The sequence below is a fragment of the Senegalimassilia anaerobia JC110 genome (assembly GCF_000236865.1).
GTDB classification, from domain to species: Bacteria; Actinomycetota; Coriobacteriia; order Coriobacteriales; family Eggerthellaceae; genus Senegalimassilia; species Senegalimassilia anaerobia.
The window spans coordinates 1-51924 of record NZ_HE611018.1; the positions used below are offsets into that span (position 1 = coordinate 1).

Here is a 51924-nt window from a genome sequence, read left to right on the forward strand (position 1 = left end):
TATGGGGTTCGGAGGGGGGTTCGAGGGCGCATTGCGGCCCCCTTATAGCCAGAAGGGATTCGGGCGCTTCGCGCCCTTCCCTGCATGTAGACGGGGCGCGCCCGGGGCGGGATGCGCCGCCTGGCATAGCGGCAATCGCAACTACCGAGGGCAGAGCGTTGGACGACGCGGGGCGGATCCAGGCGGGTGCCGTTTACATCCGCCCGGATAATGAGGCGACGCACCGTGGGCACCTCATCCCTGTACGCAAACGGAGAGGGCCGGTCTTCGACCCCCTCCGTTCGATTCGATATATATAGTTACGGCTTCTAGCTTTGCAGCTAGACCAGGCGCAGGAACTTCTTCTTGCCGACCTGGATCTGCGCACCTTCGAGGCGGGCGGGCTCCAGGTTGTAGGACTTGGGCTCGAGCGCCTCGCCGTTGAGCTTGACGCCGCCGCCGTCGATGAGACGTCGTGCGTCGGAAACGCTTTGCGCCGCACCGGCGTTCACCAGCAGCTTGGCGAAGTACACGGTGCCGTCCTCACCCGGGGTGAGGTCGGCCTGGAACGTGGGCGCGTCCTCCGGGAAACCGTGGTCCTTGAACTTAAGGTCGAAGTCGGCTTCCGCCTGCTCGGCCGCAGCCTCATCATGATAGGCTGCGACGATGTTGCGGGCCAATGCGCGCTTGACCTTGTTGGGATGCAGCTTGTCTGCCTTCAGATCGGCCTCGAGCTGATCGATTTCGGCGACGGACAGCGTAGATGCCAGGCGATAGTACTTGACCATGAGCTCGTCGGGAATGGACATGACCTTGCCGAACATATCGTTGGCATCGTCGGTGAGGCCAACATAATTGCCGTAGCTCTTCGACATCTTGCGCACGCCATCGGTGCCCTCGAGCAGCGGCATGGTGAGCGCGATCTGCGGCTCCATGTCCATCTTCTCCATGAGGTCACGGCCAGCCAGAAGGTTGAACAGCTGGTCGGTGCCGCCCATTTCGACGTCCGCCTTCACCATGACCGAGTCGTATGCCTGCATGATGGGGTACAGGAACTCATGCATGGCGATGGGCGTTTGGGACTGATAGCGCTTCGTGAAGTCATCGCGCTCGAGGATACGGGCGACGGTGAACTTGCTCATGAGGCCGAGGAGGTCCTTCAGGTTCAGCGACAAGATCCAGTCGGCGTTGTAGACGATCTTCGTTTTCTCGGGGTCCAGGATCTTCATAGCCTGGGCGACGTAGGTTTCGGCGTTGGCCTGCACCTGCTCCTGAGACAACTGCGGGCGGGTGGTGTTCTTACCCGACGGGTCGCCGATGAGCGCCGTGCCGTTACCGATGATGAGCGTGACGTTGTGACCCAGGTCCTGGAACTGGCGCATCTTGCGCAGCGGGACCGCGTGACCCAGATGCAGGTCAGGGCTGGTCGGGTCGACACCGAGCTTGATATTGAGCGGCTTGCCGCGCTTGAGCTTCTCGAGCAGGCCGCTTTCGGGCACGATTTGCGCAGCGCCCGATGCGATGATGTGCAGTTGTTCTTCTGCGGACAGCATGGTTTCCTCTTTCTAAACGCGTATCTTCGGGATTCTAGCACATGCGGCTTACTGCACGCCGCGGAACAGGTGTCCACTGGTGCAACCGGGCTCTTTCGGCAACGCCGTGCCCTGAGCATGCGCCACGTTGCGGGCGCGCACAACGCGCTGCACCGCCTGGGTGGTCTCCTGCACGTTCATAAGCGTGCTGTCTACCAAAAGCCAGGTGATGCCAGCCTGAACGATATCGGGGATGGCATGCGCAACATCCAGCTGAACGCTGTTGTAAAGATGGCTGCGTCCGAGCTGGTCGGATATCACCGGGAAGTCGTAGCCCTTGCGATCCTTCAGGAAATGCGGGCTTTTGCGGCGCGCGCACGTTGCGCACTCCTGAGCACAGGGACCCTGGCTCATGAGCATGCAGTGCTCCGTGGTCATAAGCTCCTGACGTCCGATGACGGTAAGGCCGAGCTCGACGGGGCTTTCCTTCGCCAAATCGGAGATTTGGGCCAGGTTGAGTTCGGGCGAGAGCCAGACCCGCTTCGCGCCGAGGCGCGCGGCGGTTTGCAGGGCAAGCGCATTGGTGACGGGCAGGTGCGGCCCCACCTCTACGCAGGAGCCCGCCTCGTGAGCGCGAACGAGCTGCCCGAGGCTTTCGGCCATGACCGGCTGATCGGCGTGGACGCTGCGCCAGGCGTCAAAGCCGCATGCCTGCTCGCGCGTGAGCTCGCAATCGTCATGATCGGCGACGGGCAGCACGACGGCGCATGCCTTCGGATAGCTTGCCTGCTCGGCGGTTTCCGAGAGCTGACCGGCGATGGTGGCCTGGCCGTGCGCCAGGTTGACCGCGGGAACGTACACCTCATCGGCACCGGCGCGCTTTGCCGCCCGAGCGCAAGCCGGATTAGTGGCCAGTACCGCGATATGGACGCCGCCGGCATGCGCCGGAAGCATACGGCTCCCCGCCTCCACGCGCGGCAGCGGGCGCTGGAACGTGCCTTCAAGCAGGGCCTGCTCAAGGGAATCGAGCGCCTCTGCGCGCACATGGTGCAGCTGCGAGAAGCCGATTCCCACACCCTCATCCATGTCGATATCGAGGTTCACCAGGGAAAACGGAGTCTGTCCTAGCCTGTCGATATGGGCGCGGACATCATCTTCGCCGACCGCTTTGGTGCGTGCGGGCTCTACCTGCTGCCCTTCGGCGACCCCGACGGGCAGCTCGCCCTCTGCAAAGCGCTTGCGGGCGCCGCGCAGCGCACGCGGGTCGGCGGGGTTGTCGGCCAGGCAAAACTCGATGCGAAGGGGCTGGCCGATGCGCAGACGCGCATGACCCTGCACTTGAATACGCGGCAGGCGGTCGTCATCGACGAACGCGGCCTCTGCGCTTCGCACGCGGAACACGCGATCGCCCTTCCCCACCGCGCGCTCGGGCGCAAGCAGCAGATTTCCGTTGCGGTCGGTATCCACCTGGGAGACGGTATAGGCGAAATGGCCCTTATTCGTCCAAAACTCGAGCACGTCGCCCGCGACGATGGGACGCTCGCATGCCACGGCGGCCTTTCCGTTCTTCACAGACGCCACGCGCCCGATGAACACGCCGCGGTTGTTCGGGCGGCCATAGCTCATGATCTCGTTTCCGCGCTTGCCCTCCAGATACGCGGTGGTGAAGCCTCGGGAGAACGCCTCGGCAAGCTGGGCATGCTCCTGCTCCGTGCCCCCCGGAGCGGTCCAATCCTGCAGGCCGCTTTCGCGCGCGGCATCGCGCGCCGCGAGAACGCGGTCGAGCGCGGCGCGATAAGCGCTGGTCACGGCATAGACGTACTCGGGCGACTTCATGCGGCCCTCGATCTTGAGGGACGCCACGCCAGCACGCACCAGGTCGGGAAGCAGGTCGATGCTGCACAGATCCTGCGGGGACAGCAAGTGATCGCCCGGTGCCGGGAGCGGCTTGTTCTTCGCCACGTTATGCAATGCGTACGGCAGGCGGCACGCTTGCGCGCACAGCCCGCGATTCGCCGAACGCCCGCCGATGAGCGAGGACATGAAGCACTGGCCTGAATAGCACACGCACAACGCGCCGTGGGCGAACGTCTCGATTTCAAGGCCCAGCTGGTCGCCGACCTTCGCCATATGTTCGATCTCGGGCAGCGACAGCTCGCGCGCAAGGGTCACGCGCGCGGCGCCAAGCTGAGCGGCGGCGCGCATGCCCGCCTCATTGTGCGTATTCATTTGCGTGGAGATGTGCAGACGCGCCTGCGGCAACGTTCGTGAAAGCTCGGAGGCGATGCCGATATCCTGCACGATGAACGCATCAGCACCGGCGCGATAAGCTTGGCGCGCCGTTTCCATGGCGCTATCGACCTCGCCGGGCAGAATGGCCGTGTTCAGCGTAACGTACACGTTCACGCCGCGCAGGTGCGCGAAAGCGCAAGCATCGGCGAACGTATCGATGGTGAAATTATCGGCGCCACGTCGCGCATTAAACGACTGAAGGCCCAGGTAAACCGCATCGGCGCCGCCGCGCACGGCGGCATGGAACGCCGCAATGCCGCCAGCCGGCGCCAAAAGCTCCACTTCTTGATCCATATATCCAACCCCCATTGAGTAGAGAATACAGCTGCAAGCTCCACGCGGCAGAAGCCGCCTCGTAAAATCCAGTTGCAACAGCATAAGAAAAAAGCCATGGTAGTATAATCGAACAATGAAACTCAGACGAAAACAGCGCGAAATGCGCACCCATGCCGCCGCCTGGCTTTTGCTGGTTGCCGTTGTATGCCTGTGCTTCATGGGCTACTGGGGCGCCAAGGGCGCCTTGCGGGTAATGGACAGCTGGTGCGATGACCTTCCGCCTATCGAGGACACCGACTTCACCAACCACGCACGGGAATCGGTCATGTACGCCGCTGACGGTTCCACGGTGTTGGCGGAATTCCAACTGGAAAAGCGCGACCCCGTTGAATCAGACCAAGTCAGCGACCTCGTGAAACAAGCCACGGTGGACACCGAGGACGTGCGCTTCTACCAACATGGAGGGGTTGACCTTCCGGGCATTGCGCGCGCATTCGTCAACAACCTTGCAGGTGGCAGCCTGGAAGGCGCATCCACCATCACGCAGCAGCTTGTGCGCAACACGGTGCTCACGCAAGAGGCCAACGAGATATCGACCGAACGCAAGGTGCGCGAGGCGCAGCTGGCCATGGATCTGGAAAAGCAGTACAGCAAAGACGAGCTGCTCATGATGTACTTGAACACCGTGAACTACGGCGATGGTTGCTACGGCATACAGGCAGCTGCACAAAACTATTTCCAAACCGACGCTGTTGATTTGAGCCTTACGCAAGCCGCCACCTTGGCCGGCATTCCGCAGTCGCCAACGTTCCTGAATCCGAAAACGTATCCCGACGCAGCGCTGGAACGCCGCAACCTTGTCCTTGAGCGCATGCTATCCGCTGGCGATATCACCCAGGAACAGTGCGACGCCGCGCAAGCCGAGCCGTTGAACCTCGATCCCGCTCCGGAGGTTCCAGAGGACGGCATTTACGCATACCCGTATTTCACCAGCTATGTGCGCAACCTTCTTATGGAGGAGGACAATCCCTTCGGATGCTCGTATGCCAGCCTGTTCGAAGGCGGGCTGACCATCCACACCACCTTGAACCCCTCCTTGCAAGACGACGCGGAAGCGGCATGTGATGCGCAGCGAGCCCGCATGAGCGGAGACCTCGACGCATCCCTGGTTGCCATCGACCCCGCAACGGGCTATGTCGAAGCCATGGTCGGCGGTGGCGACTACGATATCAGCCAGGTGAACATCGCCACAGGAACGGGCGGCGGAGGCCGTCAAGCGGGATCGACGTTCAAGGCGTTCACGCTTGCGGCAGCTATAGAAAAGGGGATCTCGCCTCAAACTCGCATCGACTGCTCCTCCCCTATGACCAAGGAGGTCGACGGCAGGGAGCAGACGTTCGAGAACTTCGACAACATCGATTACGGGGTGCGCACCATTCAGAGCGCCACCGCTGTTTCGGCGAATACGGGGTACTTGCGCCTTTCCGAGGAAATCGGGCAAGCCGCAACGACGGAGATGGCCGGACGACTGGGCGTCGAATCGCCGATGAACACCGTGTACACCACAACGTTGGGCGTAGCCAGCGTGACTCCGCTCGATATGGCCAGCGCCTATGCAACGCTTGCAAGCGGCGGCACCAAGCGTGAGCCGGTTGTGATCACGGAAATCGAGGACAAGGACGGCAACATCATCTACAAGGCCGATGACGCCTCGAAACGCGTGATAAGCGAAGAAGTTGCCGGCGCGACCACCAACGTGCTTCGGCAGGTCTTCGAAGCGTCTGATGGTACGGCGCAAACCGCGAAGCTCGGCAACGGTCAGCCCGTTGCGGGCAAAACAGGCACTTCGACCGATTTCGCGGATCATTGGCTGGTCGGGTACACCCCATCGCTTTCGGTGGCAACCTGGATCGGCAATCCTGCCGGCAGCATAGCCACGGACACGCAGCTGAACTGCAACGCTTTGTGGAAGGATTTCATGGACCGCGCATGCGCCGGAAAGGCGGTCGAGCAATTCCCCGAGACGAAGGCCCCTAGCTACAACAACGCCTTCAACGAAAAACAGAAGGCCGCACTCGGCGCCGAGGAGGAGAAAACCTCTGACAAGCAGACGCCTACGGCAATAACCTCAGGTTCGCAGACCGCAACCTCATCGCAGGCCAGCGGCACGGCAAACGCGAAAACGCCGCCGGACGCCACGGGCAAAACGCTTGAAGAAGCGAAGGAGCTGCTGAAAGACTGGAAGGCCGGCTCGGTGACGGAATACTCGAGCACCGTACCGAAGGATAGCGTGATCAGGCAGTATATTGCCAGCGACGGCATGGTGGTGGTCGTGCTATCCACCGGGCCGAAAACCAACTAGCAAATCGAATCGCCGTTGGTTGCGCGACAAAACCGACGCCAGCTGCTTTCGACGAAAAAGCCGCTGCAGGCAGCTTGGCAAAGTCGGCACAAGCCGATTAATCGAGGAGCTATCTAAGGCAGCTTGACGGAGAAGCGCTAGATAACCGGAACGCCCAAAAGCCGCCAAAACGAGGATGTTCCCCGCGAAGCGATATCGCGGGGAACATCCTCGTTTTCATCTTACCGTCTCGGCCTTAGGCTCGATGACGGCTCCTTCTTCTAGAAAGCCTTATTGCGGAAGATCAGCAGCGGTTTTGTCGCCTTCCTGCAGCTTTTCGAGGCCGCTGTTGTAAGCAGCCTGAATATCGGCAATGCGTTGGTCGTACGTAGACCAATCGAACGGCTGCGCATCCGTTGCGCTGTCGATTTCCGTGTACAGCTCGATATAGGCGTTCAAAGCATTCTCCAGCTGTTCGCTGCCGTCGACATAGCACTGCTTCACGTCCTTGAGAGCATCGGGTGCCTCTTGGCTATCAAGCTCGTCGAGCGCTTTGAAGGCGTTGTCCGCCTGGGTGCGCATCGTGACCACATCGCCACGGGACACGGCATCCGAAAAGCCGTTCAAACGGGTTTGCAGCGTTTCCATGGTTTGATTGACCTGCGTCATATAGGCACGGTTGTCCGACTGCGCCTGCGAAGCCGCAGAGGTTTGCTGCTGGGGCATGCAGCCGCCTAGCACGGCAACGCTCAACGCCGCAGCGCAAACCGTTGCCGTCAGTTTTACCATCGTATGAGCCATTTCCGGTCCTGTTCTACCTGTTGCCGAACCATATCTTACTGGGTTGACGCACCGCCGCCGGCAGATGCGCCCCCGGAAGCTGTGCCCCCTCCGGTTGCCGCCCCGGTGCCACCCCCGCCGGTCGTACCGCCGGTTGCCGCCCCGGTACCGCCTCCCGTAGCGCCGCCGGTCGTCCCGCCACCGGTTGCACTGCCGTTATCGGACCCCGTGCTGCCTGAGACGCTCCCGTTTGTGTTGCCGGTGCCGTAGCTATTGGAGTTGCCGTTTCCGCTAGCCGTGCCGTACTGGCCGTTGCTCGAGCCGGTGGAGTTGCCGTATTGGTTATTGCTCGAATTTCCAGCGGAGTTCGCGCTGTTGGAAGACGAGCTGGAAGACGTCGTTCCGATATGGTACGTGGCATTCGAGAACGCCTTGTACGTGGGGTTCGATGCCTGGGGGAACGTTTCGGTTTGCTTGCCGTACAGCGCCGCCGTCATGAACTCCTTGAACACATCCGCCGCGCTAACGTCGGTGGGGATGGTTTCCTGGTTAGACGGATCGCCGAACCAGATGGCAACGGACAGCTGCGGCGTGATGCCGCAGAACGTGATGTCATGGTACTCGCTGGAAGTACCCGTCTTCGCCGCCACTTCCTGGCCGTTATCGAGCTTGGCCAGCGTGCCGGTACCTTCGGAGGTGTTCACGACGCCCTTCATGACCTCGGTTGCCGCATGGGCCACTTCGGCGGAGATGACCTGCGTCCCCGACGGATGGCTGTTATCCACGATAAGGTTGTTGTTCTTGTCGTAGATCTTCAGGATGGGCTGAGCATCGTACTTCGTGCCGCCGTTGGCGATGCAGGCATACGCATCCGCCATGTCGAGCATAGTGACGTTGGACTGGCCGAGCGTCAGCGACGGATTGGCGTTGAGCGTGGAAGTGATTCCCATCTTCTTCGCGGCATCGATGACCTTTTGGGTTCCCAAAGCCATTTGCAGTCGCACGAAACCGGTGTTGGACGACACGGCGAAAGCGCGCGCGATGCTGCGGGTCCCGTAGTTGATGTTGTTGATGTTCTGCAGCGGATTCGAGCTATCGTATCCGGTATCGGGGATCACCGAAGGCGACGAGCAATCCACCATGGTTTGCGGATCGATGCCCTCTTCCAAAGCCGCGATCAGCGTGAACGTCTTAAAGGATGAACCGCAAGGACGGCCGCCGTTGGTTCCCTCGCCGGTTGCCAGGTTGGTCTTTTGCGTATCCCAATCCTTGCCGCCGACCAATGCGCGGATGAAACCCGTGGAAGGATCGATTGCCACGAGCGAACCGCTGATGGCATCGCTCAGGCCCTCTTCCTTTGTGCGGACGGCATCCTCTGCTGCCTCTTGGGTATCCACATCAAGGGTGGTGACAACGGTCAGCCCGCCCTTGAACACATCGAGCTGGGAGTACTGGTCGGAAAGCACGTTTTTGACGTAGCTGGTGAAATACGGGTACTTCTCGATGCCATCCGAAGACGGTACGGAGGGATTGAGCACAAGATCCTGGGCTTTTGCGGAGTCGTGCTCTTCCTGAGTGATATAGCCGTTCGTCAGCATGCGATCGAGGACCAGATTACGACGCGCATAGCAATTGTCCGGGTAATCGATGGGGTTGTTATAGGTAGGCGATTGGGGGATGCCGACAAGCGCCGCCGCTTCCGCCAGCGTCAAATCAGTTGCATCTTTAGAGAAATATCGCTGGGAAGCCGCCTGGATACCATAAGCACCCGAACCGTAATTCACGGTGTTCAGGTACATGAGGAGGATGTCGTTTTTCGAGTACATCTCCTCGATTTTGACGGAAAGATACATCTCGCGGACCTTGCGCTTAAGCGAGATATCGTTCATCTCGTCGGCGAGCACCGTGTTGCGCACGAACTGCTGCGTAATGGTTGAAGCGCCTTCGCGACCAGACCCTGTAAGCGTGACGAAGGCGGCACGGGCAATGCCGACCAGGTCGAAGCCGCCATGATCGTAGAATCGCTCGTCCTCCGTTGCCACCGTGCCCTGCATCACGTACTTGCTGATGCCGCTCAGCTCCACCGGCTCACGGTTTTCCACCTGGAAGCGCGCAAGCTGCGTCTTCTCGTCGGATGCAAGCACCGTAGTCGGCGCAGACGTATTCAGCTCGGATACTTCCGAGACATCATAGGTTTTCAGGTCGCCGATCCAGGAATCGCCCAAGACGACGACGCCTATGCAACCGGCCAGGCAAATAGCCGCGATGATACTGAGAAATGCAAGCAGGCCGACAAAAGGACGCTTTTTCTTAATGCTCGGCCTGTTCTTTATCGAACGAGAAGCCACGAACCACCTCCAAGAAACTTGAGTAATTGTACCATCGGGGGAAATAGGGTTTTCAAAGCACACAAGTTCGTAGCAAAAAAGCCAAGGGCGGCCAGGGAATCGACTGTTCGTCCCCTGGCCGCCCTTTTGATTTTCGAGGCGCTGCGGCTATAGCAGCGACTCGTCTGCGGCAAGCACCGCTTTAGCTTTCTCCATCTGCTGGGCCACAGCCGCTTCGCCCGTTCCCCCTTCCGTGGTTCGAGCAGCCACGATGCTGGGAAGAACGAGCGCCTTGACGATGTCCTCCTCGAACAACGGGCTTGCCGCCTTAAAGTCGTCGAACGACAGATCGTCGAGATTGCAGCCGCGCTGCTCGCACAGCAGGACCAAATGCCCCACCACTTCATGCGCATGACGGAACGGAAGGCCCTTCTTCGCCAAGTAGTCGGCCACATCCGTCGCCGCCAAATGGCCGAGCTTCGCCTGCTTGAGCATGTTCTCCGGCTTGATGCTCATGGTTTCTATCATTCCCGCGGCGCATTGCAGGCAATCTTCCAGCGTTTTCGCCGAATCGATTGCCCCGTACTTGTCTTCCTGAAGGTCCTTGTTGTAGGCAAGGGGGAGCGCCTTCATGGTCACCAGCAACGACACCAAATTGCCGATCACGCGACCGGTCTTGCCGCGGATCAGCTCGGCAAAATCGGGGTTCTTCTTTTGAGGCATGATGGACGAACCCGTGGAGAACGCATCGGACAGCTCGATGAAGCCGAACTCGGATGTCGACCAAAGCACCAGCTCCTCGCACAGGCGCGACAGATGCATGCAGGAAACGGCGCAAGCGTAATCCAAGTCAAGCAGGAAATCGCGGTCCGACACGGCATCGAGCGAGTTCGGGATCACCGAAGCGAAGCCCAATTCCCCTGCCGTCATCTGCCGATCAAGCGGATACGTTGTCCCAGCCAGCGCAGCTGCGCCCAGCGGACAGGCGTCGGCCGCATCTCGTGCAGCCTGCAAACGGCGATAATCGCGCGCAAGCATCCAGACATACGCAAGCATATGGTGCGAGAACAGGACCGGTTGCGCATGCTGCAAGTGGGTATAACCAGGCAGGATAACACCGAAATTCGCCTCGGCCTGACCTATGAGCGCATGACGCAGCGCAACATTGGCGCGCATCAGATCGGTTGCACGCTGCTTGGCATACAGGCGCGTATCCGTTGCAACCTGATCGTTGCGGCTGCGGCCCGTGTGCAAACGCGCTCCCGCATCGCCGATTTCTGCAGTGAGCGCCTTTTCCACTGACATATGGATATCCTCGTCGTTGATATCGAACATGAAATCACCTGACTCGATATCGGCTTTGACGCGATCAAGCCCCGCAGCGATTTGCTGAGCGTCATCTTCCGAGATCACGCCGACTGTCGCCAGCATCTTCACATGAGCCTTCGACCCTGCGATATCCTGCGCATACAAGGCCTTATCGACAGGCAGCGAGGCGCCGAAGCGTTGCGTGAACTCGCTAACGTTTTCCATGAATCTGCCCGACCAGAGAGCCATAGGTTACTCCGTTTCCTTGTGAGCTTCAGCAGCAGGTTCTTGGCGGCTCAGCGGCGTTACGCCCTCATAGCGGCCGCGCTTGAGGGGGCCCTTCTCATTTTGAGCATCGAACAACTCGGCAGGAGCGCCTTCCTGACGACGATTGACGGCCCAGGTTTTCGTGGACAGCGTCTGGATCTCGATGAAGCCCTTGGCTGCGTCGCGATTGAAGGTATCCCCCTTGTCGTACGTTGCCAGACCCTGATCGTAGAGCGAGTATGCGGACTTGCGGCCGACCACCGTGCAAGAACCCTTGAAGAACTTCAAGCGGATGGTGCCGTACAAGCAGCGCTGCGTAGAAGCCATGAATGCATCGATAGCCTCTTTCAGCGGCGAGAACCATTGGCCGTTATAAACGCAATTCGCCCAGGTTTGCTCCAGCGCAAGCTTGTGATGCAGGACCTCGCGCTCAAGCACCAGATCCTCCAGCGCCTTATGCGCCTTGATCAGAGCCATTCCCGCAGGGGCTTCATAGCATTCACGGCTTTTGACCCCCACCAAGCGGTTCTCGATCATGTCGATACGACCGTAACCGTGCTTGCCCGCGATTTCGTTGAGCTCGTAAATGATGCCCAGATAGCTCTTCTGGTTGCCGTTGATCGCATAGGGCACTCCGCGAGCAAAGGTGAGCTCCACATATTCCGGCTGATCGGGCGCCTGCATAGGATCGGCGGTCATGGTGTAGATATCCGCAGGCGGCTCGATCCAAGGATCTTCCAGTACGCCGCACTCGATTGCGCGACCCCACAGGTTGTCATCGATTGAGTACGGGGAATCCTTCGTGACGCCGACCTCCACGCCATGAGCCTGAGCCCACTCGATCTCATCGGGACGCGTAAGCAGATTCCACTCGCGAACCGGGGTCAAAATCTTCAGCGACGGATCGAGCATGGTGATGCTGGATTCGAAACGCACCTGATCATTGCCCTTGCCCGTGCAACCGTGAGCGATATACTTTGCACCGAACTTGTGCGCAGCATCCACAAGATGCTTCGAAATCAAGGGACGAGAAAGCGCCGACACCAGCGGATACTTGTTCTCGTACATAGCATTCGCCGCTAGCGCCTTCGTGAGGTATTCCTGCGCAAACATCTGACGCATATCTACCACGATGCACTCAAGAGCACCGACACGCAAAGCCTTTTCCTTGACCTTCTCAAGGCCATCGTGCTCCTGCCCCACATCGCCAACCACGGCGATGACGTCCAGATTCATTTCATCCTGCAACCATTTTATGCAACAAGATGTATCAAGACCACCGGAATATGCGAGTACTACTTTGTCTTTCTGCTCTGCCATGATGATCGGCCCTTTCGAATGCGATTTGTTTAGCAACAAGGAGATTTGGGTCCACGAGTGCCACAAGATACAGGTATGCCCCGTACTGCCTGGTTACAGATTAGTTTCCCAAGTGAAATTTCCTGAAACTACAGTAATCCCTTAGGAATTATACGTGCACAATTTTCTAGAGACAGTGCGCAACGCAATGACGTAACAACTTGTAAATACAACGTGGGATATGCAAAGATAACCGTCTTTGCAACGGTAAAATACTAGACGATTATCGTCGTCGCAGACGGTCGATGGCTCGCTCGACCTCCACCGCAGCCTCGGGGCTTTCTGCTGCGATCATAATGGTGTTGTCGCCGGCAACAGTGCCGAGCGCTCCACGCAGGCTGGCTTTGTCAAGGGCTGCGGAGACGCCGGCAGCACCGCCGGAGAACGTCTTCACAACAACGAGATTGCCAGCGACGTGCACCTCTTCAACTAATTCGGAAACCATGCGTTGAAGACGCATTTCCTCGGGAAGGACATAGTAACCCTCGCGAGACTTCACGAGACCCATGTCCATGATATCGCGAGAAATAGTAGCCTGAGTGCACTCGTAGCCGGCAGACTGCAGCTGATTAGCGAGATCGCGCTGCGTCTTGACATTGCGATCGCGAATGATGTCGCGAATCACATCATGTCTTTGTTGCCGTTTCCTCATGCCTCGTTACTTCCCGCCCCAGGTGGGGCATTGTACCCGGTTTCCTCCAATGATTCCTGATGCATATGCAAAATAGTGTAAGTGTCATCAAGAATATGCAATTCATAATACCGCAAGATTTAGTGATCAGCGAGATGAAATTGAAATTTGCGAAGAATATGCCACTTCTCTTATACGAGCTAAACGTTGCCTTGAAATCTCATCCGATTGGATGCCAAGAATCCACGCCGCTACGTGGATCCTTGGCAAGCATTATGGGGTCTTTAGGCTTCGATCATCTGGTTCAGACGCTCGACCATTGCATCGATGTCGCCCTTCTCGCACACTAACGGCGGAAGGAAGCGCAGGGTATGGGCGCCCGTTGCATTGAGCAGCAGGCCCTTGCCAAGCGCCTTCTGAACCAAAGCGGGCGCATCGACCGATTCATCGAGGTCGATGGCGTTCATAAGACCGACACCGCGGACCTCCTTGACCTTGGACACGCCGGCAAGCTGCTGGCGCATATATTCGCCGGTTTCCTGCACATGCTGCTGAAAACCATTGGAAAGCGTGTCAAGCGTTGCCGTTGCAGCTGCTACCGCCAAGCAGCTGCCGCCAAACGTGGTGCCGTGGTCACCAGGCTGATATGCCTTTGCGATATGGGCGGGGGCAGCGCAGGCGCCCATAGGCATTCCGCCGGCGATGCCCTTCGCCATGGTCACGATATCGGGGGTTACTCCGAAATGCTGGAAGCCGAACGGGGTACCGCAACGGAAGATTCCGGTTTGAACCTCGTCGCACATCATAAGAGCACCATGCTCCTTGGTCAGATTGCGCACCGCCTCCAGGAATTCCTTCGTGCACGGATGCACGCCGCTTTCGCCTTGGATGCACTCGAGCATGACGGCGCAGATATCATGGCCCTGCTGCTCGAACAGACGGGTAAGAGCTTGGATGTCATTGATAGGCGTGCTTACGAAACCACCGGGCAAGGGCTGGAACGCCTCCTGCTTCGCGGGCTGAGCAGTGGCAGCAAGCGTTGCGAGCGTTCGTCCATGGAAGCTGCGATCAAGGACCACGATGGTGCGCGGAGCGCCATCGAACGCCTGCTTGATCTTGGCATCGTCCGCACCTGCGGCACGGGCGGCCTCTTCGGCGTTCTTGCGAGCATACAGGCGAGCAAGCTTGATAGCGCACTCGTTTGCTTCGGCTCCGGAGTTTGCATAGAACGTCTGCCACGGCTCGGGGCTTGCAGGATCCCCACCATTGAGCAACCCGGAGATTTTACGGGAAAGCTCGCCACGGCCCTCGATGTAGTAGTAATTGCTCACGTGGATCAGGCGCTCGGACTGGTCTTGCAGAGCCTTGGTGATGGCAGGATGGCAATGGCCGAGACTGCACACGCCGATGCCCGCGATGAAGTCGAGATATGTATTGCCCTCGGCATCTTCGACTTCCATGCCCTTGCCGGAAACGAGCTCGACGGGCTTACGAGCAAACGTATGCATCACATATTGCGACTCAAGTTCCTGTTGTTGCTCTAGCGACATGCTATCAACTTCCTTCGTAAGGTAACGATTGCTTTAATGTACGGAAGAACTCTGGATAGAGGCCTTCTGAGCGGCCTCGACTTCTTCACGGTTCTCCAGAAGCTTCGAAGCGAATTTGCCCAGAGGGTGGCTGTCGAAACGATAGGCCTCCTCGGTGGAATGCATGGTCGTGCCGACACCGGTGCTGGTAAGCATTTCGAGCAGCAGAGAATGAGGCGTGGTCCCGTTGATGATATGCGCACGCTGCACGCCGTTTTCCAGCGCATGGATGCACGACTTCAGCTTCGGGATCATGCCCGTGGACACCACGTTGTTCTCGACCATATAGCGCGCCTCGAACACGGTGAGGTTGGAGATGAGCGAGCTTTTATCCTCGAAGTTCTCGTACAGGCCGTCGACGTCGGTAAGAAACACCGCCTTATGAGCGCCGATAGCGGCGGCGATATGGCCCGCAACCATGTCGGCGTTGACGTTGTAGAAGCCGCCGTCCTCTCCGATTGCGACCGACGCGATAACCGGAATATAATCCGATGCCACCAAATCGTCGAGCAGAGGGCGATTGATGCGCGTGATGCGGCCGACACGACCCAGATCAGGACTTGCCTGCTCGGCTACGATAACGCCGCCATCAGCACCGGAGACGCCCACGGCAAAATTGCCATGATGGTTCAAGGCCTCGACCAATTCCTGGTTGACCTCGCCCATAAGGACGGTGCGGACTAGATTCATGGCCTCGGGCGTGGTAACACGCTGGCCGTCCTTGAACTCAACGGGGATTTCCATGAGGTCCATCGCCCTGGTGATGGCCATTCCGCCACCGTGGACGATGACGGGGTTCACGCCGACGATCTTGAGCAGCACGATGTCGCTCATGACGTCCGCGCGCAGCTTCTCATCGACCATAGCAGATCCGCCGTATTTGATGACGACGGTTTTACCGGTGATGTTCTTGATCCACGGCAGCGCCTCGACGAGGATCTTAGCTGCCTCCGTTGATGCGCCCTCGGGGCGCGTATCCTTTGCGTACTTCATGAGCGGTAATCTCCATTGATAGTGACGTATTCGTGCGAGAAATCGCATGTCCACATGGTTGTTGCGCAGTTACCAACGCCAAGGTCGACGTCGATGACCACTTCGGGCTCCTCGAAACGACGAAGTGCCTCGTCCTCGTCGAAATCCACGGTTAAGCCTTTTCTGCATACCGGAAGCCCCATGATGTCGATGGCCACATTGCCTTGGGAGAACGTCGCGCCGGATCTGCCAAGCGCTGCGGCGATACGGCCCCAATTAGCATCGTGCCCGTAAACCGCTGTTTTCACCAGCGGCGAATTCGCCACGGTGCGCGCCGCCTTGTCCGCATCCTCCGGATTCGCCGCCCCCGCCACGTTAACGGTGATGAGGCGCGTGGCGCCTTCGCCATCGACCGCCATCTCGCGAGCAAGTGCGACGCAGACGGTGCGCAGCGCGTTCTCGAATGCGTCGAAGGCAGGCGTGCCAGGCTGCATGCATGCAGCGCCCTGCGGGGCCGCCGCACCGCTTGCCAGAAGGAAGCACGAGTCGTTCGTGGAGGTATCGGAGTCGACGGTGATCTTGTTGAAGCTGATCCCGACCGCCTTCGAAAGGGCCTCATGCAGGTGATTTGCAGCCACGGGCGCATCGGTGGTGATGACGCTGATCATGGTGGCCATATTGGGCATGATCATGCCTGAGCCCTTTGCCATGCCGCCCACCGTGAACATGCATCCGTCATAGCCCAAACCGTTACCGCTAAACGTTACGGCGAATTCCTTCGGCTTGGTGTCCGTCGTCATGATGGCGCGAGCCGCATCGGCGCCTCCCGCAGCAGACAGCGCCGATGCGGCCAAAGGCGCGCCGCTTTCGAACGGCTCCATCTGCAGATGCTGACCGATAACGCCCGTGGACGCCACCAAAACTTCTTGCACCGGGCAACCGAGGGCATCGGCGACGATGCCGGACGATTGGCGCGCCGTCTGTAGGCCCTTGTCCCCGGTAGCCGCATTTGCAATACCCGAGTTGATAGCCACTGCGCGCGCGATGCCGTACCCCGCACCATCAAGGTGCTCCTTGGACACCGTGACCGGAGCCGAGCAGAACACGTTCGTGGTGAACACCGCGGCACACGCCGCCGGCTGATCGGCTGCCACCAACGCGAAATCCAGACGCTTTGGGTCAGCGCGGAATCCTGCATGGATGCCGCAAGCCTTGAAGCCCTTCGCCGACGCAACGCCGCCTGCCGGCAAGAACGGCAGATCCGCGTAGGAGTCGGCGGTGCTTGCGTTATGCAGAGGCTTCACCGCGTCCCCCTTAGACGCAGCGGAAACTGCATGAGTCATTACGCCCTCCTTCTGAAACGCCCGCCGAAACGGCGGGCGGATTGGCTATACGGGAACCGCCACCTTATCGAGGCCAAGGTCCTCCGGCAGCCCGAATACAATGTTAGCGCACTGAACAGCTTGGTTGGCAGCGCCTTTGCAGAGGTTGTCTATAGCTCCGACGGCAATGAGCATGCCGACCCGCTCATTGACGGCAAGCCCGATATGAGCGCAATTCGTGCCCACGACGGAAGACGTCTTGGGCATAACCCCAGCATCGAGCACCGTCACGAACGCGCTGTCTCTATAGAACTCTTTATAGCTCTCGACGATCTTCGCCACATCGCGCGTTGCCCCGGCTGCCAAGGGCAGGTTCACCGTAGACAGAAGACCCCTGTTCAGCGGCGCCAAATGAGGGGTGAACACCAAGCGGTCGGAAACACCCAGGATCTGCTCGATTTCAGGCGTGTGGCGATGCGTTGCCACGCCGTAAGCCTCGAGATTCTCGTTGGCGAAGCAGAAATGAGTGCGCGCCGTAGCCTTCTTGCCTGCGCCCGTCACACCGGAAATAGCGTCTACGACGATTGGAGCTTTGTCATCGACAAGGCCAAGACGCACGGCAGGCGCTGCAGCAAGCGTGGTTGCCGTGGGATAGCAGCCGGCGCAACCGACGACCGCCCCTTTGCCTTCCTTGCGCTGCTGCGCGGCGGCGATGAGATCGTCTGGGAACAGCTCGGGCAAGCCGAAGGCGGCGCGCTTGAGCAGCTCGGTTTGAGTATGAGGGACTTTGTACCACCGCTCGTAAACCGCAGGGTCCTTTAAGCGGAAATCGGCGGACAGGTCGACCACCACGCCCCCGCGATCGACGATGCGAGGGGCCATTGCCATTGCCGCGGTATGGGGCACGGCAAGGAACACGACATCGCACTGATCGAGAACGGGATCGTCATGCCTGGAGAAGGCAAGGTCGGTAGCTCCCGTGAAGCAAGGGTACTCCTTGGCCACGGGGGTTCCGGCAAGCTCATTGGAGGTAACGGCAACCAATTCGAACTCGGGGTGCCGCAGCGCAACTCGGACCAGCTCTATGCCAGCGAAGCCGGCTGCACCGACGATACCGCATTTGATGCTCATACTATGCCCTTCCCATTCGAGGTGTAATGGTACGTTGGGACCGCCTGTTCAAGCATGCGAATAGCTTCCCCATCAGTTGCCGAAAGCGCGTTTTCCAACTCATCGAGCTTCGAGGCAACCTGATCATAGCTGATTTCCTGGCCCGTGGAGATCATGATGGACTGGTTATCGGTGGGAAGCGTGCTCTCCTCGTCCATGAGCAGTTCCTCGTACATCTTCTCACCTTCACGCAGACCCGTAAACTCTATTTTGATATCCACGTCCGGCGTAAGGCCTTGCAGCTGGATAAGGCCTTTTGCCAAATCGACGATTTTGACGGGTTCGCCCATATCCAAAATGAAGATCTCGCCGCCGTGCGCCATGCCTCCCGCTTGGATGACCAATCGCGACGCCTCGGGAATGGTCATGAAGAAACGCTCGATGTCCGGATGCGTAACGGTAACGGGCCCGCCAGCGGCGATTTGGCGCTGGAAGACGGGGATCACGCTGCCGTTAGAGCCGAGCACGTTGCCGAAACGCACTGCGGTGAAAATGGTTTTCGATGTGCGCGCATAGTACTGCACGATCATTTCACCCATGCGCTTGGTCGCCCCCATGACGCTTGTGGGGTTAACCGCCTTATCGGTGGAGATGAAGATGAAGCGCGCCGCCCCGTACGCATCAGCGGCGTGAACGGCATTCAACGTACCGAACACGTTGTTGTGAACGGCCTCGCGCGGGCAATGCTCCATAAGGGGAACGTGTTTATGGGCAGCCGCATGAAACACCGCACCCGGGCGATACTTCGCGAACACCTCGTTGACGCGCTCCTTGTCGCATACGTTGCCGATCTCGATGATGATATCGATGTCGTCGTATTCGGACAGAAGCTCGTTGCGCAGCATGTACGCATCGTTTTCATATATATCGAAGATAACGATGCGAGCAGGCGCCACCGTGCACAGCTGACGGCACAGCTCGCTGCCGATGGAACCGCCGCCGCCAGTAACCAGCACGGTTTCGCCGGCGATATAGCCGGAAACCGCACGGGTATTCAGAACGATCTCCTCGCGACCAAGCAGGTCCGCCACATCGACGTCGCGCAGGCTCACATCCCCGATTTCGTCGAGAGACAAAGCGCGAACGTTAGGCAGCGTGCGCAAACGGCAATCCGTTTTCGTGCATTCGCCGTAAATGCGCTTGCGCTCCTCTGGCGTGGACGAGGGGATGGCTACGACGATCTGCTCGATATCGTAGCGATCGACCAGATCGACGATGTCAGGGGTTCCGCCAGAGACCTTCACACCATGGATGCGTTGACCCCGCTTTGCAGGATCATCGTCAGTGGCAACGATGGGGATACCAGGCATGAGCGGGTCTTTCGACGCCATGCGCCCGATTGCCAACGAGCCCGTTTCGCCCGCACCGACCACCAGCGTGCGCGGGCGGTCGCATGTGCGCTGCGACGAGGCGATAGCCCTTCCCTTTTGACGCATAAAGCGGAACACGAAGCGGATGCCGCCCATGAAGAAGATCAGAAGGAAGCAGGAAACAACGAATACCCTGATGGGAAGCCTGGTACCGATAATCCACAGAAACACGGCGCCGCCCAACGTGCCGAGCACGGTTGCGCCGACGATTTGGATGACCTCATCGATGCTGGCATATTCCCATAAATTGTTGTACAGGCGAAACGTCGCCAAAACCACGACATTGATAAACGCGAGGATACCCAGCACGAAGTATATCTCGTTATTGACGAACACCTCTCCCTTTACGTTGGTAAGGATAGATGCAAGCCAATACGACAGATACGTGGCAATGATGTCGAGCAGCAACAAAAGCGCTGTTCTTTTTGTGATATGCACGTCCAAACCCGGCCCCGTCTTCATCTTCAAATAGAACAGTTCATAGTGTCAGATTACCTACAAAGGCTGCCGACTGAAGGCCTATTGTAGCCAAACTGACGTATGATTGCAGCGATATTACCGGCCAAGGAGCTTGTTACATGAATATTCCAGCCCCCGAAAATCATACCGACGTCGCCGGCGGCGACGCCTCCCAACCTGCTCGTAAGCACAATATCAAAGCCCTGGCGGACTTTTTCCGAAGCGGCATCAAACCCGCTGGATCGCATGGGAAACTGGGCATCGAGCTGGAACAGACCATTGTGCGCGCCGACGGCTCCCCCGTTTCATATAGCGAGGAGAACGGCGTCGCGCATCTGCTTGAACAGCTAAGGGAATCCTATCCGCAAGCGACCGTAGACGAAGAGGGCGACCTTCTTGGCGTAGCTCGCCCGGGAGAGGCGATCACCATCGAGCCTGCCGCCCAAATCGAATTGTCGGCGGGACCGTTCGATGATTTGAAAAAGGCCCAGGAAACGTTTACCGCATATCGGAAAACGCTTGATGACCTGCTTGCCCCCAAAGGCATGCATGTGGTAGCGCAAGGTTACCACCCCACCGCCACGGCACGCAGCCTGGACTTGATACCTAAACGCCGCTACGCGTTCATGAATCGATATCTTGGCGCAAAGGACATCTACGGCCCCTGCATGATGCGAGGCAGCGCTTCAACGCAGATCTCCATCGACTACACAAGCGAGCAGGATTGCCTTCGCAAAATGAGGATCGCTTATGCGCTTACCCCTATCTTAAGCCTGATCTGCGACAATTCGCCGGTATTCGAAGGCAAGCCCCGCCCCCATAAACTGATGAGGACCGACATATGGCTCCACACCGACGGCGACCGATGCGGCCTTGTGCCCGGCGCGCTTTCGAGCGGCTTCACATTCGAGGACTATGCGGAGTACGTGCTGGACACGCCCGCTATAGTAGCGCCCGATGAGGACGAGGGCTGGCGCTACTGCGAACAGACCTTTGGACAGCTGTACGCCGACAAGCCGATGACCCGAAAGCAGGTGGAGCACGCGGTTTCCATGCAATTCCCCGACGTGCGGCTGAAAACGTACTTGGAAATCCGCCCGGCGGACTCTATGCCCATCCCCTACGTGATCGCCTATGCCGCCCTTATCAAGGGCTTGTTCTACAACGAAGGCAACCTGCAGCAGCTTGAAGCCCTTTTCGCCGATGTAGACGCCAATGCTTTTGAGATGGCGAAAGACGCCCTGATGGAACACGGCTACAACGCTCGTGTTTACGGAGCGCCGGTAGCCGACCTGTGCGACCGCGTTGTCGAGCTGGCTGAAAATGGCTTGAGCTCCGATGACCGCACGCTCCTTGAACCCCTTTCACGTCTTGTAGCCCAACGGGTCACGCTTGCTGACCTGGCAGAGAGGGAATCCAAGGAAGCGTAAAGCAACGGCAAGGGAACTTTTCGCGGTTCCCCCGTCATTACCGAGCCCGGCCTCAGGTTTGTCGGGTAGACTTAACCGAGCGAAATACCCATACGACAGGAGACGTTTCGATGAGCAACAAAGGCAAAAAGGTCAAGGTTCATTACACCGGCACGCTGGACGACGGCACGAAGTTCGACTCTTCCCTGGATCGCGGCGAACCCTTGGAGTTCACGTGCATGGCCGGGCAGATGATCCCCGGCTTCGATGCCGCCGTCGAGCTTATGGAGCAAGGCGAGACCAAGACCGTGCACATTCCCGCTGCCGACGCCTATGGAGAGCGCAACGAGGAGCTGGTGCAGCGCATCCCCTTGGATCAGATCCCCAACGGCAACGAGCTTCCCGTTGGCCAGACGGTGTACATGCAAAGCGGCGACGGTCAGATCTTCCCCGTGTTCGTGCAGTCGATCGAAGACGGCGTGGCAACCTTTGACATGAACCACGAACTGGCAGGCAAGGACCTGAACTTCGAGATCACGCTGGTGGAGATCGAAGGCTAGTCGATATAGCTTTTCAAGGTACTCCAGGGCCGCTCATTCGAGCGGCCCTTTTCATTGCAGGATGCTATGCCGCCTGCAGCCGGCCCATAAGGTTTTCCACCCTGTTGACAAAATCGCCCTCACAGGCCTGATTGAGTTTATCGACCCTGGCGATAAGGCGCTCTTGACACGCTTCTTCCAAGGCGTCGGGAACATACAATCCCATGGACGCGGCTCGCACCGCCGCAAGCCTGCCAACGGAATCTGCCGGAGGGAACGCTTCTTCGCAGCTTGCGAACGAGCAATCGCAACGAGGCAGGGATTGCGCACTTGTCTTTGAAGGGGCGCTTTCCGATGATGCGCTGAAAGCCCCGAAGCTCGATTCACCTTGCCTCGACACCGGCGTTTGATGCGTCAGATGCCAGAACGCGCTTGCAAGGACCATGTAGCGCTCGCAGCAATCCCAGGGGCCTTCGAGCCATACGCGATACGAAAGAACTTGCGACCAGGGAGCGCAGCCGAACAGGCACACGCCTTCAGCGACGCCTTGCCGCGCAGCGCCCGCAGACAGATCCGCCACGCGCGCCTGCACCAAACGCTCGATGCATGCCTGGCCCCGCCGCGCATGCACGACGAAGCGCTCTTCGGGGAATATGCACAGGGCTTTGCCGCTTTTGCGCTTCACCGCGCAGTCGAGCATGGCTTCCAAAGCGCGACCCATGCGTTTGCGGGCGATGCGACGCTGCTGCGGAGTTGCCTGACCCCACCCCGGCAAACGACGCGCATAACCCTGCTCGACCATGGAAAGCAGCGTTTCCCTATCGCAGCACAGTAAGGCATCCTGCAACGTGGGCACCTGTTTTCGAGACACCGACTGCGCATCCCAAAGAAGATCAGAGCACAACATGGCCGACCTCCTGCACAAGGGACACGGCATCGGCGCAATCCATAGCGCATGCGCATCGAAGCGGGAAGGCACCGGACAAAACCTGGTCGACGGCCGATCCATACTCCACACGATCGATATCCGGCCAATCACAAGCGCCTTCTGCACCGTATCCTGCCGGGATAAAGCCCCCTTCGAACAGCTGATATTCCATTGAATCGAGCGTATCGCGCAACTGACAGAGCGGAAGCGCCGCTATAACGACCAATGCACCTGGTTGCGCACAGCAAGACACAGACCCGTTACCGGACATGGCAAACACCTTCTTCGATTGTTCCAAAAACGGAGAGGATCTTGCAAGCGTGGAACGGGCAGCGAGGAACACCGCTGCCATCTACGGGCGACCTTGGAAGGAGGCGCTTGCACTGGCTCTGAAGTGTTAACGGGAGTATAACACGATTTCGTACGTTTGTTCGTTATAAAGTGAAAAAAAATCCCCGGCAGGGAGGGCCGTGCTGCCCAACTTCCCTACCGGGGTGAAAGATTACCAGCTCAGAAGCTCATAGCCGGTTTCCGTGACCACCAGCTGCACTTCCCACTGAGCGGAGGGCTTGCGGTCCGCAGTGCGGACGGTCCAGCCATTGGGGTCGGTCATGTCGATCTTGTGGCCTCCCATGTTGATCATAGGCTCGATGGTGAAGCAGCAGCCCGGCGCCAACACCATGCCCGTTCCGGGCTCGGATACGTGGCTGACGAAGGGATCTTCATGGAATTCCAGGCCGATGCCGTGGCCGCCGAACTCGCGCACCACCGAAAAGCCCTGCGCGTGAGCGTATTCGTGCACCGCGGCGCCCACATCGCCCAGCAGCCCCCACGGCTTCACCGCGGCAAGACCTGCCTCCAGCGCCTTCTTGGTTTCCTCCACCAGGCGGCGTTTCTCATCGGACACCTCGCCGATGCAGAACATGCGCGAGGAGTCGGAATAGTAGCCATCCAGGATGGTGGAGCAGTCGACGTTGACGATATCGCCGTCTTTCAGCACATCGTCGGGCGACGGGATGCCGTGGCAGACCACTTCGTTGATGGACGTGCAGACGCTTTTCGGATAGCCCTCGTAATCAAGGTCTGCCGGGATGCCTCCATGCTCGACGGTGTAATCATAGATCCATTTGTCGATCTCCTCGGTGCTAACGCCTGCGCCGATCCGCTCGGCCACGAGGTCCAGCACGCCGATGTTGATAGCAGCGCTTCTTTTGATGCCCTCGATCTCCTCCGGCGTTTTCAGCAAGCTGCGCTGGGGAACCTCGAAGCCCTGCTCATAGAGGCTTTGCAAGCGCTCGTCGAAATCGAGATGGCACTTCTTGTATTTGCGCCCGCTGCCGCACCAGCATTCGTCGTTACGACCGGGGCTTTTCAGATTATCGTACATATCGCATCCTTTCGTTTGCGCTCCATTGTAACGCTGTTAGCCATGGTTAAGTCTTAGAATCCGCCTGAAACAAGGAAACCGCCGGGCATAAACTCGGCGGCTTCCCTGGGCACGTGGGCTGATCGCCTTTACGCGCGGACCTCGGCGCCGGTGGCGCCGCAGACCTTCTTCACCAGCTTCGCGTGAGCCTTGTCGACCTCTTCGCCGGTAAGCGTGCGATCGGCGGCGCGATACGTCAGCGCGTACGCCATGGACTTCTTGCCCTGGCCGATACGCTCGGAATCGCGGTACACATCGAACAGGCGCACCTCGGCCAGCAGCTTGCCGCCCGCAGACGACATGCACTGCTCCAGACGCTCGTGCGTGACATCCTCGTCGACCACGAACGCCTGGTCGATGGAAACGGCCGGGAACGTGGGTACGTCGACGTAGTCGCGCGCAGGGCGGCAGACCTTGGCGAGCGCTTCGACGTCCAGTTCGAAGGCGACCACGGGCGCCTGCGCGTCATAGGCGGCGCAAGCCAGCGGATGCAGCTCGCCCACCCAGCCGAGCACCGTGCCGGCGGAGAGCACCTGGGCGGCGCGGCCGGGCTGCAGATGCGGGGCCTCCTGCGCAGACAGCGCCTTGTAACGGACCTTCGGGATGGCCAGCTCGCGCATCAGGTTCTCCACGACGCCCTTGCCATCGAAGAAGTCGAACGCCGCAGGCTGCACGTTCCAGGCCGCATCACCGAACGCGCCGGCCATGACACCGGCCAGGCGACGGCGCTCCTTGGGCTGCTTCTTGCCTTCATGGGCGAAGAACACCATGCCCTGCTCGTAGAGCTGGATGTTCTTCACGCCGCGAGCCTGATTGTGCGCCACCGAGCGCAAAAGACCCGGGATGATGCTCTGGCGCATGACCGACTGGTCGGAGTTCATGGGGTTGATGAGCTCCACGGGGTCGCCCAGCCCCTCGACGGGCATGCGCAGACGCTCGAGCTCGGTGGGCTCGGCGAAGGAATACGTCATGGTCTCGTTGAGACCGGACGCCGTCATGGTGCGGTTGACGGTATCCAGCACGTGCTCCATATGGGAGCGCACGCCGAAGCGGCCGCGGCCGCCGGGCAGCGTCTCGGGGATGAGGTCCATGCCGTACAGGCGCAGCACCTCCTCGTACAGGTCGATCTCACGCGGCAGATCGGGACGGAACGTGGGGGAAACCACGTCCAGCACATCCTCGTCCGCGGTGTCTTCGACCTTGCAACCCAAGCGCTCCAGAATCTCGACGATGAACTCGCGCGGGATCTGGGCACCCATCATGGAACGGAAGCGCGGGATGCGGAACTTCAGCTGCGCGGCGGTACTGGGCTCGGGCCACACGTCGATGATGCCCTGGTCGTCGGCCGCGGCGGCGCTTACGGTGCCGCCGGCAACCTCCACGATGAGGGCCGCCGCGGCGGCGGAACGCGCCTCGACGCCGTGGTCGTCCACACCGCGCTCATAGCGCATGGAGCTTTCGCTGATAAGCCCAAGGTTGCGGCTGGTGCGGCTGGTGCGGCCCGCCTCGAACGTGGCGGCTTCCAGCAGGATGTTCACCGTATCATCGGTCACCTCGGTGTCAAGGCCGCCCATGACGCCGGCCAAGGCAACCGCACCCTGCTCAGGGGTGGAGATGACGGTCATGTCGCTGGTAAGGGTGCGCTTCTCGCCGTCAAGCGTGGTCAGCGGCTCGCCGTCTTGCGCGGCGCGCACCACGATGTGCGCACGACCATCGGCATTCTTCAGTTTGTCCAGGTCGAACGCGTGCAGCGGCTGGCCGAACAGGAACAGGATGTAGTTCGTGACGTCGACGATGTTGTTGACGGAACGTTGGCCGATGGCCGCAAGGCGCTCGACCATCCAGTCGGGGCTGGGGCCCACCTTGCAGCCGCGGATGACGCGCGCCGTATAGCGCGGGCAGCGCTTAGCGTCCTCGACCGTGATCTGGACCTCTTCGTCAACGGGGGTTGCGGAGGCGTCGAGCTGGAGCTTGGCCGCCATCTCCGCCAGCGGGTCGTTCCAGTCGCGACGGTACATCGCACCCACCTCGCGAGCCAGGCCTGCGATGGAGAGGCTGTCGGGGCGATTCGGGGTGATCTCCAGGTCGAGCACGGTGTCGGTGAGTCCGGCGTACTCGGCGAACGGGACGCCCACCGGGGCATCTTCGGGCAAGATCATGATGCCGTCGTGGTCGCCGCTCAGACCGAGCTCGCGCGCGGAGCAGTTCATGCCGAAGCTGGCGACGCCGCGAAGCTTGGACTTCTTGATCTTCACGTCGCCGGGCAGCTCCGCGCCCACCATGGCGGTGACGATATGGTCGCCCTCGTTGAAATTCTGGGCGCCGCAGACGATCTGCAGCGGCTCGGGGTTGCCTTCTTTGTCGACGTTGAGCCCGCCCACGTCGACCGAGCACACCCACATATGATCGGAGTCGGGATGATGCTCCTTTTTAAGGACCTTGGCAGTTACCACGTGGTCGAACGCGGCGCCAAGCGTCTCAACGCCCTCCACGCCCGTTCCCGTAAGGTCGAGTTTGTCGCAGAACGCCTTGATGTCCGTAGGGACCTCAACGTATTCGTTCAGCCATTTCAGCGATACTTTCATGACATTCTCTTTCTATGACATCGGCCAAGGCCGATGAAAATCAGTGGGACGGCCGAGCTTGCCGGGATCGGCTTGGATGGCGAAGCGCCGTATCAAACGCATCCGACCAAGCCGAGCACGGCCACCGCCCGTGCGCCGAAAGCGGAAAACCCGAGCTAGGTTCCGCCGATCCGAGCCGCCGAGCGACCTCGCCGTCGAGCAAACGGGGCTAGAACTGGCGAAGGAAGCGCATATCGCCCTCGAGCAGCATGCGCAGGTCGGGGACGTTGTACTTCAAGCACGCAACGCGCTCGACGCCCACGCCGAACGCGAAGCCCGAATACTCCTCCGGGTCGATGCCCGACATGCTGAGCACGTTGGGGTCGACCATGCCGCAGCCCAAGATCTCCAGCCAGCCCGTGCCCTTGCACATGCGGCAGCGCTCGCCATCGTGCAGATGACCCGTGCCGCCGCACACGCCGCAGCTGACATCGGCCTCGGCAGAAGGCTCGGTGAACGGGAAGTAGTGGGCGCGGAAGCGCGTCTTGCGATCGGGGCCGAACATCTGCTTGCAGAAGTAGTCGAGCGTGCCCTTCAGGTCGCCGAACGAGATGCCCTTGTCGACGACCAGGCCCTCGATCTGCGTGAACTGCGGCAGATGGCTGGGGTCGGCGACATCGCGGCGATACACCTTGCCCGGGGCGATGATGTAGATGGGAGGCTTCTGCTGCTCCATGACGTGCACCTGCACGCCGGAGGTCTGCGTGCGCAGCAGCACCTTGGACTCGCCGCGCACCGCGGACTCCTCGCCGGAGCGGTCGACCACGTAGAAGGTGTCCTGCATGCTGCGGCTGGGGTGGTCTGCCGGGGCGTTAAGCGCCTCGAAGTTATAGTAGTCGGTTTCCACCTCGGGACCTTGAGCCACGGTGTAGCCCAAGCCCAGGAAGATCTCGGAGATCTGATCGGTGATGGCGTTGATGAGGTGGCGCGTGCCCACCTGCTGGCCGCGGCCGGGCAGCGTGACGTCGACGGCCGCCGCATCGATAGCCGCCTCAAGCTCCTTGGCGGCAAGCGCGCGCTTGCGCTCCTCGAGCGCCGCCTCGACGGCGCCGCGCACCTCGTTCACCGCTTTGCCCACGGCGGCGCGCTCTTCCTTCGCCACCTGGCCCATGCCGCGCAGGTAGCCCGTCAGCGTGCCGGCCTTGCCCAGCACCGCCACGCGCACCTCCTCGAGCGCGGAAGTGTCCGCAGCCTGTTCGATGGCGGCCAGCGTGCTCGTGCGCAACGCCGACAGCTCGTCCACGATTGCCATGTGTCCGATCCTTTCCATATTTGCCGACGGCCGCCGTATGCGGCCAACAAAAAAGAGCCCTCTTCGCCTTTGGCCTGGGATTTACCCAGTCCAAGGACGAGAGAAGGCTCTCGCGGTACCACCTTGGTTGACGGACGCGCACCTGCGCGAACCGCCCGCTTCATTCGCCCCGATAACGGAGGGCTGCCGCCACGGCCTACTAAAACGTCCGCGCTTGCCGCGCCCCGCTTTCAGCCATGATGCTCGGAAGGGAATCAGTGCGCCTGCCGCCCGGGTCCTTTCAGCCGATGAGACCCGTCTCTGCCGACCGCGATGATGCGCGCCGCTGTCTTCGTCTATGCATGTGTCTACGGAGTATACCGCAAACATCGACGATTCGTAGCGTTTTCCATATCGCGCGCACCCGATGCAAGAAGACTTGGGCTTCGCGGAAACAAGCCGGGACCGCCCGGCGTTGGAACAGGCGAGGCCGCAGCGTATCCCGCAATTCGCCGCATCACGCCGGCAAAGCACACCCGAACCGCGAATCGGCCGATGATGAAGTCGAGCTAATCTCGGCACAGAAGCGTCCAGCGTAGGAATCGGGCGTCATCTCGACCGTCACGCAACCCCCGCAAAGCAGTAGTACCATAGGCTCCTGATCGAAAACGAGAAGGAGCCCTTTTCATGACCACTCCCGTCATCCGCCTTGCGACCAGCGCCGACTCCGATGCCATCTTGGGCATCTACGCGCCCTACATAGACACGTCCATAACGTTCGAGGAAGAAGTGCCCACGCGCGAGGCCTTTCAAGCCCGTACGGACGGCGTGCTTGCCGCCCACCCCTACCTGGTTGCCGAGCTTGACGGCAAGGTGGTGGGCTACGCTTACGCACACGAGCTGCGCGAACGCGGCGCCTACCGATGGAACTCCGAGCTTTCCGTGTATCTAGCACCCGCCGCGCAGAGCCACGGGCTGGGCGCCGTGCTGTACCGTGCGCTCATCGAGCTATGCGCCGCACAGGGAATCAAAGCGGTGTACGGCATCGTGACCAGCCCGAACGATCCCAGCCAACGCCTGCACGAAGGCCTCGGCTTCGAAGTGATGGGGCATCAACGACACGCCGGCTTCACGTGCGGACAATGGCATGACGTCACCTGGTACGTGAAGTTCCTGACCAACCGGTTCGAGGACGACCCCGCCTCCCCGGTGCCCTTCCCGCTGCTGCGCGACCAGCAGCCGCAAACGGTGAAGGATATCCTGGATCGAGCGAACACGTCCCTGCAATAAGACGCGGGCTTGGTCGGAGTCGGAGACGGACGCGTCGCCCCGCAACGATTCGCCCCTGTCGCAAAACCGTGCTGAAAAAGGGAACCATTAGGTAACGCCCGCCAGCACGCACCGCGCCCCCAGGCAAAGAGCAATACAGTAAACACCGCGCCCCGCAAGGCTGCAAACTCACCTTACGGGGCGCGATACGCCGCACCACCAAAACGTTAGGCACCTCTATGAAAAACTTCTTCCAACGATTGGCTCAACGCACTGCCGTATGGATGCAGGGCCGTTACGGCAACGACGACCTTTGCAACGCGCTGGTAGCGCTGGGCGTCATCACCATGCTAGCTTCCATCCTGCCGCATTGCGGATGGCTTTCCTATGTCGCGCTTGCGGCGATGGCGCTGGCCATTTGGCGCACCTGCTCGAAAAACATCGGGAAACGCCGCCAAGAGAACCAGAAGTACCTGCGCCTGTCCGCCAAACCCCGCCGCAGCTACGAGCTTGCGAAGAAGAAATGGTCCAACCGCAAGACCACGAAGTACTTCCGCTGCAAGAATTGCGGGCAGGAGCTTTCTGTGCCCCGCGGGAAAGGAACGATGCGCGTGGTGTGCCCGAAATGCAAGACGGAGACGAAGATGAAGTCGTAACAAGCGCTAACGTCGCTTGCGCAAGATATCCGTGACCACCCAGATGGACAGCACCAACGCGCCCAGATATCCGAAGAAGGACAGCACGGGAACCCCGAGAACGCGCGGCTCCACGGTGGACAGGGCGACCATGGACGAGCCAATGAACAGGCCTGCCACGATGATGCCCAGCGACAGCCTGTTGATGATGATCGAAAGGCTGCGCATGGGCGCCTCGGAGCCCAGGACCTCCATGTTCACCTTAACCTGCCCGCGCGTGAGCATGTGCAGCGCCTGACCTGCATACTTCGCCGTATCCAGCGTGCCCGAGCCTGCGGCGCGCAACGCCAGCGCCAGCTCCTGCATGGCGCTTATCATCTCAGCCTTCACATCCTTCGTGCGCTGGATATGCGCGTTGATGATGGACACCATGTTCTCATTGGGGATGAGCGGCATGACGGTACCCTCAAGGGTGACGATGCCGCGCGACACGCTGGTGATGGACGGCGGCAACGTGACCTTGCATTGGCGCGTGAGGTTGAGGATGTCCGAAAGCAGCTGACCGACGTCGATGGCGCTGACGTCGCATGAGCCGTAGTCTTTCAGCAGCAGATCAAGGTCTGCCAGAAAGCGTGTATGGTCGATGGCGTTGTTGTCGCGCTGGATGGCGAACGCCAGCAGGGCGTCTTTGAGCTCTGAAGCGCTCTGCATCCCCACGGCGTTGATGATGGAGCCGAACCCCGCGCGGTCGCGCGGGGATAAGCGGCCCATCATGCCAAGGTCGATGTAGACGATTTTCCCGTCGCGCACCAGCATGTTGCCCGGATGCGGGTCGGCGTGGAAAAAGCCGAAATCCAGCACCTGCGTGGCATAGTTGTCCAGGATCTTCTCGCCGATCTCCTGCAAGTCGTATCCTGCAGCGCGCAGCTTCTCGAAATCATCGATGGGGATGCCGTCGACGTACTCCATGACCAGGATATTCTCGCGACACAGCTCGGGATAGACCTTCGGGCATGCGATGAAGGCCACATCCTTGTTCAGCAGCGCGAACTCCTGCAGGTTGGCCGCTTCGCGCTTGAAATCCGTTTCCTCGAGAAACGTTGCCCACAACTCCTCGACCACATCGCGCAAGTCGAGCATCTGCCCGTCTTTGATGAACCGCGACGCCTGCCGAGCCACGATACGCATGATGTCGATATCCTGCGCCATGGTGGCGCGCACGCCCGGCCGCTGGATCTTCACCGCCACCACGCTGCCGTCGGCAAGACGCGCCTTGTGCACCTGCGCCAAGGAAGCGCTTCCGAGCGGCTTGGGGTCGATCTCTGCGAACAGCTTTTCGCGTTCGTCCCCGTAGATGGAGTCCATGGCCGCAAGCATCTCATCGAACGGAAGAGGCTTCGACCTTGCCTGCAGCTTCTTCAGCTCATCGCAATAAGCCTTGGGCAAGATCTCCGAACGGGTTGACAGCGTCTGCCCGATCTTCACGAAGCTGGGGCCCAAGCCCTCCAGCATGCTGCGGAAGGATTCGGGCGTGAACCCCTTCGTGAAGTGATGCTTCTGCATGATGGTATATATCTCGCGCAGCCTTTGCGTGCGCGATTTGCGCGTAAGGTTGAACTGCCCCTCGGGGTCCACCTCGGAACCCGACGAGAAGAAGTACTTCAACAGCGTGTTGTCGGCCATGGAAGCACGCGACCCCTATTGCTCAGCGGACGCTTCGGCCTGCTCGGAAGGCTCCTGAGAGCCCTCGGCTTGCGGCTGTTCCTGCACAGGCTGCGCCGCCGGGCGCGCCGCGATCTCGGCCGCCTTCGCGGCGAAGGCCTCGCGCTCCTCGGGGGTCATGACCGACATGCGCGCCTCAAGCGCATCGAAGCGCGCGGACTGCGCGGCGTTCGCCGCCTTGTGCACAAGCTCGGTGTTGATCTGCTTGCCCTGCTCGACGGTAAGCTCGCCCTTCGCGATAAGCGTGCTCACCAGATCCGTGGCCTTCTCGCCCGTGATGGCCATAGCCCCCACGCCAGCCAGGAAGATGTCCTTGAAACCATCGCCGATCGTTGCCATATCAATTCCCCTTTCGATACGCTCGCACATTCGGCAAGCCCCTACGTACCTATAATGCAACACGCCCGGCCGCCTAGGCGACCTCAAGCGCGAAGTTGAAGCCGAAACGATACCTTACGCGCCTCGGCGGTCGCGCCAAGGGCCTCCGCGATGCCGGTCCCCTGCGCAAACAGGAGCTTCACGGCCTTCCCCCTTGCCTTGCCGGATTCAGCAGATGCCCTTACGGCTACAATGCTCAATTGCTGGGGGGCCTCCCCCATGCGCTTATCGTGCCAACTTGCCGGGCTCGCACGTGCGGATAACCCGTCCGCATCGTCGCGGCGCGAGACCATCGCCGCCGCAAGCGAAAACCGCTGCATCCCACAAAGGAGCATCATATGGTGAACCCGAAATATAAGGCCCTGCTGCGCGTTGCCGAAACCGGCAGCTTCACGCAAGCGGCGAACGATCTTGGCTACTCGCAATCAGGCATCAGCGGCATGATATCTTCCTTGGAAAAGGAGATGGGCGTGCAATTGGTCGTACGTGATTACGGGGAAGCCCACCTGTCAGCCGAAGGCGAGGACCTGCTGCCGTGGATTTCCAACGTTTGCAACGGCGAACGGCAGCTCGCAAGCAGGATAGCCGAGCTGAGGCGCCTGGAGCGCGGCGCGGTGCGCGTAGCCGCGCCCACCAGCATCTCCACCCATTGGTTTCCTGGCATGGTGAAGGTTTTCGAACGGAAATACCCCGGCGTAGAGCTGCACCTGATGTGCATCGACGATGAAGCGGAACTTGAGCGCGCCCTATGGCACGGAGATGCCGATTGCGGGTTTTTGGTCGCACCCGCAAAACGAGCGCTTAAAGCCATCCCCCTGCATGACGACCCGATCATGGTGCTGCTGCCGCCAGACCATGCGCTCGCACACGCCGACCACGTTCCTGCGCGAACGCTTGCCGAGGAGCCTTTCATCCAACCGCGAAGCAGATCGATGCAGGAAGCGGAAGCGCTGCTGCGCAACAGCGGGGTGAAGCCGCGCGTGCGTTTCGCCGTCGATAGCGACTACAACGTCATGAACATGGTGAGCAAAGGGCTAGGTTTCAGCATATTGCCAGGATTGCTGCTTGAAGATACCGTGCTCCCCTTGGCCGTGCTCCCGCCGCATCTGGAGATGCGGCGGGAGATATCCATCGCCATGCGATCTGCGGACACCTCCTCGGCCGCCACGCGGGCGTTCGTGCAGACCGCGCGCACATGGGTGGCGCAGCGCTACGAGCAACGATAAGGGCGAAGAGACGGTCGCCCAGCCGCGAACCACCTCGATCGCCGCGGGCGCGGCAACCCGCCGAACGCAGGCCTCCCCCGAACAACCGCAGGCGCGGCAACCCACCGGACGCAGGCCCCCAAATAACCGAAACGGGCCCGGCACATGCCGGGCCCGTGAGGGATACGCGCTCGCGAAAGCGCTATTCGACCTTCCCGGCGAACAGGCCGGCGAAGGCGTTCAGGTTGTTGCCCCAACGGCGCTGCGCGCCCTTGGCGAAGGTCAGCGCCTCGGAGAGCGCCTCCAGCGAGATATCGCGACGCTCGCCGGTAGCGCGGCGCTTGATCTCGACCTTGCCCTCGGCAAGGCCGCGCTTGCCCATGACGATCTGCAGCGGCCAGCCCATCAGGTCGGCCTCGGCGAACTTAACGCCCGCGCGCTCCTTGCGGTCATCGATGACCACTTCCAGGCCCAGGCCCGCCAGCTCCTCGGCCAGCTTCTCGGCAGCAGGCTGCACCAGGTCGTCGCCGGTGGCGAGCGGCAGGATGCACACGTGCGCCGGAGCCACGGACATCGGCCAGATCATGCCGTTCTCGTCGTTATGCTGCTCGATGATGGCGGCCAGGGTACGGGACACGCCCACGCCGTAGCAACCCATGATGAACGGCTGCTCCTTGCCGTCCTTGTTCATGAAGGTGGCGTTCATGGCACGAGAGTACTTGTCGCCGAGCTGGAACACCTGCGCGACCTCGATGCCGCGCGCGCCCTTGAGCTCCATGCCGCACTTCGGGCAGCAGTCGCCGGGCTTGACGGTGATGATATCGGCCCACTGGTCGACCTTGAAGTCCTTGCCAAGCTGCGCGCCCACGTAGTGATACCCGTCCTCGTTTGCGCCGACGACCCACTTCGGCACCGCCTTCAAGCTGTTTGCCGCGATGACGAAGGCGTCCTCGGGCAGGCCGACCGGGCCCATGGAGCCCTTGTGCAGGCCGTAGGATTCCATATCCTCATCGGTGAGGATGGTGAAGCCGCCGGCGGCGCGGGCCGCCTTCTCCTCGTTCACCTCATGGTCGCCGGGGACGAACAGCACGACGAGCTTGCCCTCGTCGTTCTTACCGGAGAGCGCCTTGACCGTGGAGGATTCCGGGATGCCCAGGAACTCGGCGAGCTCGGCGATGGTGTGCACGCCGGGCGTGGCCACCTTCTCCATCTCGGGCACATCGTAGACCGTGGGGCGAGCCAGGCCCTCGCCCACCTCGTCGCTTGCGGCGTAACCGCAATCGCAATACACGAGCGCGGACTCGCCGGCCTCGGCAAGCGCATGGAACTCGCAGGTGACCGCGCCGCCGATCTGCCCGGCATCTGCCTGCACGGGGCGGAACTCAAGGCCGCAACGCGCGCAGATGCGCTCATAGGCCGCGTACATCCTGTCGTATTCCTCCTGCAGCGACTCCTGCGTGTCATGGAAGCTGTAGCCGTCCTTCATGACGAACTCGCGGCTGCGTAGCAGGCCGAAGCGCGGGCGGATCTCGTCGCGGAACTTCGTCTGGATCTGGTACATGTTCAGCGGCAGCTGCTTGTAGGAGCGCAGCTCGGCGCGCACGAGCGCGGTGATGAGCTCCTCATGGGTGGGGCCGAGGCAGAACTCATGGTCGTGACGGTCGTTGAGGCGCATGCGCTCGGGGCCGTATGCGTCGGCGCGGCCGGATTCCTGCCACAGTTCCTCGGGCTGGAGCATGGGCATGCGGATCTCCTGGGCGCCGCATGCGTCCATCTCCTCGCGCACGATGTTCTCGATCTTGGTCAGCACGCGCTTGCCCAGGGGCAAAAACGTGTAAATGCCGGCAGCGGTCTTGCGGATGAAGCCGGCGCGCAGCAGCAGCTTATGGCTGGCAATCTCGGCATCGGTGGGGTCTTCCTTGAGCGTGGGAGCATACAGGGCGCTCATGCGCGTGATGTTGGCGTTGTTCATTTACAGGTCCTTTATCTCTTCCAGTAAAGCGTCGACGATGGCGCCTTCTTCCACTTTTCGAACGGTTTGGCCGTGGCGGAACACCACGCCCACGCCCTTGCCGCAGGCCACGCCGATATCGGCATCGGCAGCCTCACCCGGGCCGTTGACGACACAGCCCATGACGGCCACCTTCACCGGCTTGTCCAGGCAGGCGATGCGCCGCTCCACTTCCTGAGCCAGCCCGATCAGATCGACCTGGCACCTTCCGCACGTAGGGCAGCTAATCAGCTCGGGGTTGCGGCGGCGCAGGTCGAGCGCGCCGAGCAGCGCCCAGCAGGCGCGCATTTCCGTGACCGGGTCGTCGGTGAGCGAGATGCGCATGGTGTCGCCGATGCCCTGCTCGAGCAGGATACCCAGGCCGGAGGCGCTTTTGATGACGCCTTGGAACGTGGTGCCCGCCTCGGTGACACCGATGTGCAGCGGGATATGCGGGATTTCGCGTGCCAGTTGGCGGTACGTGCGCACCGTGGTCATGACATCGTGGGCCTTTGCGCTGACCACCAGGTCGTGAAAACCGCGCCCTTCGCAGTATTCCACATACTGGCGCGCGGAGGCAGCCAGCTTCTCGGGAAGCGAAAGATCGTTGCGTTCGGCCAGCGCCTGGTCGAGCGAGCCGGCGTTCACGCCGATGCGGATGGGGATGCCTGCCTGCCCGGCCGCGTCGAGCACGGCATCGGTTTTCGCCAAGCCGCCGATGTTGCCGGGATTGATGCGCAGCTTCGCCGCGCCGCGGCGCGCCGCCTCGATGGCGATGGTCGCATCGAAGTGCACGTCGGCCACGACGGGCAAAGGCGATTCCTCGCACACGGCCTGGAACGTGTCCAGGCAGCTGCGGCGCGGGATGGCCATGCGCACGACCTCGCAGCCGGCATCGGCCAGCTGCTGGATCTGCGCAAGGTTGGCTTGCGCGTCATCGGCCGGGGCGTTGAGCATGGACTGCACCACCACGGGAGCGCCACCGCCAAGCGCCACGTTACCCACGTGCACCTGGCGCGTTTTCTGATTGGGACGCATAGCGTCCTGCGGCAACGGGCAAGCCGCGGCCCCCGAAGGAGCCGCGGCGCACGCGTTGCCCATGTTCTCATTAGTTTCCATAGCGGCTATTCTACCAGCGTAGCGCCTCTCGTTGGCGAAACGTATACAAGCAACAGGCGAAGAAAAAGCCGGCAAGGGGACGAGCACCCTGCCGGCTTATGCGATACATGGGATGGGAGCGCGGTCCCCCTATTGCCCAAAGAACGTCCCCGAGATGATGCGCTGCACATCTTGATTGACCATGACCAGGAAAAACATGAGGAACAAGGCCATGCCGGCGGCGCTCATGGCGTTCATGGCGCGCATGGAGACCACCTTGTTCGACAGCTTCTGGAACACCTCGATGACGAAGCGGCCGCCATCGAGCGGCGGGATGGGCAGCAGGTTCATGATGCCCAGCGACACCGAGATCATGGCCATGAACTGCATGAACGGCACCAAGCCTGCATCGGCGAACTGCTTCGACATCACGGCGATGCCCACCACCGAAGACGAATCGGACACCGTTTGCGCCGCCGTTGCCGGATTGAACAGGCCCGCAACCGCCTGCACGACCATGCCGATATACGTGAAGCCCGCCACGATGGCGCGGCCTGGGTCCACCGTCATGTGCGTCACCTCGCCCGATTGCATCCGCACATCGAAGCCGATGACGCTGAACAGCACCACGAACACCAGCATGGCGAACAGCAGGTTGACCGCGATGCCGGCCAGCAGGATGACCGAGCGCTTCCAAAACGGCAGGCTGCGGTATTGCTGTCGATATTCGCTCTCGAACAGCGCGTGGGCATCCTCGACCGGGCGCGCCTGCCCCTCGGCATAGTGCTCCGGCGCGGGCTTGCCTGCTTCAAGCGCCACGCGCATCTGCTTCTTGGATGGGATGACCTCTGCGGCGCGATACGTGTTGTACTCGTCCTTCTTCGTGGGACCGGTGCAGCTTCCCCAGTCCACCAGCTCATCGAGCGCCTTGAGCGCATCCTCATCGGGAATGCCGCAATCGCGGGCTATATCCTCCATGTTCGCCGTACCCCGACGGTACAGCGCCGCCAGCACCGGCTCCAGATGCGGGCTCATCTCGCCCGGCTCCATGCCGCACACGCGTGCATAACCGCCCAGCAAAATGGGCGTGACGCCGAACTTCGTACCCCATTTCTTGAAGCCGATGTTGGGGCCCGGCATGCCCAGCATGAACTCGGTGACGCGCACGCCGAAGGCGCGCGACGCCAGATAGTGGCCGCCTTCGTGGATGACTACCAAGATGCCCAGCACGATGGTGCAGTACAAGATCATGAGGATGACGTTCAACAACGGGCTCCTTGCCTTAGCTGCGGACATACGACGAAACGGGACTTCGCTTGACGGCCCCGCGCGTTGGAATCCGTCTCATTATAAAAAGAGGTTCCGCCCCGTTACCGAAGCGGAACCATAACCACACGATGCACGCGATTGGAAATAGGCATGGAAGCCTGAGAGCGAACCCTAGCGCACGGACTTGCGGGCGGTTTCGCGAGCCCACGCGTCAAGCGCCTGCAGCTGCTCGAGGCTTTCCACCTTCTGCACACCCTCGCGCTCGTGCGCGTCCATGACGGCCTCCACGCACTCGGCAATACCCAGGTAGCTGCCCTGCTCCGCCAAAAACGCCGCCACCGCCACCTCGTTGGCGGCGTTCATGACGCACGGCAGCGTTCCGCCAACGCCGCCGGCGTGGCGAGCAAGTTCCAGGCAACGGAACGTGTCGGTGTCGGCCGGGGCGAACTCCAGGCTTCCCAGTTTGGTGAAATCCAAAGGCTTGACGGGCGCCTCCCAACGCTGCGGGTAACTAAGCGCGAACTGGATGGGAATGCGCATATCGGTGGTGCCCAGGTGAGCCTTCACGCTGCCATCGGTGAACTCCACCATGGAGTGGATGGCGCTTTGCGGCTGGACCACCACGCTGATCTTGTCGTAGGGCATGTTGAACAGATGATGCGCTTCGATGACCTCTAAGCCCTTGTTCATAAGCGTGGACGAATCGATGGAAATCTTCGCACCCATGCTCCACGTGGGATGGTTCAGCGCCTGAGCAGGGGTGATGCCCTCAAGATCGGCGCGCTTCCTGCCGCGGAACGGGCCGCCGGAGGCCGTAACCCACAAGCGGGAGACCTCTCGCTCGGATTCGCCCAGCAGGCATTGGTAAATGGCGCCATGCTCGGAGTCGATGGGCATGAGGGCGCCCGCCGGGCCCACCGCGGGGGCCGTGCCCGCCGTGCGACGCTGCGCATCCACCTGCGCCGCCAGCGGCATGATCAGATCGCCGCCCACCACCAGGCTTTCCTTATTCGCCAATGCAAGGACCTTGCCCGCACGCAGCGTTTCGTAGCTTGCGCGCAAACCGGCGGCGCCTACCAGCGCGTTGACCACCACGTCCGCCTCGGGCAGACGCACCAGGTCCACCACAGCGTCCATGCCGAAACCCCACACGCCTTGGGCGCCGGCCTGCTCGCGCACCTCGGACGCGATCGCCTGGTCGGCCAGGCGCTCATCGCCCACGGCAAGGTTGCGCACGTTATGGGCGCGCGCCTGCGCAAGCATATCGCCTACGCGCGTGTTCACCGCCAAGCCGACGATCTCCAGCTCGTCGGAATGCTGCCGAACCACGTCGACCGTTTGCGTCCCGATGGAGCCCGTAGAGCCGAGAACAACGATGCGTTTCATGAAAGCCTCCGATCATCTGCGAATACAACTCGAGCCAACGCCGCAAGAACGTTGGCTCGTTCGATTTACCAGCTAAAGGGGATGCACCCGCCCGCCACCAACAAGATGGCAGAGGCGACCGCCACTAAAAACAGGCTGTCGCAACGGTCGAGCAGGCCGCCATGGCCCGGCAGCAGCTTGCCGGAATCCTTGAAGCCCACGTTGCGCTTGATGCGGCTTTCAGCCAAATCGCCGAGCACGCCGCACAGGCCGCTGATCACGCCGAACGCCATTGCCACGGGAATGCCCAGGTTCAGCCCGGGGATAAGCGTGAACAGGCACCAGAACAACGCCGACCCAACCAAGCCCGCGAAAAAGCCCTCCCAGCTTTTCTTCGGCGACACGCGCGGCGCCAGCTTATGCTTGCCGAACTTGCTGCCGACCAGGTAGGCGAAAGAGTCGTTCGCCCACACGCTGAAGAAGATGCCGAGCACCAGCACGCCGCCCCACGGATGCGGCAGCGCCTGGCGAACCACCACCAAGCCGGAAAGCAGCATGCCGCAATACGCTGCGCCGAAGAAGCTGACGCCCACATCGGGGATACGCGCGCGCATCCAGAACACGTACCACACGATAAGCGCCAGCAACAGCACGAGACTGACCATAAGCGCGCCCGACAACCCGAAGAAGTGCACGCTGAGCGGATAGAGCGCCGCCGCCACGATGCCGAGCATCTCGTTGGGCAGCTTCGCATCGGCGCGCAGCATGTAGTAGAACTCCCCCGCGCATACCGCAGCGGTGGCGGACAGCAAGGCCAGCGTGGTCCATTCGCTTGCAAGGATGCACAGCACGGACACCGTGACGTATATGAACCCAGTGCGGAAACGAACCTGCAGGTCAGAAGCGTTCTTGAACTTCTGCGGCGTTTTCCGGTACGCAAAATCCTTCAAGCGCTCGCCGCGCGAGCGATCTTCCGCGCACCGCTGCTCGCCGCCTTGCAGATCCTCGGACATTTATTTCACCGCCCCGAAGCGCCTATCTCGGGATTGGAACTCCAGCAGACAGCGCAATAACTCGTAGCGGTCGAAATCGGGCCAGAGCACGTCGGTTGCCACGAACTCGGAATAGGCGACCTGCCACAGCAGGTAGTTCGACAGGCGCATCTCGCCAGACGTGCGGATGACCACTTCGGGGTCGGGGATGTCGGCCGTATACAGCCCCTGGGCGAACTCGGCCTCCGTCAGCGGCGCGGTGGGGTCGCCGCCCTCGGCCGCCGTTGCCAGCGCACGGCGCACGCACGCCTCGGCAGCATGCAGAATCTCCTGCCGCGAGCCGTAGTTCACCGCAACGACCAAGGTCATGCCCGTGTTGTCGCGCGTTTTCAGCCACGCCTTCTCGAAGGCCTCGCGCGTTTCGTCGGGCAGGGCCGAAAGGTCGCCGATGGTGCGCACGCGCACGTTCTCCTCATGCAGGCCATCGACCTCCGCCAGCATGGTCTTGGCGAACAGGTCCATCAAACCCACGACTTCTTCCTGAGGCCGCTTCCAGTTCTCCGTGGAGAACGAATAGATGGTCAGATAACGAACGCCCAGGTCGGAGGCGCAACGAATGGTCTCACGCACCGCCTCGATGCCGGCCTTGTGGCCCTTCAGGCGATTCAGCGCGCGCTTCTTCGCCCAACGGCCGTTGCCGTCCATGATGACGGCGACATGCTCGGGGATCGCCCGCGGGTCGAGGGCAGCGGGGTCCAGGCCCTTGGGCGGATTCGGGAATATGTAATCAAGCGTCTTGTTCATGGGCAGCCTCTTACATAAGGGAAAAGCCAACCGGCGGGGAAACCGCCGGCTGGCACTAGGGAACGCTCATAAGAGCCGGATGACGCAACCCGGTTGCGAACCAGGGTTGCGAGGAGATCGGAGATGCGCTGGGCGATAGCAGGGGCCGCTCCCCCACCGTCGGCCCGGCTGCGCAGACAGGCAGCAGCCAGCCGCACCCATGCAAGCCATGAGCACGCGACGCACCGGGGCGCCCGCAGCTCCGAGCAACGGATTCGCCGGCAGGCGAACGTCGCTTCTAGATCTCCATGACCTCGGCTTCCTTCTTCTTGAACACCGCGTCGACTTCGGCGACGTACTTGTCGGTGAGCTTCTGGATCTCGGCCTCGGCGCGACGCTGCTCGTCCTCGGGAAGGTTGTCTTCCTTGACGGACTTGGCGACATGGCTGTTACCGTCGCGACGGGCGTTGCGGATGGCCACGCGGGCCTCCTCGGCGTACTCCTTGCACTGCTTCACCAGCTCGCGGCGGCGATCCTCGGTGAGCGCAGGGAACGGCAGGCGGATGACCGAGCCGTCGTTGTTCGGCGTGACGCCCAGGTCGCTTTCCATGATGGCGTGCTCGATGGCGCCCAGGACGCCCTTGTCCCAAGGCTCGATGACCAGCATGTGCGCGTCAGGCGTTTTCACGCCGGCCATCTGGTTGATGGGCGTGGGAACGCCGTAGTAGTCCACCTTGATGCGGTCGAGCACCATGGCGTTGGCGCGGCCCGTGCGAACGGTGCCGAAGGCGTTGTGCAGGCCGTTCACGGCGCGCTGCATCTTCTCCTCGGTTTCAAGCATGATCTCGTCGATCATTTCGGTTCCTTTCCCTTGAGCGCCCGCCCTGCCCGGGCGACGCGGAAGACGTTACTACTCTACGGTGGTGCCCACGTCCTCGCCCTTCAACGCACGGGCGATGTTGCCCTGCACCGTCAGGTCGAACACGATCATGGGGACCTTGTTGTCCATGCACAGGCTGGTGGCCGTGGAGTCCATGACGTTGAGACCCTGCGAGAGAACCTCCATGTAGCTGATGCGGTCGTAGCGCTTCGCATCGGGGTTCTTCACGGGGTCGGAATCGTAGACGCCGTCGACCTTCGTGGCCTTCATGAGCACGTCAACGTCCAGCTCGCAGGCGCGCAGCGCCGCGGTGGTGTCGGTGGTGAAGTAGGGATTGCCCGTGCCGGCGGCCAGAATGACCACGCGGCCCTTCTCCATGTGGCGGATGGCGCGGCGACGGATGTAGGGCTCGGACACTTCCTGCATGTTGATGGCGCTTTGCACGCGGCTGAAGATGCCGTGGCGCTCGAAGGCGTCCTGCAGCGCCAGCGCGTTCATGACCGTGGCCAGCATGCCGATGTAGTCCGCCTGGGCGCGGTCCATGCCATCGGTTGCACCGGAGACGCCGCGGAAGATGTTGCCGCCGCCCACCACGATGGCAAGCTGCACGCCGTCATGCACCACGTCGGCGATCTCGTCGGCCAGGGAATCGACCACCTTCGGATCGATGCCGTAGCCAAGGTCGCCTGCCAGCGCCTCGCCGGACAACTTCAGCAGCACGCGCTTATATCGGTATTCCTCGGCCATATGCAACCTCCCGGTTAAATCGTAAAGCGTTTAAGCTTCCCTATCTTACCTGAAAACGGAAACGGCCGCCCATCGGGGCGGCCGTTTCCAGGCTTTTCACGCAAAGGACAAACGAGCAGGACCTAGGCCTTCTCGATGCCGTCGGCGTTGATGACCGCGGCGGGATCGTTGTACATATCGCGATCAAGGCCGCCGGTGAAGTTGGACGACGTGACGCCGGCCACCATGGAGTCGCTGACGTTGAGAGCGGTACGGCCCATGTCGATGAGCGGCTCGACGGAGGCCATCAGGCCCACGATCTCGATGGGCAGGCCCATGGTGCCCAGCACGATGAGGCTGGCGAAGGTGGCGCCGCCGCCCACGCCGGCAACGCCGAACGAGCTGATGACAATGACGGCGATCAGACCGATGACCCACGTGGGGTCGAACACGTTGATGCCGACGGTAGGAGCGATGAGCGTTGCCATCATGGCCGGGTAGATACCCGCGCAGCCATTCTGGCCGATGGACATGCCGAAGCTTGCCGCGAAATTCGCCGTCGCCGGATCGACGCCGAGCGCCTTGGACTGCGTCTCGATGTTCATGGGAAGGGCGCCGGCGCTGGTACGGGACACGAACGCGAACGACAGCACGGGGAAGGCCTTCTTAAGATACGTCATAGGGTTGACGCGGTTGCCGGCCAGGATGAGCAGGTGCACCAGGAACATGGCGATGATGGCCACGTAGCTGAAGATGATGAACTTGCCCAGGTCGAGGATGGCGGCGTAATCGCTGGTGGCCGTGACGTTGGCGATAAGGGCGAGCACGCCGTAGGGGGTAAGACCCACGACCATTTTCACGATGCACATGACGATGCCGTACAGGCTGTCGATGAGGCTGCTGAAGAACTGCGCCTGCTCGGAATCGCGGTCGCGCAGCTTCAGGTAGGCCAGGCCCACGATGGCGGAGAAGATGACCACGGCGATGGTGGACGTGGAGCGCGTGCCGGCAAGGTCGGCGAACACGTTGACGGGGATCATGGACAGGATGGTCTGCGGGATGGTGGTATCGGCGACCTTGTCCTGACGCGTCTGCAGGGCGTCGAGTTTGGTTGCGTCGACGCTGCCCTGCGTGAAGTCTGCCCCGGCCAGGCCCGACAAGGCGATGGTCGCCCAGCCGAACAGCGCCGCGATGGCCACCGTGATCAAAAGGACGGCGAGCACCGATCCGCCGATCTTGCCCAGGTTGTCAACGGCCTTCGTGCGCGTGAACGCGCCGACGATGGCCACGAACACGAGCGGCATGACCAGCATGCGCAAAAGGTCGATGTAGCCGGTTCCCACCAGCGACATCCAGTCAAGCGCGGTGGTGGCGGCTTCGCTGCCGCGGCCCAGCGCCAACTGGATGCCCGCGCCCAGCACGATACCCAGCCCCAAGGCCGTGAACACGCGGAACGTGAAGCTTTTATCCTTCGCCTTCAGATAACGCAGCACCGCGATGAGCGCCGCGAAGATGACCAGCACGGCGAGCACCGGCCCCAATACGTCAAACGACATGTCTCTCGTCTCCCTTTTCCGTTTCGAAGCGATGCGACGGGCGGGCGAGCCACCGGGAAACGCACCCGGGAGCACTCGCCCGCCCGTCGCAGCTCCTGCTTACAGCGTGTCGTTAATTATGCGCCTACTTTACCTAGTAGTGCAATGGGCTTACTACGATATTTTCAGGCAGCCGGCTATCGGTCAAACCGCATGCGGAGCGACCCGTCCAATGGAAGGCAGCGGATTCGCCTGCCCGCTCATGAATGGTAACCGGCCACGACGGGTGCAAATGTCCGAAAAAATGGGAACGGCCCCAAAACAGGGGCCGTTCCCGCGGGAAAAGGGAAAAGGAAAGGAAAAGGGGCTTTCGGCCCCACGCGAGGCGCGCGGATCGCTCGCCTCGCGTGGGGCCGCTCGGCATTTGCCCGAGCGGCCCGTCAACACCGTAGCTGCTAAGCCGCGTCGCTCTTGCTAGAGGACCCGCTGTTGTTCAGCAGGCGATTGAGCATCTCGCTGGAGCTGCTACCGGAGTTTTGCTGCGTGGCCGCGGATTGGGACGATTCGTCGGAGCCCAGCGTGACCTCGATCTGCTTCGTTTCGCCATCTCGGTTGACCTCCAGCGTGACCTTGTCGCCGGGGTTCTTCGAACGCACGTCGAGCATCAGATCGCTTGCGGAATCAACGGAGTTGCCATCGAACTTCGTAACGATGTCGCCTTCCTCAAGACCGGCCTCGGCAGCCCCAGAGCCGCTGTTGACGGCGGAGATGTAGGCGCCGCTATCGACCTTCAGGCCATAGCGCTTCGCGTTCTGGGAGTTGACTGTGGAAAGGGACACGCCCAGCTGCGCGTGCGTGGGAGTTTTGCCCTCAATGATCTGCTGCGCGATGTTGACCGCGTAGTTCACCGGGATGGCGAAGCCGACGCCCGAGTAGTTGCCGGAATACGAGGTGATCAGCGTGTTGATGCCGATGAGCTTGCCGTTGGAATCCACCAGCGCGCCGCCGGAGTTGCCCGGGTTGATGGCCGCATCGGTCTGGATCATGTTCGGGTAGATGGTGTAGCCGCTCGACTGGGAAGACGACCCGCCGTAACTGTACCCATAGCCGTCGCTGCCGCTGCTTTCGGAGTTGCTCATGATCTGCGAACGGCTGGTGGCCGACACGATGCCGGTTGCCACGGACTGCTCAAGGCCGAACGGGCTGCCGATGGACATGACCCATTCGCCGATAGTCAGATTGTCGGAATCGCCGATCTCGACGGGGGTCAGGCCGCTGGCATTGCGCAGCTTGATGACGGCGATGTCGCTGGACTCGTCGGTACCTACTACGTCGGCGTCATACTCCTCGCCACCCACGGTGACCTTCAAGGCATCGGCGCCTGCGACCACGTGGTTGTTCGTGATGATGTAGCCGTCCTCGGAAAGCACCACGCCGCTGCCCAGGGAGCTTTCGGTGAGCGTTCCCGAGCTGGACGTGCTGCGGCCGAACATGTCGGTGGAGGCTTGCGCCGTGTACACGTCAATGGCGGCCACGGAGGGCAGGCACTTCTGCGCCACGGCCTCGGGAAGCGTGTCGTCGGTGGACTGGGCCTGGATCTCGGTGTTCGTGGACGCGCCCAGCGTAACGTTGCCGCCGGAGGGGGTCCCCGTCACATTCTGATAGACGGTGAAGCCGCCGAACGCGATAACGCAGGCAAGCGCCGCACCGGCGAACGCAGTGCCGAACGTGCGGCCGGAAGAGGTTTTGCGGGGGTCCTGGGCATCGACCACCGGCTGCGTATAAGAATGCTGATAGCCGGGCTGCTGGTAGCCCTGCGCAGGCGGGATCGGCTGCCCAGGCTGGCCGTAGCCGTTTTGGTTGTTGAACTGATCGGTCATGGCAGGCTCCTTGCTATCGGAGGCGCAGGGCCCTTATCGCCCTGCGTTTTGTTTGACAGGGCAACCTTACCACGCCGCAGCCCACCACGACGGCGCTTGCACCGTTTCGTCACCCGCATGTCACTGAATTACACCCTTTGGTGTACGGTTTGCGACCCGCAAAACGCCTAAGGGCCGCATCGGCGGCCCTTAGCTGAAAACAAGCTGAAAAAACGCGCCCGAAAAAGCAGCGGTAAGCGTCCGGGGCCGGCGCCGCCCGAAACGCAGCCAGGGGCAGGACCGACAGCTCCAGAGAGAAACAACCGGGAAACGCATCCTCGCCTGTTTCACCCACGGGGCGCAACGTTACCGCAACCGTGATAGGCTACGCCTTGGGACGCTCCATGGGAACGAAGCGATACGGCGTGCCGTGCGCATCGAACAAGGCCAGCACATCGGCAAGCGGCACATGCAACGTTGCCGTGTTCTCGTTGGGATGGATGCCCAGCCCCTTATAACCGCGCAGCTCCTCGTCGAGCACCACCTGCACGCGACGCTCGTCATCATTGAGCACGCCCAACGGCGACACGGCGCCGGCGCGCAACCCAAGGATGGCCTCGAGGTCGTCGCCGGAGGCGAAGCGCAGCGGACGGCTTTCCAGCGTCGCACGCAGCGCCTTCAGATTCGCCGGCTTATCCTCTGGCATCACTACCAAATAATAGGCTCGCTTCTTGTCGTCGCGCAGGAACAGGTTCTTCACCACTTCCGCAGCGAACGGCAGGTCGAGCTGCTCCATCCCCTCCATGGTGAACACGGGTTCGTGCTCGACTTTCTGATAGGAAACCCCCTGCTCATCGAGGTATTGCAGCACCTCGTCCTTTCCCATAGCCACCATAACGGACCCCTTTCGCGCCATCCCCTTTACGAACCGCACCCACACCGAAAACGCCGATGCGCCGGCACGAGCACGCGGTATCTCGAACCTTGCGCTATTCTATCCAGCAAGAATCGATATGCCCAGACGGCGGACGGCGAGGCGCCCAGGCGCGCCGCCAACGGCCGCCTGGCAAAACGGCAACGCGGGCAAGGAGATGCGAACCCCATGATGCAATTGGTAAAGGATATGGCCTTCCTGGTAAATCATCTGATGGACGAACGGGGCGCGGGGAGCAAGCATGTTGAGCCGCAAGAGGACCCGCGCTGGTTCATGGAGCAGTGGGAGCAGTTCCGCGCGCTGGTGAACACGCGCGAGCCGAAGCCTGCTTCGCCGGAGTTCCTGAAGGTGCAGGACCGCGTGCTCCAGCTTATGGTTGCCGAACCGGGCATCACCGAAGCCGATGAGCTTGCGCGCATCGACTCCGACCCGCGTCTGAGCATCTGGCGCGGGGACATCACCGCCCTGCGCTGCGACGTCATCGTCAACGCCGCGAACAGCGCGCTTCTAGGCTGCTGGATCCCCGGGCATCTGTGCATCGACAACGCCATCCACACCTTCGCCGGCGTGCAGCTGCGCCTGAAGTGCGCGCAGATCATGCGAGAGCAAGGCTACGAGGAGCCCGTCGGCCGTGCGAAGGTCACGCCCGCCTATAACCTCCCTTCGCATAACATCATCCACACGGTCGGCCCCATGACGAAAGGAAAACCGACGCTTGAACAGCGCAAACAGCTGACGCAATGCTATATCAGCTGTCTGGATGCGGCATGTGCGGCGAAGGCGAAGTCGGTGGCGTTCTGCTGCATCTCCACCGGCGTGTTCGGATTCCCGCAGCAAGAGGGCGCACAGATCGCCGTGCAAGCGGTGAAGGCATGGCTGGACTCCCGCGCCGCCGACGAGCCCGGCGCCGACATGCACGTCATCTTCGACGTGTACACCGAGCAGGACGAGAACCTCTACCGCGCGATCCTCGGCAAAGACGAGAAGCCCGCGAACGACGCGGAGGAGTAGCCCCCTCCGCCATCGCCTTACACGCCCCGCGAAGCAACAGGCTATAGCAGCACGTTCAACGCAACAGCCGCCGCCGCGATCGTAGCGGCCGCGACAAGCGCCGCGAAGTCGATGCCTGCGAACGGGTACTCCTTGAAGCCGCTTTCCCGAGTGCGCAGGTTGAAGCCTCGCACCTCGGCGGCGATGGCGGCGCTGTTGGTCTTGCGCACCGACGACACCAGCAGCGGGACGCACAACGGCATCATCAGGCGGATCTTCTTCAAGAAGCCGCCGTCGAACTCCACACCGCGGGCGGTCTGAGCCTCCATGATGCCCGCCATATCGTTCATGAACACGGGGATGAAATGCACGGTGGACATGAACGTGAACGCATACTTATATGATACGTGGAGCACCTTGACCAACGCATTCGCCATATCGGTGAGCTTGGTTACGTAGAACACCAGGAACAGCGGCACCGCGCACGCCACCAGCCGCACCACGATGAGCACGGCCGCGGCCACGCTCTCCGTGCCGATGTAACCCCACGGCAGTTGTGCCAGCACATCGCCTTGCGGTGTGAACAGCAGCGCGATCAGCGCCAAAACCAGGGAGAACAGCGCCACGGCCTTCGCCAGACCCAACGTTTGCGAAACCATCTTGCACTGCACGGCGAGCACTGCGTCAAGCACGATCACAAGCGCCAGCAACGCAAGGTTGCTGGTAGCGAAACAGGCGATCACCAGCAGAAATGCCGCCGCCAGTTTCGCTACCGGGTTCATGCGGTGCAGCAAGCTGTCGCCCGGCACGTATTCCAGGAAGCCCTTCATCGCACACCCGTCCTTTCGCAAGCGCCCGCCGCAGCGGCAAGCGCATCGGTCATCTCATCAAGCGTATCAGCCAGCGCCACCGGCGATGCCGCCGCCACAGCGCCGTCCTCGACCAAGCGCAGCGACACGTCCACCACCTGCGGCGGCAGCAGATGCGTGCGCGCCAGCACGTCGCGGTCGCGCAGCACGGCGAAGGTTTCGCCATCGGCGACCACCTGACCTGCGGTCATAGCGATCACCCGCTTTGCGTAGTCGGCCACCACCTCCATGTCATGGCACACCATGATCACCGTGGTGCCGCGGGCGTTCAGCTCGGCGATGACGTCCATCACCTTGGCGCACTCGCGGAAATCAAGGCCGGTGGTCGGCTCGTCGAGCACCACCACGGGCGGCTCCATCACGATGATCGACGCCAGCGCCAGCAGCTGGCGCGTGCCGCGGTTGAGCAGGAACGGCTCGGCGTCGCCGTCGAACCCGAACCGCTCGATCATCGCATCCACCTTCGCCTCGGCCTCGGCATCTGCGCGCCCTTGCGCGCGGAAGCCGAACAGCAGCTCCTCGCGCACGGTGGAGCAGCAGATCTGGCGATCGGGGTTTTGAAACAGGAAGCCCACCTTCGCGGCAAGCTGGCTGGTGCGCAGCTGCGTGGTGGGCACGCCATCGATGAGGACCTGGCCCGACGACGGCTTCAACAAGCCGTTGACCAGGCGCATTGTCGTGGATTTGCCCGCACCGTTCGTACCCACGAACGCGACGAAATCGCCGTCGGGGATACGGAAGCTCACATCGCGCAAGATCGGCAGCTCGCCATCGTATGATGCGCTCACGTTCTCGAACTCGATCATGCCGAAACCCCTTTCCCGCTTAAAACCTGCTTGCACGCCCTGACCGCCTCGTCGACGTTGCGCGCCGCCGGCGCGTCCACCAGACCCCGCGCACGCAAGCGGTTCACCAAGCTGGTGGAGCGCGGGCAGTTCACGCCGATCTCCAGCAGCTCGTCGGAATGCTCGAGCACCTCGGAGGGCGTTCCTTGGAAGCGGACCTTGCCGCCGTCCACGATAAGCAGCATGTCGGCGAAATCGGACAGCAGCGCGATCTTCTGCTCCACCACGATGACCGTGGTGCCGTTTTCCCGGGCATAGCGCGCCAGCAACTCGAACACGGCAAGCGATGACGCCGGATCCAGCTCGGCCGTCGGCTCGTCAAGCACCAGCACACGCGGCTTCAGCGCGATGACCGATGCCACCGCCACCTTCTGCTTTTGCCCGCCGGAAAGCTCGGCGATACCGCGATGGCGCAGATCGGAAATTCCCATGGCATCCAGCGCCTCGGCGATACGGCCCTCCACCTGGTCTTTCGGCACGCCGAAGTTCTCAAGGCCGTATAGCACCTCGTCCTCGACCACTGACGACACCATCTGCGAGTCGATGTCCTGGCACACGCTGCCGACCAGGCGGCTGATGTCGGTCAAGGACGCCTCGCACGTGTCCAGCCCGTCGATGGTCACGCTGCCGTAGAAGTCGCCGGGATAGCAGTGCGGGATGATGCCGTTGAACGCATACGTGAGCGTGGATTTCCCACTGCCCGCGGCGCCGGTGATACCAACGAACGAGCCATCGGGGATGGTCAGGTCGATGCCCTGCAGGATGGGCTCGGCCCCTTCTCTATAGCGAAACGACAATTGCGAGATCTCGATCATGGGATATTTCCCTTCTTAGCGATGGGTTCTCGGAAGATGATCAGGCGGTTTGCGCGGAGGCCGACGATGTCGAAGCGATGCGCCGGATTCACTGAAACAGGCGAGTATCCAGCGATGCAGGCGAAAGCGAAGGCTGCGCCGCAGCCGGTCGCGATGGCGGGCGATCCGGCTGCCAGCAGGCGCTTGAACGGTTATCGCTTCAGGACGGCACGCAGAACCGGGGTCAGGATGGCTGCCAGCACGGCGTTCATGGTTGCCGTGCCGAGCACCATGACGGCATACACGCCGAACACCGCCAGCGGCTCAAGATGCGCAACGGCGACGCCCACGATCATGGCGAACGTGTAACCGGAGACGATGGTGGACAGGAACGTGATGATCACAGGGGCGACGACGTTCTGGAAACCTTTGTTATCGGCAGCCACCTTCGCAAGCGCGGTGACCAGCAAGCCGCACGCCAAAGCGCCCAACATCTCGGAGGCGATGTTCACCAGCGGCGTGGCGTTCAGCATGGGAAGCTGGCTGACCAGGCCCACCAACAGGCCGATCACCACGGCTTGATACACTTTCGGTCGCGTGAGGATGATTGCCAGGCAGTACATGGCGATCATGAAATTGGGCTTCATGCCCGCAAAGCTGAGGAAGCTGGAAACAGTCAGCTTGAGGACGGCGCCGGCTGCGATAAGCACGGCCACCAGGATAAGATCTTGTACGGACAGGCCCTCCTTCTTCGCGGAGATTGCCACCGTACGCTTCTGGGCTGCAACGTTCTGAGTCATGATCCTCATTCCTTTCTTGGCGGGGTTTCCGCCGGTCATCGCCCGTCCCCGGGCTTTCGGTCTGCCGGCAACGAACGCGAATGAGGAATCATCGGCTTACAGGTTTCAAGCAAAGGCCGGTTTGCAGCTATGGCGACTCGCCGCGCCCCGTGGCCCGAATAACCCGCAAAATAAAAAACGTCTGTCCTTTGAGATAAAGGACAGACGTAACATCTGCGGTGCCACCTTTACTTGACCCCCGAAGGAGCCCTCTCACGAACATGCCAACACATGTTCTGCCCTTAACGCAGGCTCACGGTCCAGATACTCAGCTGCCGACCGCCACGTGGTAACGCAGCAACCGTCAACCTTTCCCCTTTCCCTCGGCGAACCATTTACCACCCAGCATTTCTGCGGGATTCCCAGCAACACCCGCTCTCTGTGAGCGCTTATGATGGCTTGACTTTCACCTCAACGGTTTCAAGGTATTAAGTTGTGGCACGAACTATAAAAGATGCCGCAGAGATGCGCAACCCCTGTTTTTCGCGAATTAACAGCCGCGAAATATCGCCGGCAAACAGTTGGAGAAACGCCGCCGGCATTTGTGAGCAAGATTTGACACGCGCGCAAGGATTGTATGGTCTGCCGCCAGCAACTCGCACCGGGCAAGCTTCCGCGCGTTATGATTGTTGACAACACAATGGCGTCATCCGCGACGTCCCCGTTGCGCATTCGCGCTTCGGGGACGTTGTTTTCGCCTGACGCTTTCTCTATCCGAATCCGACAACGCAACGCGTTAAGCGAGCCCGAAAGCCGCCTTAGCCCCGTGCGCTCGTCGGCCGACCCGCGCGCCCTTACGGGAGAAGGACGTGCGCG

The 51924-nt window shown here is 61.3% G+C and carries 41 protein-coding genes; 7 read left to right on the forward strand and 34 right to left on the reverse strand.

Annotated elements, in window-relative coordinates:
• Positions 1–320 precede the first annotated feature (320 nt).
• Both tyrS and SFHG_RS09395 read right to left on the reverse strand, forming a co-directional pair.
• Positions 321–1532 carry a tyrosine--tRNA ligase gene (tyrS, locus tag SFHG_RS09390; protein ID WP_042436811.1) on the reverse strand — a complete coding sequence of 404 codons (1212 nt, stop codon included), beginning with the start codon at positions 1530–1532 and terminating at the stop codon, positions 321–323.
• Positions 1533–1580: 48 nt separating this feature from the next.
• Positions 1581–4097 (reverse strand): U32 family peptidase, encoded by a 2517-nt coding sequence (locus SFHG_RS09395; protein ID WP_081469072.1) that lies wholly within the window; start codon positions 4095–4097, stop codon positions 1581–1583.
• Between the two features lie 142 nt (positions 4098–4239).
• On the opposite strand from SFHG_RS09395, the gene SFHG_RS09400 reads away from it, so the two are divergent.
• On the forward strand, positions 4240–6441 hold the full coding sequence (locus tag SFHG_RS09400; RefSeq protein ID WP_042436814.1) for a penicillin-binding protein: 2202 nt from the start codon (positions 4240–4242) through the stop codon (positions 6439–6441).
• Between the two features lie 270 nt (positions 6442–6711).
• On the opposite strand, the gene SFHG_RS09405 is transcribed toward SFHG_RS09400, so the two are convergent.
• The 10 genes from SFHG_RS09405 to SFHG_RS09450 form a co-directional block, all read right to left on the reverse strand.
• Positions 6712–7221: a hypothetical protein gene (locus tag SFHG_RS09405; protein ID WP_042436816.1), complete on the reverse strand. Its 510-nt coding sequence runs from the start codon at positions 7219–7221 to the stop codon at positions 6712–6714.
• Between the two features lie 35 nt (positions 7222–7256).
• Positions 7257–9425, reverse strand: a complete 2169-nt coding sequence (locus SFHG_RS09410) for a transglycosylase domain-containing protein (RefSeq protein ID WP_052297937.1) — start codon at positions 9423–9425, stop codon at positions 7257–7259.
• Between the two features lie 270 nt (positions 9426–9695).
• Positions 9696–11084: an argininosuccinate lyase gene (argH, locus tag SFHG_RS09415; RefSeq protein WP_042436817.1), complete on the reverse strand. Its 1389-nt coding sequence runs from the start codon at positions 11082–11084 to the stop codon at positions 9696–9698.
• Between the two features lie 3 nt (positions 11085–11087).
• Positions 11088–12422, reverse strand: coding sequence for an argininosuccinate synthase (locus SFHG_RS09420; RefSeq protein WP_042436818.1), 1335 nt, complete (start codon positions 12420–12422; stop codon positions 11088–11090).
• 262 nt (positions 12423–12684) lie between these two features.
• Positions 12685–13113, reverse strand: coding sequence for an arginine repressor (locus SFHG_RS09425; protein ID WP_042436819.1), 429 nt, complete (start codon positions 13111–13113; stop codon positions 12685–12687).
• A gap of 263 nt (positions 13114–13376) precedes the next feature.
• Positions 13377–14642 (reverse strand): acetylornithine/succinylornithine family transaminase, encoded by a 1266-nt coding sequence (locus SFHG_RS09430; protein WP_042436822.1) that lies wholly within the window; start codon positions 14640–14642, stop codon positions 13377–13379.
• Between the two features lie 33 nt (positions 14643–14675).
• Complete coding sequence (gene argB, locus SFHG_RS09435; protein WP_042436825.1) at positions 14676–15674, reverse strand: acetylglutamate kinase; 999 nt, start codon at positions 15672–15674, stop codon at positions 14676–14678.
• Complete coding sequence (argJ, locus tag SFHG_RS09440) at positions 15671–16996, reverse strand: bifunctional glutamate N-acetyltransferase/amino-acid acetyltransferase ArgJ (protein ID WP_081469073.1); 1326 nt, start codon at positions 16994–16996, stop codon at positions 15671–15673. The genes argB and argJ overlap by 4 nt, the downstream gene beginning before the upstream one ends.
• 45 nt (positions 16997–17041) lie before the next feature.
• A complete protein-coding gene (argC, locus tag SFHG_RS09445; RefSeq protein ID WP_042436828.1) occupies positions 17042–18106 on the reverse strand; it encodes an N-acetyl-gamma-glutamyl-phosphate reductase in 1065 nt (354 codons plus the stop codon).
• Entirely contained in the window at positions 18103–19926 is a 1824-nt protein-coding gene (locus SFHG_RS09450) for a nucleoside-diphosphate sugar epimerase/dehydratase (protein WP_238318327.1), read from the reverse strand. The genes argC and SFHG_RS09450 overlap by 4 nt, the downstream gene beginning before the upstream one ends.
• A 167-nt stretch (positions 19927–20093) precedes the next feature.
• On the opposite strand from SFHG_RS09450, the gene SFHG_RS09455 reads away from it, so the two are divergent.
• Both SFHG_RS09455 and SFHG_RS09460 read left to right on the forward strand, forming a co-directional pair.
• The gene (locus SFHG_RS09455; protein ID WP_042436834.1) at positions 20094–21404 is read left to right on the forward strand and encodes a glutamate-cysteine ligase family protein; all 1311 of its coding nucleotides are present in this window, start codon (positions 20094–20096) and stop codon (positions 21402–21404) included.
• A gap of 110 nt (positions 21405–21514) precedes the next feature.
• The gene (locus SFHG_RS09460) at positions 21515–21943 is read left to right on the forward strand and encodes an FKBP-type peptidyl-prolyl cis-trans isomerase (RefSeq protein ID WP_042436837.1); all 429 of its coding nucleotides are present in this window, start codon (positions 21515–21517) and stop codon (positions 21941–21943) included.
• 64 nt (positions 21944–22007) lie between these two features.
• Here the strand turns inward: SFHG_RS09460 and SFHG_RS09465 are convergent, their stop codons facing one another.
• The 5 genes from SFHG_RS09465 to pheS form a co-directional block, all read right to left on the reverse strand.
• Complete coding sequence (locus SFHG_RS09465) at positions 22008–22829, reverse strand: hypothetical protein (protein WP_042436840.1); 822 nt, start codon at positions 22827–22829, stop codon at positions 22008–22010.
• Positions 22816–23202 (reverse strand): hypothetical protein, encoded by a 387-nt coding sequence (locus SFHG_RS10700; protein ID WP_148514844.1) that lies wholly within the window; start codon positions 23200–23202, stop codon positions 22816–22818. The genes SFHG_RS09465 and SFHG_RS10700 overlap by 14 nt, the downstream gene beginning before the upstream one ends.
• A 150-nt stretch (positions 23203–23352) precedes the next feature.
• On the reverse strand, positions 23353–24237 hold the full coding sequence (locus SFHG_RS09475) for a methionyl aminopeptidase (RefSeq protein WP_042436844.1): 885 nt from the start codon (positions 24235–24237) through the stop codon (positions 23353–23355).
• A 128-nt stretch (positions 24238–24365) separates the two neighbouring features.
• The gene (gene pheT / locus SFHG_RS09480) at positions 24366–26861 is read right to left on the reverse strand and encodes a phenylalanine--tRNA ligase subunit beta (protein WP_042436846.1); all 2496 of its coding nucleotides are present in this window, start codon (positions 26859–26861) and stop codon (positions 24366–24368) included.
• 208 nt (positions 26862–27069) lie between these two features.
• The gene (gene pheS, locus SFHG_RS09485) at positions 27070–28152 is read right to left on the reverse strand and encodes a phenylalanine--tRNA ligase subunit alpha (RefSeq protein WP_042436848.1); all 1083 of its coding nucleotides are present in this window, start codon (positions 28150–28152) and stop codon (positions 27070–27072) included.
• Positions 28153–28818: 666 nt separating this feature from the next.
• On the opposite strand from pheS, the gene SFHG_RS09490 reads away from it, so the two are divergent.
• Together SFHG_RS09490 and SFHG_RS09495 are read left to right on the forward strand one after the other, a co-directional pair.
• Positions 28819–29421, forward strand: a complete 603-nt coding sequence (locus SFHG_RS09490) for a GNAT family N-acetyltransferase (RefSeq protein WP_042436851.1) — start codon at positions 28819–28821, stop codon at positions 29419–29421.
• A 218-nt stretch (positions 29422–29639) separates the two neighbouring features.
• Positions 29640–30056, forward strand: coding sequence for a hypothetical protein (locus SFHG_RS09495; protein ID WP_042436853.1), 417 nt, complete (start codon positions 29640–29642; stop codon positions 30054–30056).
• 6 nt (positions 30057–30062) lie between these two features.
• On the opposite strand, the gene SFHG_RS09500 is transcribed toward SFHG_RS09495, so the two are convergent.
• Complete coding sequence (locus tag SFHG_RS09500) at positions 30063–31718, reverse strand: ABC1 kinase family protein (RefSeq protein ID WP_042436856.1); 1656 nt, start codon at positions 31716–31718, stop codon at positions 30063–30065.
• Between the two features lie 15 nt (positions 31719–31733).
• Entirely contained in the window at positions 31734–32096 is a 363-nt protein-coding gene (locus tag SFHG_RS09505) for a hypothetical protein (protein WP_042436858.1), read from the reverse strand.
• Between the two features lie 377 nt (positions 32097–32473).
• Here SFHG_RS09505 and SFHG_RS09515 point away from each other — a divergent pair, with 377 nt between their 5' ends.
• The gene (locus SFHG_RS09515) at positions 32474–33361 is read left to right on the forward strand and encodes a LysR family transcriptional regulator (protein WP_042436862.1); all 888 of its coding nucleotides are present in this window, start codon (positions 32474–32476) and stop codon (positions 33359–33361) included.
• Between the two features lie 181 nt (positions 33362–33542).
• Here the strand turns inward: SFHG_RS09515 and SFHG_RS09520 are convergent, their stop codons facing one another.
• The 11 genes from SFHG_RS09520 to SFHG_RS09570 form a co-directional block, all read right to left on the reverse strand.
• Positions 33543–35312, reverse strand: coding sequence for a proline--tRNA ligase (locus SFHG_RS09520; protein ID WP_042436863.1), 1770 nt, complete (start codon positions 35310–35312; stop codon positions 33543–33545).
• A complete protein-coding gene (gene ispG / locus SFHG_RS09525) occupies positions 35313–36368 on the reverse strand; it encodes a flavodoxin-dependent (E)-4-hydroxy-3-methylbut-2-enyl-diphosphate synthase (RefSeq protein WP_042436984.1) in 1056 nt (351 codons plus the stop codon).
• Positions 36369–36578: 210 nt separating this feature from the next.
• A complete protein-coding gene (locus SFHG_RS09530; RefSeq protein ID WP_202898174.1) occupies positions 36579–37697 on the reverse strand; it encodes a site-2 protease family protein in 1119 nt (372 codons plus the stop codon).
• Positions 37698–37868: 171 nt separating this feature from the next.
• On the reverse strand, positions 37869–39083 hold the full coding sequence (dxr, locus tag SFHG_RS09535; RefSeq protein WP_042436869.1) for a 1-deoxy-D-xylulose-5-phosphate reductoisomerase: 1215 nt from the start codon (positions 39081–39083) through the stop codon (positions 37869–37871).
• 65 nt (positions 39084–39148) lie between these two features.
• A complete protein-coding gene (locus tag SFHG_RS09540; protein WP_042436871.1) occupies positions 39149–40075 on the reverse strand; it encodes a phosphatidate cytidylyltransferase in 927 nt (308 codons plus the stop codon).
• Complete coding sequence (locus SFHG_RS09545; RefSeq protein ID WP_042436874.1) at positions 40076–40858, reverse strand: isoprenyl transferase; 783 nt, start codon at positions 40856–40858, stop codon at positions 40076–40078. It abuts the gene before it with no gap.
• Positions 40859–41135: 277 nt separating this feature from the next.
• Entirely contained in the window at positions 41136–41678 is a 543-nt protein-coding gene (gene frr, locus SFHG_RS09550) for a ribosome recycling factor (RefSeq protein ID WP_220241214.1), read from the reverse strand.
• A 69-nt stretch (positions 41679–41747) separates the two neighbouring features.
• Positions 41748–42464, reverse strand: coding sequence for a UMP kinase (pyrH, locus tag SFHG_RS09555; protein ID WP_042436881.1), 717 nt, complete (start codon positions 42462–42464; stop codon positions 41748–41750).
• Between the two features lie 122 nt (positions 42465–42586).
• Positions 42587–43999 carry an L-cystine transporter gene (locus SFHG_RS09560; protein WP_042436883.1) on the reverse strand — a complete coding sequence of 471 codons (1413 nt, stop codon included), beginning with the start codon at positions 43997–43999 and terminating at the stop codon, positions 42587–42589.
• Positions 44000–44433: 434 nt separating this feature from the next.
• Entirely contained in the window at positions 44434–45858 is a 1425-nt protein-coding gene (locus tag SFHG_RS09565; protein ID WP_042436885.1) for a S1C family serine protease, read from the reverse strand.
• A 364-nt stretch (positions 45859–46222) separates the two neighbouring features.
• Entirely contained in the window at positions 46223–46732 is a 510-nt protein-coding gene (locus tag SFHG_RS09570; RefSeq protein ID WP_202898175.1) for a prolyl-tRNA synthetase associated domain-containing protein, read from the reverse strand.
• Between the two features lie 207 nt (positions 46733–46939).
• On the opposite strand from SFHG_RS09570, the gene SFHG_RS09575 reads away from it, so the two are divergent.
• Positions 46940–47782 (forward strand): protein-ADP-ribose hydrolase, encoded by an 843-nt coding sequence (locus tag SFHG_RS09575; RefSeq protein WP_042436888.1) that lies wholly within the window; start codon positions 46940–46942, stop codon positions 47780–47782.
• A 41-nt stretch (positions 47783–47823) separates the two neighbouring features.
• Here the strand turns inward: SFHG_RS09575 and SFHG_RS09580 are convergent, their stop codons facing one another.
• The 4 genes from SFHG_RS09580 to SFHG_RS09595 all read right to left on the reverse strand — a co-directional run bounded on the left by SFHG_RS09580 (position 47824) and on the right by SFHG_RS09595 (position 51069).
• Positions 47824–48591, reverse strand: a complete 768-nt coding sequence (locus SFHG_RS09580) for an energy-coupling factor transporter transmembrane component T family protein (protein WP_042436890.1) — start codon at positions 48589–48591, stop codon at positions 47824–47826.
• Positions 48588–49436 carry an energy-coupling factor ABC transporter ATP-binding protein gene (locus SFHG_RS09585; RefSeq protein WP_042436893.1) on the reverse strand — a complete coding sequence of 283 codons (849 nt, stop codon included), beginning with the start codon at positions 49434–49436 and terminating at the stop codon, positions 48588–48590. Before SFHG_RS09585 ends, SFHG_RS09580 begins: the two co-directional genes overlap by 4 nt.
• Entirely contained in the window at positions 49433–50290 is an 858-nt protein-coding gene (locus SFHG_RS09590; protein WP_042436896.1) for an energy-coupling factor ABC transporter ATP-binding protein, read from the reverse strand. The genes SFHG_RS09585 and SFHG_RS09590 overlap by 4 nt, the downstream gene beginning before the upstream one ends.
• A 191-nt stretch (positions 50291–50481) precedes the next feature.
• Entirely contained in the window at positions 50482–51069 is a 588-nt protein-coding gene (locus SFHG_RS09595) for a tryptophan transporter (RefSeq protein ID WP_202898176.1), read from the reverse strand.
• Between the last annotated feature and the right edge of the window lie 855 nt (positions 51070–51924).

Coding starts and splice junctions, on each gene's coding strand:
- SFHG_RS09545 (WP_042436874.1), bottom strand. CDS start 40,858: ATGAACAAGACGCTTGATTACATATTCCCGAATCCGCCCAAGGGCCTG.
- SFHG_RS09575 (WP_042436888.1), top strand. CDS start 46,940: ATGATGCAATTGGTAAAGGATATGGCCTTCCTGGTAAATCATCTGATG.
- SFHG_RS09405 (WP_042436816.1), bottom strand. CDS start 7,221: ATGGCTCATACGATGGTAAAACTGACGGCAACGGTTTGCGCTGCGGCG.
- SFHG_RS10700 (WP_148514844.1), bottom strand. CDS start 23,202: ATGGCAGCGGTGTTCCTCGCTGCCCGTTCCACGCTTGCAAGATCCTCT.
- SFHG_RS09590 (WP_042436896.1), bottom strand. CDS start 50,290: ATGATCGAGATCTCGCAATTGTCGTTTCGCTATAGAGAAGGGGCCGAG.
- SFHG_RS09520 (WP_042436863.1), bottom strand. CDS start 35,312: ATGAACAACGCCAACATCACGCGCATGAGCGCCCTGTATGCTCCCACG.
- tyrS (WP_042436811.1), bottom strand. CDS start 1,532: ATGCTGTCCGCAGAAGAACAACTGCACATCATCGCATCGGGCGCTGCG.
- SFHG_RS09460 (WP_042436837.1), top strand. CDS start 21,515: ATGAGCAACAAAGGCAAAAAGGTCAAGGTTCATTACACCGGCACGCTG.
- pyrH (WP_042436881.1), bottom strand. CDS start 42,464: ATGGCCGAGGAATACCGATATAAGCGCGTGCTGCTGAAGTTGTCCGGC.
- SFHG_RS09500 (WP_042436856.1), bottom strand. CDS start 31,718: ATGGCCGACAACACGCTGTTGAAGTACTTCTTCTCGTCGGGTTCCGAG.
- SFHG_RS09585 (WP_042436893.1), bottom strand. CDS start 49,436: ATGATCGAGTTCGAGAACGTGAGCGCATCATACGATGGCGAGCTGCCG.
- SFHG_RS09430 (WP_042436822.1), bottom strand. CDS start 14,642: ATGTCGCTAGAGCAACAACAGGAACTTGAGTCGCAATATGTGATGCAT.
- SFHG_RS09455 (WP_042436834.1), top strand. CDS start 20,094: ATGAATATTCCAGCCCCCGAAAATCATACCGACGTCGCCGGCGGCGAC.
- SFHG_RS09505 (WP_042436858.1), bottom strand. CDS start 32,096: ATGGCAACGATCGGCGATGGTTTCAAGGACATCTTCCTGGCTGGCGTG.
- argH (WP_042436817.1), bottom strand. CDS start 11,084: ATGGCTCTCTGGTCGGGCAGATTCATGGAAAACGTTAGCGAGTTCACG.
- SFHG_RS09560 (WP_042436883.1), bottom strand. CDS start 43,999: ATGTCGTTTGACGTATTGGGGCCGGTGCTCGCCGTGCTGGTCATCTTC.
- dxr (WP_042436869.1), bottom strand. CDS start 39,083: ATGAAACGCATCGTTGTTCTCGGCTCTACGGGCTCCATCGGGACGCAA.
- SFHG_RS09420 (WP_042436818.1), bottom strand. CDS start 12,422: ATGGCAGAGCAGAAAGACAAAGTAGTACTCGCATATTCCGGTGGTCTT.
- SFHG_RS09580 (WP_042436890.1), bottom strand. CDS start 48,591: ATGAAGGGCTTCCTGGAATACGTGCCGGGCGACAGCTTGCTGCACCGC.
- SFHG_RS09570 (WP_202898175.1), bottom strand. CDS start 46,732: ATGGTGGCTATGGGAAAGGACGAGGTGCTGCAATACCTCGATGAGCAG.
- SFHG_RS09395 (WP_081469072.1), bottom strand. CDS start 4,097: ATGGATCAAGAAGTGGAGCTTTTGGCGCCGGCTGGCGGCATTGCGGCG.
- argC (WP_042436828.1), bottom strand. CDS start 18,106: ATGAGCATCAAATGCGGTATCGTCGGTGCAGCCGGCTTCGCTGGCATA.
- SFHG_RS09540 (WP_042436871.1), bottom strand. CDS start 40,075: ATGTCCGAGGATCTGCAAGGCGGCGAGCAGCGGTGCGCGGAAGATCGC.
- argB (WP_042436825.1), bottom strand. CDS start 15,674: ATGAAGTACGCAAAGGATACGCGCCCCGAGGGCGCATCAACGGAGGCA.
- pheT (WP_042436846.1), bottom strand. CDS start 26,861: ATGAAAGTATCGCTGAAATGGCTGAACGAATACGTTGAGGTCCCTACG.
- SFHG_RS09495 (WP_042436853.1), top strand. CDS start 29,640: ATGAAAAACTTCTTCCAACGATTGGCTCAACGCACTGCCGTATGGATG.
- SFHG_RS09465 (WP_042436840.1), bottom strand. CDS start 22,829: ATGTTGTGCTCTGATCTTCTTTGGGATGCGCAGTCGGTGTCTCGAAAA.
- SFHG_RS09515 (WP_042436862.1), top strand. CDS start 32,474: ATGGTGAACCCGAAATATAAGGCCCTGCTGCGCGTTGCCGAAACCGGC.
- ispG (WP_042436984.1), bottom strand. CDS start 36,368: ATGCGTCCCAATCAGAAAACGCGCCAGGTGCACGTGGGTAACGTGGCG.
- SFHG_RS09425 (WP_042436819.1), bottom strand. CDS start 13,113: ATGAGGAAACGGCAACAAAGACATGATGTGATTCGCGACATCATTCGC.
- argJ (WP_081469073.1), bottom strand. CDS start 16,996: ATGACTCATGCAGTTTCCGCTGCGTCTAAGGGGGACGCGGTGAAGCCT.
- SFHG_RS09400 (WP_042436814.1), top strand. CDS start 4,240: ATGCGCACCCATGCCGCCGCCTGGCTTTTGCTGGTTGCCGTTGTATGC.
- frr (WP_220241214.1), bottom strand. CDS start 41,678: ATGCTTGAAACCGAGGAGAAGATGCAGCGCGCCGTGAACGGCCTGCAC.
- SFHG_RS09565 (WP_042436885.1), bottom strand. CDS start 45,858: ATGACCGATCAGTTCAACAACCAAAACGGCTACGGCCAGCCTGGGCAG.
- pheS (WP_042436848.1), bottom strand. CDS start 28,152: ATGGCAATCGTGGACGAGCTGTCGGCGTTGCGCACGAGCACGCTGGCC.
- SFHG_RS09595 (WP_202898176.1), bottom strand. CDS start 51,069: ATGACTCAGAACGTTGCAGCCCAGAAGCGTACGGTGGCAATCTCCGCG.
- SFHG_RS09475 (WP_042436844.1), bottom strand. CDS start 24,237: ATGTACGATAATCTGAAAAGCCCCGGTCGTAACGACGAATGCTGGTGC.
- SFHG_RS09490 (WP_042436851.1), top strand. CDS start 28,819: ATGACCACTCCCGTCATCCGCCTTGCGACCAGCGCCGACTCCGATGCC.